Annotated in this window: 51 protein-coding genes (1 of these 51 running past the window's edge); 19 read left to right on the forward strand and 32 right to left on the reverse strand. The window is 59.7% G+C overall.

All coding sequences use genetic code 11. The features are described from left to right. The 9 genes from sucD to sdhC form a co-directional block, all read right to left on the reverse strand. Positions 1–651 carry the 5' portion of a succinate--CoA ligase subunit alpha gene (gene sucD / locus MHH62_RS07160; RefSeq protein WP_003190013.1) on the reverse strand. It extends 231 nt beyond the left edge of the window, so only the first 651 of its 882 coding nucleotides appear in the window; it begins with the start codon at positions 649–651; its stop codon lies beyond the left edge, outside the window. Then, the gene (gene sucC / locus MHH62_RS07165; RefSeq protein WP_003190011.1) at positions 651–1817 is read right to left on the reverse strand and encodes an ADP-forming succinate--CoA ligase subunit beta; all 1167 of its coding nucleotides are present in this window, start codon (positions 1815–1817) and stop codon (positions 651–653) included. Before sucC ends, sucD begins: the two co-directional genes overlap by 1 nt. A gap of 204 nt (positions 1818–2021) precedes the next feature. Beyond that, positions 2022–3458 (reverse strand): dihydrolipoyl dehydrogenase, encoded by a 1437-nt coding sequence (lpdA, locus tag MHH62_RS07170; protein WP_014717733.1) that lies wholly within the window; start codon positions 3456–3458, stop codon positions 2022–2024. 99 nt (positions 3459–3557) lie between these two features. Beyond that, positions 3558–4781 (reverse strand): 2-oxoglutarate dehydrogenase complex dihydrolipoyllysine-residue succinyltransferase, encoded by a 1224-nt coding sequence (gene odhB / locus MHH62_RS07175; protein ID WP_014717732.1) that lies wholly within the window; start codon positions 4779–4781, stop codon positions 3558–3560. 44 nt (positions 4782–4825) lie between these two features. After that, positions 4826–7657, reverse strand: a complete 2832-nt coding sequence (locus tag MHH62_RS07180) for a 2-oxoglutarate dehydrogenase E1 component (protein WP_014717731.1) — start codon at positions 7655–7657, stop codon at positions 4826–4828. A 262-nt stretch (positions 7658–7919) separates the two neighbouring features. Next, positions 7920–8624: a succinate dehydrogenase iron-sulfur subunit gene (locus MHH62_RS07185; protein ID WP_003172807.1), complete on the reverse strand. Its 705-nt coding sequence runs from the start codon at positions 8622–8624 to the stop codon at positions 7920–7922. Positions 8625–8635: 11 nt separating this feature from the next. Beyond that, the gene (sdhA, locus tag MHH62_RS07190; RefSeq protein ID WP_034135179.1) at positions 8636–10408 is read right to left on the reverse strand and encodes a succinate dehydrogenase flavoprotein subunit; all 1773 of its coding nucleotides are present in this window, start codon (positions 10406–10408) and stop codon (positions 8636–8638) included. Between the two features lie 3 nt (positions 10409–10411). Then, positions 10412–10780: a succinate dehydrogenase, hydrophobic membrane anchor protein gene (gene sdhD, locus MHH62_RS07195; protein WP_003172805.1), complete on the reverse strand. Its 369-nt coding sequence runs from the start codon at positions 10778–10780 to the stop codon at positions 10412–10414. After that, positions 10774–11148, reverse strand: coding sequence for a succinate dehydrogenase, cytochrome b556 subunit (gene sdhC, locus MHH62_RS07200; protein ID WP_014717729.1), 375 nt, complete (start codon positions 11146–11148; stop codon positions 10774–10776). The genes sdhD and sdhC overlap by 7 nt, the downstream gene beginning before the upstream one ends. A gap of 365 nt (positions 11149–11513) precedes the next feature. On the opposite strand from sdhC, the gene gltA reads away from it, so the two are divergent. Continuing rightward, positions 11514–12803, forward strand: coding sequence for a citrate synthase (gltA, locus tag MHH62_RS07205; protein ID WP_014717728.1), 1290 nt, complete (start codon positions 11514–11516; stop codon positions 12801–12803). Positions 12804–13031: 228 nt separating this feature from the next. On the opposite strand, the gene MHH62_RS07210 is transcribed toward gltA, so the two are convergent. From MHH62_RS07210 to MHH62_RS07220, 3 genes are all read right to left on the reverse strand, one after another. Next, positions 13032–14690, reverse strand: a complete 1659-nt coding sequence (locus tag MHH62_RS07210) for a cation acetate symporter (protein WP_339232743.1) — start codon at positions 14688–14690, stop codon at positions 13032–13034. Continuing rightward, a complete protein-coding gene (locus tag MHH62_RS07215) occupies positions 14687–14998 on the reverse strand; it encodes a DUF485 domain-containing protein (protein WP_003190001.1) in 312 nt (103 codons plus the stop codon). The genes MHH62_RS07210 and MHH62_RS07215 overlap by 4 nt, the downstream gene beginning before the upstream one ends. A 256-nt stretch (positions 14999–15254) precedes the next feature. Then, on the reverse strand, positions 15255–16106 hold the full coding sequence (locus MHH62_RS07220) for a glycine betaine ABC transporter substrate-binding protein (RefSeq protein ID WP_003233255.1): 852 nt from the start codon (positions 16104–16106) through the stop codon (positions 15255–15257). A gap of 332 nt (positions 16107–16438) precedes the next feature. Between MHH62_RS07220 and MHH62_RS07225 the strand changes: the two genes are divergently transcribed. Then, complete coding sequence (locus MHH62_RS07225; protein WP_339232745.1) at positions 16439–17992, forward strand: glycosyl hydrolase family 17 protein; 1554 nt, start codon at positions 16439–16441, stop codon at positions 17990–17992. A gap of 106 nt (positions 17993–18098) precedes the next feature. Here the strand turns inward: MHH62_RS07225 and MHH62_RS07230 are convergent, their stop codons facing one another. Beyond that, positions 18099–18467, reverse strand: coding sequence for a hypothetical protein (locus MHH62_RS07230; protein ID WP_339232746.1), 369 nt, complete (start codon positions 18465–18467; stop codon positions 18099–18101). Between the two features lie 233 nt (positions 18468–18700). On the opposite strand from MHH62_RS07230, the gene MHH62_RS07235 reads away from it, so the two are divergent. The 3 genes from MHH62_RS07235 (at position 18701) to MHH62_RS07245 (ending at position 21526) form a co-directional block, all read left to right on the forward strand. Then, entirely contained in the window at positions 18701–19999 is a 1299-nt protein-coding gene (locus MHH62_RS07235; protein ID WP_003189995.1) for a serine protein kinase PrkA, read from the forward strand. Then, the gene (locus tag MHH62_RS07240) at positions 19992–20780 is read left to right on the forward strand and encodes a VacJ family lipoprotein (protein WP_014717723.1); all 789 of its coding nucleotides are present in this window, start codon (positions 19992–19994) and stop codon (positions 20778–20780) included. The genes MHH62_RS07235 and MHH62_RS07240 overlap by 8 nt, the downstream gene beginning before the upstream one ends. Before the next feature lie 209 nt (positions 20781–20989). After that, on the forward strand, positions 20990–21526 hold the full coding sequence (locus MHH62_RS07245; protein WP_019820397.1) for a hypothetical protein: 537 nt from the start codon (positions 20990–20992) through the stop codon (positions 21524–21526). A 70-nt stretch (positions 21527–21596) separates the two neighbouring features. Here the strand turns inward: MHH62_RS07245 and MHH62_RS07250 are convergent, their stop codons facing one another. Next, a complete protein-coding gene (locus tag MHH62_RS07250; protein ID WP_014717722.1) occupies positions 21597–22517 on the reverse strand; it encodes a DUF808 domain-containing protein in 921 nt (306 codons plus the stop codon). Between the two features lie 134 nt (positions 22518–22651). Between MHH62_RS07250 and MHH62_RS07255 the strand changes: the two genes are divergently transcribed. Continuing rightward, positions 22652–23257: a TetR/AcrR family transcriptional regulator gene (locus MHH62_RS07255; protein WP_014717721.1), complete on the forward strand. Its 606-nt coding sequence runs from the start codon at positions 22652–22654 to the stop codon at positions 23255–23257. A gap of 203 nt (positions 23258–23460) precedes the next feature. Further along, the gene (locus MHH62_RS07260) at positions 23461–23919 is read left to right on the forward strand and encodes a transposase (RefSeq protein WP_014717720.1); all 459 of its coding nucleotides are present in this window, start codon (positions 23461–23463) and stop codon (positions 23917–23919) included. A 131-nt stretch (positions 23920–24050) separates the two neighbouring features. On the opposite strand, the gene MHH62_RS07265 is transcribed toward MHH62_RS07260, so the two are convergent. After that, positions 24051–24491 (reverse strand): heme-binding protein, encoded by a 441-nt coding sequence (locus MHH62_RS07265; protein WP_020302584.1) that lies wholly within the window; start codon positions 24489–24491, stop codon positions 24051–24053. Between the two features lie 256 nt (positions 24492–24747). On the opposite strand from MHH62_RS07265, the gene gcl reads away from it, so the two are divergent. The 9 genes from gcl to MHH62_RS07310 all read left to right on the forward strand — a co-directional run bounded on the left by gcl (position 24748) and on the right by MHH62_RS07310 (position 35612). Further along, positions 24748–26523 carry a glyoxylate carboligase gene (gcl, locus tag MHH62_RS07270; RefSeq protein WP_003189987.1) on the forward strand — a complete coding sequence of 592 codons (1776 nt, stop codon included), beginning with the start codon at positions 24748–24750 and terminating at the stop codon, positions 26521–26523. Positions 26524–26533: 10 nt separating this feature from the next. Next, positions 26534–27316: a hydroxypyruvate isomerase gene (gene hyi / locus MHH62_RS07275; RefSeq protein ID WP_014717718.1), complete on the forward strand. Its 783-nt coding sequence runs from the start codon at positions 26534–26536 to the stop codon at positions 27314–27316. A gap of 128 nt (positions 27317–27444) precedes the next feature. Then, positions 27445–28335 carry a 2-hydroxy-3-oxopropionate reductase gene (locus tag MHH62_RS07280; protein ID WP_019820390.1) on the forward strand — a complete coding sequence of 297 codons (891 nt, stop codon included), beginning with the start codon at positions 27445–27447 and terminating at the stop codon, positions 28333–28335. A gap of 176 nt (positions 28336–28511) precedes the next feature. Further along, the gene (locus tag MHH62_RS07285) at positions 28512–29792 is read left to right on the forward strand and encodes a glycerate kinase (protein ID WP_339232748.1); all 1281 of its coding nucleotides are present in this window, start codon (positions 28512–28514) and stop codon (positions 29790–29792) included. Then, on the forward strand, positions 29782–31197 hold the full coding sequence (gene pyk, locus MHH62_RS07290; RefSeq protein ID WP_014717715.1) for a pyruvate kinase: 1416 nt from the start codon (positions 29782–29784) through the stop codon (positions 31195–31197). Before MHH62_RS07285 ends, pyk begins: the two co-directional genes overlap by 11 nt. 131 nt (positions 31198–31328) lie before the next feature. Further along, on the forward strand, positions 31329–32204 hold the full coding sequence (locus MHH62_RS07295) for an urea transporter (RefSeq protein WP_038449570.1): 876 nt from the start codon (positions 31329–31331) through the stop codon (positions 32202–32204). A gap of 31 nt (positions 32205–32235) precedes the next feature. Further along, entirely contained in the window at positions 32236–33060 is an 825-nt protein-coding gene (locus tag MHH62_RS07300; protein ID WP_014717713.1) for an ion transporter, read from the forward strand. Positions 33061–33153: 93 nt separating this feature from the next. Beyond that, positions 33154–34155: a sulfate ABC transporter substrate-binding protein gene (locus MHH62_RS07305; RefSeq protein ID WP_014717712.1), complete on the forward strand. Its 1002-nt coding sequence runs from the start codon at positions 33154–33156 to the stop codon at positions 34153–34155. A gap of 251 nt (positions 34156–34406) precedes the next feature. Then, entirely contained in the window at positions 34407–35612 is a 1206-nt protein-coding gene (locus tag MHH62_RS07310) for an MFS transporter (protein WP_014717711.1), read from the forward strand. A 118-nt stretch (positions 35613–35730) separates the two neighbouring features. On the opposite strand, the gene MHH62_RS07315 is transcribed toward MHH62_RS07310, so the two are convergent. The 5 genes from MHH62_RS07315 to phnN form a co-directional block, all read right to left on the reverse strand. Next, positions 35731–36420: a M10 family metallopeptidase C-terminal domain-containing protein gene (locus MHH62_RS07315; protein WP_339233028.1), complete on the reverse strand. Its 690-nt coding sequence runs from the start codon at positions 36418–36420 to the stop codon at positions 35731–35733. Next, on the reverse strand, positions 36321–37643 hold the full coding sequence (locus MHH62_RS07320) for a hypothetical protein (protein ID WP_339233047.1): 1323 nt from the start codon (positions 37641–37643) through the stop codon (positions 36321–36323). Before MHH62_RS07320 ends, MHH62_RS07315 begins: the two co-directional genes overlap by 100 nt. A gap of 375 nt (positions 37644–38018) precedes the next feature. After that, positions 38019–40484: a M10 family metallopeptidase C-terminal domain-containing protein gene (locus tag MHH62_RS07325; protein ID WP_339232752.1), complete on the reverse strand. Its 2466-nt coding sequence runs from the start codon at positions 40482–40484 to the stop codon at positions 38019–38021. Between the two features lie 921 nt (positions 40485–41405). Beyond that, positions 41406–42971, reverse strand: a complete 1566-nt coding sequence (locus MHH62_RS07330) for a M57 family metalloprotease (RefSeq protein WP_339232753.1) — start codon at positions 42969–42971, stop codon at positions 41406–41408. 405 nt (positions 42972–43376) lie between these two features. Beyond that, positions 43377–43943, reverse strand: a complete 567-nt coding sequence (phnN, locus tag MHH62_RS07335; RefSeq protein WP_014717708.1) for a phosphonate metabolism protein/1,5-bisphosphokinase (PRPP-forming) PhnN — start codon at positions 43941–43943, stop codon at positions 43377–43379. Positions 43944–44336: 393 nt separating this feature from the next. On the opposite strand from phnN, the gene MHH62_RS07340 reads away from it, so the two are divergent. Continuing rightward, positions 44337–45686, forward strand: a complete 1350-nt coding sequence (locus MHH62_RS07340; protein WP_339232755.1) for an MFS transporter — start codon at positions 44337–44339, stop codon at positions 45684–45686. A gap of 647 nt (positions 45687–46333) precedes the next feature. On the opposite strand, the gene MHH62_RS07345 is transcribed toward MHH62_RS07340, so the two are convergent. From MHH62_RS07345 to ccmA, 10 genes are all read right to left on the reverse strand, one after another. Beyond that, positions 46334–46729, reverse strand: coding sequence for a hypothetical protein (locus MHH62_RS07345; RefSeq protein ID WP_005786516.1), 396 nt, complete (start codon positions 46727–46729; stop codon positions 46334–46336). Positions 46730–46745: 16 nt separating this feature from the next. Continuing rightward, on the reverse strand, positions 46746–47936 hold the full coding sequence (gene ccmI / locus MHH62_RS07350) for a c-type cytochrome biogenesis protein CcmI (RefSeq protein WP_339232756.1): 1191 nt from the start codon (positions 47934–47936) through the stop codon (positions 46746–46748). Then, on the reverse strand, positions 47929–48402 hold the full coding sequence (locus MHH62_RS07355; RefSeq protein WP_019820370.1) for a cytochrome c-type biogenesis protein: 474 nt from the start codon (positions 48400–48402) through the stop codon (positions 47929–47931). The genes ccmI and MHH62_RS07355 overlap by 8 nt, the downstream gene beginning before the upstream one ends. Continuing rightward, entirely contained in the window at positions 48399–48935 is a 537-nt protein-coding gene (locus MHH62_RS07360; protein ID WP_014717705.1) for a DsbE family thiol:disulfide interchange protein, read from the reverse strand. Before MHH62_RS07360 ends, MHH62_RS07355 begins: the two co-directional genes overlap by 4 nt. After that, positions 48932–50920, reverse strand: a complete 1989-nt coding sequence (locus MHH62_RS07365; protein ID WP_339232757.1) for a heme lyase CcmF/NrfE family subunit — start codon at positions 50918–50920, stop codon at positions 48932–48934. The genes MHH62_RS07360 and MHH62_RS07365 overlap by 4 nt, the downstream gene beginning before the upstream one ends. A 3-nt stretch (positions 50921–50923) precedes the next feature. Further along, positions 50924–51382 (reverse strand): cytochrome c maturation protein CcmE, encoded by a 459-nt coding sequence (ccmE, locus tag MHH62_RS07370; RefSeq protein ID WP_014717703.1) that lies wholly within the window; start codon positions 51380–51382, stop codon positions 50924–50926. Further along, entirely contained in the window at positions 51379–51555 is a 177-nt protein-coding gene (gene ccmD / locus MHH62_RS07375; RefSeq protein ID WP_003172771.1) for a heme exporter protein CcmD, read from the reverse strand. Before ccmD ends, ccmE begins: the two co-directional genes overlap by 4 nt. Further along, positions 51552–52307 carry a heme ABC transporter permease gene (locus MHH62_RS07380; RefSeq protein ID WP_014717702.1) on the reverse strand — a complete coding sequence of 252 codons (756 nt, stop codon included), beginning with the start codon at positions 52305–52307 and terminating at the stop codon, positions 51552–51554. The genes ccmD and MHH62_RS07380 overlap by 4 nt, the downstream gene beginning before the upstream one ends. Positions 52308–52394: 87 nt before the next feature. Next, entirely contained in the window at positions 52395–53063 is a 669-nt protein-coding gene (gene ccmB / locus MHH62_RS07385) for a heme exporter protein CcmB (RefSeq protein ID WP_014717701.1), read from the reverse strand. Next, positions 53060–53695, reverse strand: coding sequence for a cytochrome c biogenesis heme-transporting ATPase CcmA (ccmA, locus tag MHH62_RS07390; protein WP_014717700.1), 636 nt, complete (start codon positions 53693–53695; stop codon positions 53060–53062). The genes ccmB and ccmA overlap by 4 nt, the downstream gene beginning before the upstream one ends. 200 nt (positions 53696–53895) lie before the next feature. Here ccmA and MHH62_RS07395 point away from each other — a divergent pair, with 200 nt between their 5' ends. Together MHH62_RS07395 and MHH62_RS07400 are read left to right on the forward strand one after the other, a co-directional pair. Next, positions 53896–55473, forward strand: a complete 1578-nt coding sequence (locus tag MHH62_RS07395; RefSeq protein ID WP_014717699.1) for a flagellar hook-length control protein FliK — start codon at positions 53896–53898, stop codon at positions 55471–55473. Then, complete coding sequence (locus MHH62_RS07400) at positions 55470–55799, forward strand: EscU/YscU/HrcU family type III secretion system export apparatus switch protein (protein WP_014717698.1); 330 nt, start codon at positions 55470–55472, stop codon at positions 55797–55799. Before MHH62_RS07395 ends, MHH62_RS07400 begins: the two co-directional genes overlap by 4 nt. Positions 55800–55869: 70 nt before the next feature. Here the strand turns inward: MHH62_RS07400 and glp are convergent, their stop codons facing one another. After that, positions 55870–57096 carry a gephyrin-like molybdotransferase Glp gene (gene glp / locus MHH62_RS07405; protein ID WP_032874106.1) on the reverse strand — a complete coding sequence of 409 codons (1227 nt, stop codon included), beginning with the start codon at positions 57094–57096 and terminating at the stop codon, positions 55870–55872. Beyond that, on the reverse strand, positions 57080–57619 hold the full coding sequence (gene moaB / locus MHH62_RS07410; RefSeq protein ID WP_014717696.1) for a molybdenum cofactor biosynthesis protein B: 540 nt from the start codon (positions 57617–57619) through the stop codon (positions 57080–57082). Before moaB ends, glp begins: the two co-directional genes overlap by 17 nt. Positions 57620–57671 lie beyond the last annotated feature (52 nt).

Below are 57671 nucleotides of genomic sequence, written 5' to 3' on the forward strand. Positions count from 1 at the left end.
TTCTTCTTCAGCCGAACCGCCGATCTCACCGATCATTACGATCGCTTCGGTCTTCGGGTCTTCCTGGAACAGCTTCAGGATGTCGATGAAGTTGGAGCCTGGGATCGGGTCACCGCCGATGCCGACGCAAGTCGACTGACCGAAACCGGCGTCAGTGGTCTGCTTGACAGCTTCATAGGTCAGGGTGCCGGAACGGGAAACGATACCGACTTTACCTGGCAAGTGAATGTGACCTGGCATGATGCCGATCTTGCATTCGCCTGGGGTGATCACGCCTGGGCAGTTAGGGCCGATCAGGACTACGCCCAGTTCGTCGCACTTAACTTTAGCGTCCAGCATGTCCAGGGTAGGAATGCCTTCGGTGATGCAGACGATCAGCTTGATGCCGCCGAATGCCGCTTCCAGGATCGAGTCCTTGCAGAAAGGAGCTGGAACGTAGATCACGCTGGCGGTGGCGCCAGTGGCTTCTACTGCTTCTTTCACGGTGTTGAACACGGGCAGGCCCAGGTGCTCGGTGCCGCCTTTGCCTGGAGTTACGCCGCCAACCATCTGGGTGCCGTATTCGATGGCTTGCTGGGTGTGGAAACTACCTTGCGAACCGGTAATACCCTGGCAGATAACTTTGGTGTCTTTATTGATCAGGACGCTCATTACTTGCCCTCCGCAGCTTTGACAACTTGTTGAGCAGCGTCGGTCAGGCTGGTAGCCGCGATGATGTTCAAACCGCTTTCTGCCAGTACTTTAGCGCCCAGTTCAGCGTTGTTACCTTCAAGGCGAACAACAACCGGGATTTTAACGCCGACTTCTTTCACTGCACCGATGATGCCTTCGGCAATCATGTCGCAACGAACGATGCCGCCGAAGATGTTGACCAGTACTGCAGCGACGTTGGAGTCGGACAGGATGATCTTGAACGCTTCGGTAACGCGTTCCTTGGTAGCGCCACCACCTACGTCGAGGAAGTTGGCTGGCTTGCCGCCATGCAGGTTGACGATGTCCATGGTACCCATGGCCAGGCCGGCACCGTTGACCATGCAGCCGATGTTGCCTTCCAGGGCTACGTAGTTCAGTTCGAACTTGGCAGCGTGCGCTTCGCGCGGATCGTCTTGCGACGGATCGTGGAAAGTCTTCAGCTTAGGCTGACGGTACATGGCGTTGGCGTCGATGTTGATCTTGGCATCGAGGCAGTGCAGATCGCCGTCAGCCTTGATCACCAGCGGGTTCACTTCCAGCAGGGCCAGATCGTGATCCTGGAACAGTTTGGCCAGACCTACGAAGATCTTGGCGAACTGGGCAACTTGCTTGCCTTCCAGGCCCAGCTGGAAAGCCAGTTCACGACCCTGGAATGGCTGAGCGCCAACCAGTGGATCGATAGTGGCCTTCAGAATTTTTTCTGGGGTTTCGTGAGCAATTTTCTCGATGTCCACGCCACCTTCGGTGGAAGCCATGAACACGATGCGACGGCTCGAACGGTCAACGACAGCGCCCAGGTACAGCTCTTTAGCGATATCAGTGCACGATTCAACCAGGATCTTGGTGACTGGTTGGCCATTGGCATCAGTCTGGTAAGTCACCAGACGCTTGCCCAGCCACTGCTGTGCGAAGGCCTTGGCGTCTTCTTTGCTGCGAACCAGCTTGACGCCGCCCGCTTTACCGCGACCACCGGCGTGGACCTGGGCTTTGACAACCCACTCGCTGCCGCCGATTTTGTCGCAAGCTTCTGCTGCTGCTTCCGGGGTGTCTACTGCGTAGCCCTTGGAAACTGGCAGGCCGTATTCAGCGAACAGCTGCTTACCCTGATACTCGTGAAGATTCATGCTTTTTACCGTCTTCGTTAGGTACTGCGCATTCGGCGCTGCGCTCATTATGAGTGCCGCGCCACCTGTGACTGCTGCTCGCGCAACTTGCGGGGCTTATGGCCCGTAAAGCTGCGCAAGGCTGCGTCCAGCGGATATTCCGCGGTGAGTCTTGCGCGCAAGGCTCACGACGGGCAACTCCGCCGTGGTTTCTTATTATCTCGCTTAGCGCTTCTTCTTGTTGGCAATGTGGATGGCGCCGCCATTCACTGCCAACGCAGCTTCGTGCAGCGCTTCGGACAGGGTCGGATGGGAGAAGACCATCATGCCCAAGTCCTCGGCACTGGTGCCGAATTCCATGCCGATCGCGCCTTGCTGAACCAGTTCTGCAGCGCTTGGGCCAATCACGTGGACGCCCAATACGCGGTCAGTCTTGGCATCAGCGATGACTTTGACAAAACCACCGGTGTCGTTGGCTGCCATGGCACGGCCAGAAGCGGCAAACGGGAAGGTGCCGACGTTAACTTCAACGCCTTCAGCTTTCAACTGCTGTTCGTTCTTGCCGACCCATGCAATTTCCGGGTGGGTGTAGATAACCGATGGGATCAGGTCGTAGTTCATCTGGGTCTTGTGACCCTTGATGCGCTCGACCACCATGATGCCTTCTTCGGAAGCCTTGTGGGCCAGCATCATGCCACGAACCACGTCACCAATGGCATACACGCCAGGCACAGTGGTAGCGCAATGATCGTCAACGTGGATGAAACCACGCTCGTCGATGTTCACGCCGCTGTCGGAAGCCAGCAAGTCGTTGGTCACTGGGCGGCGGCCCACGGCGACGATCAGCTTGTCGAAAGTGATGGTCTGCTCGCCGTCTTTATCGGTGTAGGTCACCACGACTTCTTCGCCGTTGACCTTGGAACCGGTAACACGGGCGCCAAGCTTGATGTCCAGACCTTGTTTGGTCAGGGTTTTCAGCGCTTCCTTGGACACCGCGGTGTCGGCAGCCAGCAGGAATGTATCCAGGGCTTCCAGTACGGTGACTTGAGCACCCAGGCGGGACCATACCGAACCCAGTTCCAAACCGATCACGCCGGCGCCGATGACGCCCAGACGCTTAGGCACAGCTTGGAATTCCAGGGCGCCGGTCGAATCAACGATCACGTTGTTATCAACAGGAGCAGGCGGAATGTCGATTGGACGCGAGCCGGGTGCCAGGATCACGTTTTCGGCTTCGATGACTTCAACCGAACCGTCTGGCTTGGTGACTTCAACTTTCTTGCCGGCCAGCAGTTTGCCGTGGCCTTGAATGGAAGTCACGCCGTTGGCCTTGAACAAGGTGGCAACGCCGGAAGTCAGGCCTTTGACGATGTTGGCTTTACGGCCGACCATTGCGGGTACGTCCATGGTCACGCCAGCATGGTTGATGCCGTGGATCGCAAAGCCGTCTTGGGCTTCGTGGAATTTCCAGGAGCTGTCCAGCAGCGCCTTGGACGGAATGCAACCCACGTTCAGGCAAGTACCGCCCAGCGCCAGTTTGCCTTCCTTGTCGGTGTATTTTTCGATGCAAGCAGTGGACAGGCCCAGTTGCGCAGCCTTGATGGCGGCAACATAGCCGCCAGGGCCTGCACCAATCACTACAACGTCAAATTTCTGTGTCATGAAAATAGATCCTCTATTTGCGACAAGCTTCTAGTCACACGTTGCAAGCCAAGCTGCTTTTTCCTACAGCTTGTAGCTCGCAACGTGCAACTGCTTCTATCAGATGTCCAGGAGCAGGCGAGCCGGGTCTTCCAGCAGGTTCTTGATGGTCACCAGGAACGTCACGGCTTCTTTACCGTCGATCAGGCGGTGATCGTAAGACAGTGCCAGGTACATCATTGGGCGGATCACGACTTGGCCGTTGATGGCCATCGGACGCTGGATGATGTTGTGCATGCCCAGGATCGCGGCCTGCGGTGGGTTGACGATCGGCGTCGACATCATCGAACCGAAGGTACCACCGTTGGTGATGGTGAAGGTACCGCCGGTCATCTCGTCGATGGTCAGCTTGCCGTCACGGGCTTTCTTGCCGAAGCCAGCGATGCCGCCTTCGATTTCGGCCAGGCTCATCAGCTCGGCGTTACGCAGGACTGGAACCACCAGGCCGCGGTCGCTGGAGACGGCAACGCCGATATCCGAGTAGCCGTGGTAAACGATGTCGCCGCCGTCGATCGAAGCGTTGACTGCCGGGAAGCGCTTCAGCGCTTCGGTGGCCGCTTTCACGAAGAACGACATGAAGCCCAGGCGCACGCCGTTGTGGGACTTCTCGAACAGGTCCTTGTACTTCGAACGCAGGGCCATGACTTCGGTCATGTCGACTTCGTTGAAGGTGGTCAGCATCGCCATGTTCGACTGAGCTTCAACCAGGCGCTTGGCCACGGTGGCACGTACACGAGTCATCGGTACGCGCTTCTCGGTGCGGTCGCCAGCGGCAAACACAGGCGCAGCGGCAGCAGGCGCTGCAGCCTTGGCAGGTGCGGCAGCCGGAGCGTTCTTCTTGGCTTCAACTGCGGCAACCACGTCTTCCTTGGTCACACGGCCATCTTTGCCGGTGCCCTTGATGGAAGCCAGGTTGATGCCGTTTTCCTCAGCCAGTTGACGCGCAGCCGGTGCAGCGATTGGATCTTCGCCACCCGCAGCCGGTGCGGCAGGCGCAGAAGCAGCCGGTGCAGCAGCGGCAGGAGCAGGAGCAGCGGCAGCAGCGCTGCCCTCTTCGATCGAGCCCAGTACCTGGTTCGACAGAACAGTAGCGCCCTCTTCAGCAACGATTGCGCCCAGCACGCCGTCAGCTTCGGCCAACACTTCCAGAACGACTTTGTCGGTCTCGATGTCGACGATCAGGTCGTCACGCTTGACGGCCTCGCCTGGTTTCTTGTGCCAGGTGGCAACGGTGCCATCGGCAACCGATTCCGGGAATGACGGGGCTTTGATTTCGATAGCCATTATCTGTAGGTCCTTAAAATTCGGTTTCAGTCAGCGCGAAGGCGTTAAACAGTGAAAGCATCTTGCAGCAGTTTTTCCTGCTGCTCGGCGTGCATCGACGCGTAACCACAGGCAGGTGCAGCAGAAGCATCACGACCGGCGTACTCAAGGACCAAAGCCTTGTTGTGGTTGCCGATGCTGCGACGCAGATGATGCTGGCTGCTGTACCAGGCGCCCTGGTTCATCGGTTCTTCCTGACACCACACTACGTTCGTGAGGTTGGTGTAAGGCGCGATGATCTCCATGAGGTCATCTTCCGGGAACGGATAAAGCTGCTCGATACGCACGATGGCGATGTCTTCGCGGCCTTCGGCACGGCGTTTTTCCAACAGATCGTAGTAGACCTTGCCGCTGCACAGGATCAGACGAGTGACCTTGGCGGCGTCCAGCGTATCGATCTCTGGAATCACGGTCTGGAACGAACCTTGGGCCAGATCTTCCAGGGTCGAAACGGCCAGCTTGTGACGCAACAGCGACTTCGGCGTCAGTACCACCAGCGGCTTGCGCAGCGGACGGATCACCTGGCGACGCAGCAAGTGGTAGATCTGCGCCGGGGTCGTCGGCACGCACACCTGAATGTTGTGCTCGGCGCACAATTGCAGGTAACGCTCCAGACGGGCCGAGGAGTGCTCAGGGCCCTGACCTTCATAACCGTGTGGCAGCAGCATGGTCAGACCGCACAGACGGCCCCACTTGTGCTCGCCGCTGGTGATGAACTGGTCGATAACCACCTGGGCACCGTTGGCGAAGTCGCCGAACTGGGCTTCCCAGATCACCAGCGCGTTCGGCGTGGTGGTCGAGTAACCGTATTCGAACGCCAGTACGGCTTCTTCGGACAGGAACGAATCGTACAGGTCGAAACGTGGCTGGCCTTCGTACAGGTTCTGCAACGGGATGTAGGTGCCCGCGTCTTTCTGGTTGTGCAATACAGCATGACGGTGCGAGAACGTACCGCGGCCGATGTCCTGGCCGGTCATGCGGATCGGGTGACCTTCGAACGCCAGGGTCGCGTACGCCATGGTTTCGGCGTAACCCCAGTTGATCGGCAGGCCACCGGCTTGCATCTTCTGACGGTCTTCGTAGATCTTCGCAACCTGGCGCTGTACGACGAAGCCTTCGGGAATTTCCAGCAGCTTGGCGGACAGTTCCTGCAACGTCTTCAAATCGAACGAGGTATCGTGACGTGCAGTCCAGGTGTGACCCAGGTATGGGCGCCAGTCAACGAACAGCTCTTTGTTCGGCTCCTTGACCAGGCTTTTCACTACATGCAGGCCGTTGTCCAGCGCGTTGCGGTATTCGTCGACTTTCGCCTGAACACGCGCATCGTCAACCACGCCGGCCTTGGTCAGGCTTTCGGCGTACAGCTCACGGGTGGTGCGCTGCTTGGTGATCTGCTGGTACATCAACGGCTGGGTGCCGCTTGGCTCGTCCGCTTCGTTGTGACCGCGACGGCGGTAGCAAACCAGGTCGATGACCACGTCACGCTTGAACTGCATGCGGTAGTCGACAGCCAGCTGGGTGACGAACAGCACGGCTTCCGGATCATCGCCATTCACATGGAGGATCGGCGCCTGGATCATCTTGGCAACGTCGGTGGCGTACTCGGTGGAACGCGCGTCCAACGGGTTGCTGATGGTGAAGCCCACCTGGTTGTTGATGACGATGTGAACGGTACCACCGGTCTTGAAGCCGCGAGTCTGCGACATCTGGAACGTTTCCAGGACCACGCCTTGACCGGCGAATGCCGCGTCACCGTGGATGGAAATCGGCAGAACCTTCTCACCGGTGGAATCGTTACGACGATCCTGGCGAGCACGTACCGAACCCTCGACCACTGGCGAAACGATTTCCAGGTGGGAGGGGTTGAATGCCATGGCCAGGTGAACTTCACCGCCGGTGGTCATCACGTTGGACGAGAAGCCCTGGTGGTATTTAACGTCACCGGAACCCAGCTCGACCTTCTTCTTGCCTTCGAACTCGTCGAACAGCTCACGCGGGTTCTTGCCGAAGGTGTTGACCAACACGTTCAGGCGACCACGGTGAGCCATGCCGATCACGATTTCCTTGGTGCCATAGGAACCGGAACGCTGGATCAGTTCGTCGAGCATCGGAATCAGGCTTTCGCCGCCTTCCAGGCCGAAACGTTTGGTGCCTGGGTATTTGGTGCCCAGGTATTTCTCGAGGCCTTCGGCCGCGGTCACGCGCTCCAGCAGGTGGCCGCGCACATCGGCGGACAATACCGGACGGCCACGCACGCCTTCCAGGCGGTGCTGGAACCACTGGCGCTGCTCGGAATCGGTGATGTGCGTAAATTCAGCGCCGATGGTGCGGCAATATGTCTGCTGCAACGCTTCGTGAATTTCGCGTAGGCTCGCTTCCTCTTTGCCGATGAACAGGTCGCCGGCACGGAAGGTCGTATCAAGATCGGCATTGGTCAAGCCGTAATGATTGATCGACAGGTCTGCAGGTGCAGGACGCTGCCACAGCCCCAGCGGGTCAAGCTGGGCTGCCTGGTGGCCACGCATACGGTAGGCCTGGATCAGTCGCAGTACTTCAACTTGCTTCTTCTCATGCTCACTGCTCACGCTGCCGGCGGAAACCGGTTGGGCGCGGCGCTGGTTCTTTGCCAGCAGCACGAACTGATCGCGAATTGTTGCGTGCGATACATCGGTGGCAGCGTTGCCGTCTGAAGACAACGTCTGAAATTTGGTGCGCCATTCTTCTGGCACAGCGTTAGGGTCGTGCAGGTAGAGCTCATAAAGCTCTTCCACATAGGCAGCGTTACCACCTGAAAGATAGCCGCTGTTCCACATGCGCTGCATCACGCTTTCTTGCATGCTTGGTCACCCTCGATTTGGGGACACCACCGGCGAAAACACCGAGTTTGCTTGCAAAAGGCCAAGTGCAGCGACCAAAACAAGCCACTTAGGATCACGCTGATAGTTCGGGTACCAACCCGAATGCCCCTGCTTGTCTCATTTCTTCAAAATAAGAGCCGCGGCTTTGTAAGTCGCTGCTCAAGTTAAAACTACGGCGCCGGTTGAAGCCTGCGCCGCAGCATTTACGGGCACAACGGTCCTGCTTTTACTACAACGTCAGTTACACGCCGCTCTGCAGCAGCATGTTACGGATGTGACCAATGGCCTTAGTCGGGTTCAGGCCTTTAGGACATACGTTGACGCAGTTCATGATCCCGCGGCAGCGGAATACGCTGAAGGGGTCATCCAGCGAAGCCAGACGCTCGGACGTCTTGGTATCACGGCTGTCTGCCAGGAAGCGGTAGGCTTGCAGCAGCGCAGCTGGACCCAGGAACTTGTCCGGGTTCCACCAGAAGGACGGGCAGGATGTCGAGCAGCAAGCGCACAGGATGCACTCGTACAGGCCATCGAGCTTTTCACGTTCTTCCGGGGACTGCAGACGCTCGATGGCCGGAGCCGGCGTGTCGTTCTGCAGGAACGGCTTAACTTTCTCGTATTGCTTGTAGAAGATGCTCATATCGACGACCAGGTCACGGATAACCGGCAAACCTGGCAGTGGACGAACGATCAGCTTGTTGCCTTTGACCACGGCGGACAGCGGCGTGATGCACGCCAAGCCGTTTTTGCCGTTGATGTTCATGCCGTCGGAACCGCACACACCTTCACGGCAAGAGCGACGATAGGAGAAACCCTCGTCCTGCTCTTTGATCAGTGCCAGTACATCCAGCACCATCAGGTCTTTACCACCGGTATCGACCTGGAACTCCTGCATGAACGGCGCAGCGTCCTGATCAGGGTTGTAGCGATAAACACTGACTTTCAACATGGCAGCCACCCTTAGTAAGTCCGAATCTTCGGTTCAAACGTCGGCACCGTCTTCGGCGAGAAGTTCACGGCACGCTTGGTTACGCGCTTGTCACCCGGGAAGTACAGGGTGTGGCACAACCAGTTTTCGTCGTCGCGATCTTCAAAGTCTTCACGAGCGTGAGCACCACGGGATTCTTTACGAACCTCGGCGGCGATCGCCGTCGCTTCAGCCACTTCCAGCAGGTTTTGCAGCTCAAGGGCTTCGATACGAGCGGTGTTGAACGCCTGGCTCTTATCGTTGATCTTGACGTTGGCGATGCGCTTGCGCAGGTCAGCCAGCTGGGCAATACCCTTCTGCATGTATTCGCCGGTACGGAACACACCGAAGTAGTTCTGCATGCAGTTTTGCAGTTCGCGACGCAGGGTTGCTACGTCTTCGCCATCTGTGCGCTCGTTCAGAGCGTTCAGACGCGCCAGGGCCGCTTCGATGTTGGCGTCGGTGGCGTCATCGTATTCGATGCCGTCAGTCAGCGCCTTCTCAAGGTGCAGGCCGGCCGCACGGCCGAATACCACCAGGTCGAGCAGCGAGTTGCCGCCCAGGCGGTTGGCACCGTGAACCGATACGCAAGCCACTTCACCTACTGCGAACAGACCATGGATGATCTCGTCCTGGCCGTCGGCGTTCTGGGTGATTGCCTGACCATGAATGTTGGTCGGCACGCCGCCCATCATATAGTGGCAAGTTGGAACCACCGGAACCGGAGCAACTACCGGGTCAACGTGGGCGAAGGTCTTGGACAGCTCGCAGATACCAGGCAGGCGGCTGTGCAGCACTTCTTCGCCCAGGTGATCGAGCTTGAGCAGTACGTGGTCGCCATTCGGGCCACAGCCGTTACCGGCGATGATCTCTTTAACCATCGAACGAGCCACAACGTCACGGCCAGCCAAGTCTTTGGCGTTCGGAGCATAACGCTCCATGAAACGCTCGCCGTGCTTGTTGATCAGGTAACCACCTTCACCACGGCAACCTTCGGTCACCAGTACACCGGCGCCGGCGATGCCGGTCGGGTGGAACTGCCACATTTCGATGTCTTGTACCGGTACGCCAGCACGCAGGGCCATGCCGACGCCGTCACCGGTGTTGATCAGGGCATTGGTGGTAGAAGCGTAGATACGACCTGCACCACCGGTCGCCAACACAGTCGCCTTGGCGCGGATGTAGGTGGTTTCACCGGTTTCGATGCAGATGGCGATCACACCGACGAACTCGCCCTTGCCGTTCTTCACCAGATCAACCGCGTAGTACTCGTTCAGGAACGTGGTACCGGCTTTCAGGTTGCCTTGGTAAAGGGTATGCAGCAGCGCGTGACCGGTACGGTCGGACGCAGCGCAGGTACGGGCAGCCTGGCCGCCTTTACCGTAATCCTTGGACTGGCCACCGAATGGACGCTGGTAGATACGGCCTTGCTCGGTACGGGAGAACGGCAGACCCATGTGGTCCAGCTCGAACACCGCGGCCGGGCCTTCCTGACACATGTATTCGATAGCGTCCTGGTCACCGATATAGTCGGAACCCTTGACGGTATCGTACATGTGCCAGCGCCAGTCATCGTTAGGGTCGGCGGAGGCGATGGCGCAGGTGATGCCACCCTGGGCCGATACGGTGTGGGAACGCGTCGGGAACACCTTGGTGATCACGGCCGTCTTGTGGCCGCCCTGGGCCAGCTGCAGCGCAGCGCGCATGCCAGCACCGCCGCCACCAATAATGATGGCGTCGAATGAAATAGTTGGAATGTTAGCCATGAATCAGATACCCCAAAGAATCTGCACACCCCAGACGAAGTAAGCGAACATCGCGACGCCGCATACTGCCTGGAAGAGGAAACGTACTGCAGTCGCGGACTTGCCCAGCGCCATCGGCGTCAGGTAGTCAGTCGCGATGGTCCACATGCCAACCCAGGCGTGAGCGCCCAGGGCTACAAGGGCCAGCAGACTGAAGATTCGCATCGCATTGTGGGAAAACAGGCCGTGCCATTGCTCATAGCCGATGCCCGGGTTTGCGACGAGGTATCCGATCAGGAAAATGAAATAAGCCGCGAGAACGACCGCAGACACACGCTGTGCCATCCAGTCATAGAGGCCCGAACGCGACAGATTCGTTACGCTGGTTACCATATCCAAACTCCTGCCAGAACGATCAGCACCACGGAAATGGCGACGATGATTTTCGAGCCCAGGCGGCCGCCTTCCAGCGTCTCACCGATGCCCATGTCCATGATCAAGTGGCGCACACCGGCTACCAGGTGATACAGAAGAGAGGACAGGAGGCCCCATGCTACGAACTTGGCCAGCGGGCTGGTCAAGCATGCCTTCACCTCGGCGTATCCTTCCTCGGAACCCAGGGATTTGCTCAATGCATAAAGCATGATGCCCAAGCCCAGGAACAGGATGATGCCGGAAACACGGTGCAGGAACGACGTAACGCCGGTGATGGGGAGTTTGATGGTCCTTAGGTCTAGGTTTACAGGTCGTTGGCTATTCACGGCTTTTTTTCACACTGAAGAGCCCCTAACAATCAGGGCAAAGTTGTTGGGGAGTGCGACTGGTCAGGTAAGCACCACCCAGGGAGTGCGACCCCCAATGAAAGCAAGCCCAAAAGCCCTTGGCGGTCGGTGGCCGAGTATAGACAGTTAGGTTACTAATGACAACGCGCACACCTCACCCTAATAGCTGATTGCGCTGGCGGGATAAAAGGCGTAAATGGCAGTCAATTTCGACGAAAAAGTACGGTTAAAGCCTTCTGGCGCAAGACTTTAGGCAAATTGACATCTGGATTTATATCAATATAGTGGTGCGGGCCCTGCGTGGGGGGTCTGTCTGATGATTTGAAGCATAAATAGGAGGCCACATGGCTGACAAAAAAGCGCAGTTGATCATCGAGGGCGCAGCCCCCGTCGAGCTGCCCATTTTAACCGGCACCGTTGGTCCCGATGTTATCGACGTACGGGGCCTGACGGCCACGGGCCGTTTTACTTTCGACCCAGGCTTCATGTCGACCGCTTCCTGCGAGTCGAAGATCACCTATATCGATGGTGATAATGGCATTCTGCTTCATCGCGGCTACCCGATCGAGCAACTGGCTGAAAAGTCGGACTACCTGGAAACCTGCTACCTGCTGCTAAATGGCGAATTGCCAACAGCCGAGCAGAAAGCCCAGTTCGTCAGCACCGTGAAGAACCACACCATGGTTCACGAGCAGTTGAAGACCTTCTTCAACGGCTTCCGTCGCGACGCCCACCCGATGGCCGTCATGTGCGGTGTAGTAGGCGCCCTGTCGGCCTTCTATCACGACTCCCTGGACATCAATAACCCGCAGCATCGCGAAATTTCCGCGATCCGCCTGGTTGCCAAGATGCCTACCCTGGCCGCAATGGTTTACAAGTACTCCATGGGCCAACCCATGATGTACCCGCGCAACGACCTGACGTACGCGGAAAACTTCCTGCACATGATGTTCAACACCCCGTGCGAGATCAAACCGATCAGCCCGGTGCTCGCCAAGGCCATGGACCGGATCTTCATCCTCCACGCCGACCACGAGCAGAACGCTTCCACCTCTACCGTGCGCCTGGCGGGCTCTTCGGGTGCCAACCCGTTCGCCTGTATTGCCGCCGGTATCGCCGCACTGTGGGGCCCTGCCCACGGCGGTGCGAACGAAGCCGTATTGACCATGCTCGATGAAATCGGCGATGTGTCCAACATCGACACCTTCATCGCCAAGGCCAAGGACAAGAACGATCCGTTCAAGTTGATGGGCTTCGGTCACCGGGTCTACAAGAACCGCGACCCGCGCGCTACTGTCATGAAGCAGACCTGCGACGAAGTGTTGAAGGAACTGGGCATCAAGAACGATCCGCAACTCGAACTGGCCATGCGCCTGGAAGAGATCGCCCTGACCGACCCGTACTTCATCGAACGCTCGCTGTACCCGAACGTCGACTTCTACTCGGGGATCATCCTCAAGGCGATCGGCATTCCAACCAGCATGTTCACCGTGATCTTCGCCCTGGCGCGGACCGTGGGCTGGATCTCCCACTGGAAAGAAATGCTCTCCAGCCCGTACAAGATTGGCCGCCCGCGCCAGCTGTACACCGGCTACGAGTCGCGTGACATCACCAAGCTGGAAGATCGCAAGTAAGCATTCAACTGCTTAGCTGCATTGAGAACGGCCTCCCTTAGTGGAGGCCGTTTTTGTTGGTGTGGCCTGATCGACCGTCATCGCAGGCAAGCCAGCTCCCACATTGGACCGCATTCCAACAAAAGGACACGGCCCAGTGTGGGAGCCGGGCTCGCCCGCGATAAGGCCAGCCCAGGCAAAAAAATACCCCGGCCTTGCGACCGGGGTATCTCTTATGCAACTGACGGCTTAGTGATTAACCGCCCCACTCGCCCCCAGGCCAGTCTGCGAACGCACAAACTGTGGGAAGTACAGCGCACGCTCTTTCTCTGCCGCCGCCGACTTGTCGGTGATGGAGAAGAACCAGATGCCGACGAACGCAATGATCATCGAGAACAGCGCCGGGTACTCGTACGGGAAGATCGCCTTTTCATGGTGCAGGATCGACACCCAGATGGTCGGACCGAGGATCATCAGGCCTACGGCGCTGATCAAGCCCAGCCAACCGCCAATCATGGCACCACGGGTGGTGAGGTTTTTCCAGTACATGGAAAGCAGCAGCACCGGGAAGTTACAGCTGGCAGCGATAGAGAACGCCAGCCCGACCATGAACGCAATGTTCTGGCTTTCGAACAGGATACCCAGGCCGATGGCCAATACACCCAAGGCTACGGTGGTGATCTTCGACACGCGAATCTCATCTTTCTCGTTGGCTTTGCCTTTCTTGATCACACTGGCATACAGGTCATGGGACACCGCCGAAGCACCCGCCAGGGTCAAGCCGGCAACCACCGCCAGGATGGTGGCAAACGCCACGGCCGAGATGAAGCCCAGGAAGATACTGCCACCCACCGCATTGGCCAGGTGCACCGCCGCCATGTTGTTACCGCCGAGCAAGGCGCCCGCTGCATCCTTGAACGCCGGGTTGGTGCTGACCAAAAGGATCGCGCCGAAACCGATGATGAAGGTCAGGATATAGAAGTAGCCGATGAAGCCGGTTGCGTACAGCACGCTCTTACGCGCTTCCTTGGCGTCGCTTACCGTGAAGAAGCGCATCAGGATGTGCGGCAGGCCAGCAGTACCAAACATCAGTGCCAGGCCCAGGGAGAATGCCGAGATCGGGTCCTTCACCAGGCCGCCGGGGCTCATGATCCCTTCACCTTTGGGGTGAACCTTGATCGCCTCGGAGAACAGCATGTTGAAGTCGAAGTTGACGTGCTTCATCACCATCAGCGCCATGAACGAGGCACCGGACAGCAACAGTACCGCCTTGATGATCTGCACCCAGGTGGTCGCCAACATGCCGCCGAACAGCACGTACAGGCACATCAGGATACCCACCAGGATCACCGCCACATGGTAATCAAGGCCAAACAGCAGCTGGATCAGCTTGCCCGCGCCAACCATCTGCGCGATCAGGTAGAACGCCACCACCACCAGCGAGCCACACGCCGACAGGCTGCGGATCTGGGTTTGCCCCAGGCGATAGGACGCCACGTCGGCAAAGGTGTATTTGCCCAGGTTACGCAAGCGCTCGGCGATCAGGAACAGAATGATCGGCCAGCCCACAAGGAAGCCGATCGAGTAGATCAAGCCGTCGTAGCCGGAGGTGAACACCAGCGCGGAAATCCCCAGGAAGGACGCCGCCGACATGTAGTCACCGGCAATCGCCAGACCGTTCTGGAAACCGGTGATCTTGCCGCCCGCCGCATAGTAGTCCGCCGCTGACTTGTTGCGCTTGGACGCCCAATAAGTGATGCACAGGGTGGCGCCGACAAACGCGACGAACATCACAATGGCCGAGATGTTCAGCGGTTGCTTGTGCACTTCACCGGTCAATGCGTCCGCCGCCCAAACGGCCGGAGCCAACAGCGAAGCACCGAATAGAGCCAATAGACGCCGGATCATTGCGCAGCCTCCTTGAGAATCGCATTGTTCAGGTCGTCAAATTCGCCGTTGGCCCGACGCACGTAGATGCCGGTGAGAATGAAGGCCGACACAATCAGCCCGACGCCCAGAGGAATGCCCCAGGTAATCGAGGAACCGGGGCTGATCTTGGCCCCCAGCACTTGTGGCCCGTAGGCAATCAACAGGATGAAAGCGGAGTAAAGCCCTAGCATGATCGCCGAGAGAATCCAGGCGAACCTTTCCCTTTTCCTGACCAGCTCCTTGAAACGCGGGCTGTTTTGAATCGAGAGGTAAATGCTGTCGTTCATTGTTTTTATCCTCGCAGCACAGCTTTTTATTATTTTGGAACGTATCCACTGTATGCGGCTGCGCAATGGGTTCCAGACGACCTTAGTAGTAGATCGAGTGTAGCGAGGGATTGCTGGGGCGCAGGAAGATTTGAGTCAGTGCAAAACGAATGTGGGAGGGGGCTTGCTCCCGAAAGCGGTGTGCCAGTCAAAAATCTGTGACTGGCACACCGCTTTCGGGAGCAAGCCCCCTCCCACAGGGTTGCATCGGTGGCTTTTATTTAGCGGTCCATTCGGCAACGCGCTCGGGGTGCTTGGCTACCCAGTCCTTGGCCGCGGCGTCCGGCTTGGCGCCTTCTTGAATCGCCAGCATGACTTCACCGATTTCATCCTTGGAGGCCCACTGGAATTTCTTCAGGAAGGCTGCGACTTCCGGCGCTTTCTTCTCCAGGCCCTTGCTGCCGATGCTGTTGACGGTTTCAGCAGCACCATAAATCCCTTTTGGGTCGTCCAGGAAACGCAGTTTCCACTTGGCGAACATCCAGTGCGGTACCCAACCGGTGACCGCAATCGACTCCTGCTTGTCTTCGGCGCGGGTCAGTTCGGCAATCATCGCCGCACCCGAGCTGGCTTGCAGTTTGTAGTCCAGGCCATATTGCTTGATGGCTTCGTCGGTCTTGAGCATTACGCCTGAACCGGCGTCGATGCCGACGATCTTGTTCTTGAAGGTGGTATCGGTCTTGAGGTCTTCGATGGACTTGGCCTTGACGTACTCCGGCACGATCAGGCCGATCTTGGCGTCCTTGAAGTTGGGGCCGTAGTCGACCACCTTGTCCTTGTTCTTGGTCCAGTATTCACCGTGGGTTACAGGTAGCCAGGCGGAAAGCATGGCATCGAGTTTGCCGGTGGCGACGCCCTGCCACATGATCCCGGTGGCAACCGCTTGCAGTTTTACGTCGTAGCCGAGCTTTTGCTTGATCACCTCTGCCGCCACATGAGTAGTGGCCACGCTGTCGGACCAGCCGTCCACGTAGCCGATGCTCAGGGTCTTGCTGTCGGCACTGGCCAGTGTGGAGCCCATCGCAACTACCAGAGTGGCAGCTGCGCCCAAGAGTCGTCGCATCTTCATAGTACTTCCCCGAAAGTGCTGCGCCCGACGGATGCCGAGCGACGTCAAACTGTTGTTATAGGGTGCACCGCGCCCCCTTCACGCGCATCGATCCGGTTGCTGAGGCATCAGTGGAGTACTGACAGTTTTATCTTCAACCTGCGTAGGCATTTGCCCTGCTCTGTCAGCGACCTTGGTTGAGCAGGAAACGACATCACATCGCCAGCAGGATGCTTTGTAGGCGTTATCGCCAGAATCCCGCCCGAAGTTTGCATGTCAAAATTATGCAGCCGCACTGGGCTGCGGCAAATCCGGGTAAGATGCGCGCCTTTGCTCCCCCAGATAAGCCGACCATGCCCGCGACTGCCCGCTTCCCTGCCCTGCCCTATTTCTTCGCCTTGATCCTCGGCGTGCTTGCCCTTGTCGGCTACTGGTACGGCCTCGGCCGGCCGGTGGTGTTGCCAGACGTCGCCAGCGCCAGCCATAAGCTGCAATGTGCGTCCTACACACCGTTCGACAAAGACCAATCCCCATTCGATCAACCGTTCGCGCTGCGCCCCGAGCGCATGGACGCCGACCTGGCGCTACTGGCTACGCGCTTTGAATGCATTCGCACCTATTCCATGACCGGCCTGGAGGCCCTGCCGGACATGGCGCGCAAGCATGGGTTGAAAGTGATGGCCGGGGCCTGGGTCAGCAGCGACCCTGTGGCGACCGAAAAAGAGATCAACGAGTTGATCGCGGCGGCCAACGCCAGCCCGGATGTAGTGACCTCGGTGATCGTCGGCAACGAAGCCCTGCTGCGCAAGGAAGTTACTGCCAAGCAACTGGTGGCGCTGATCCATCAGGTTAAAAGCCAGATCAAGCAGCCCGTCACCTATGCCGATGTCTGGGAGTTCTGGTTGCAACACCCGGAAATCGAGCCGGCGGTGGACTTCCTGACCATTCACCTGTTGCCGTATTGGGAAGATGAGCCGTCCGGCATCGACCAGGCGCTCAAGCACGTGGGCGATGTGCGCCAGACCTTCGGCCATAAATTCGCGCCCAAGGACATCGTGATCGGCGAAACCGGCTGGCCCAGCGAAGGCCGACAGCGCGAAACCGCCGTGCCCAGCCGGGTCAATGAGGCCAGGTTCATGCGCGGCTTCGTGGCCATGGCCGAAGCCAATGGCTGGCGCTACAACCTGATCGAAGCCTTTGACCAGCCATGGAAACGTGCGAGTGAAGGGGCTGTGGGTGGTTACTGGGGGCTGTTCGATGCAGACCGTCAGGACAAAGGTATCCTCGCCGGCCCGGTGACCAATGTGCCCTACTGGCGGCTGTGGCTGGGCGTCGGCGGGCTCATCCTGCTTGGCACCCTGGTGCTCGGCGGCCGCGTTCGCAGCACTCGCTCTGCATTAATACTGCCGTTGCTAGGGGCCGTCGCAGCGTGCTCCATCGGCAGTTGGGCCGAACTGACCCGCGTTACCGCGCGCTTCAGCGATGAATGGGTATGGGCAGGCTTGCTGGTGATGTTGAACTTGCTGGTGCTGGCCCACGCCGCACTCGCCCTCAGCGCACGGGAAGGCTGGCGTGAGCGCGGGTTCAGCTGGCTGGAGCAACGCGCGGGCTGGCTGATGGCAATCGCCGGGTTTGCCGGTGCGGTGATGATGCTGGCGCTGGTGTTTGACCCGCGCTATCGCAGCTTCCCAAGCGCGGCGCTGGTGTTGCCGGCCCTGGTGTACCTGGTACGCCCGGTGACCGGACCACGTCGGGAGATTGCGTTGCTGGCCTTTATCATCGGTGCCGGCGTTGCGCCGCAGTTGTACCGTGAAGGGCTGTTGAACCAGCAGGCCTGGGGTTGGGCAGTGGTCAGCGTGCTGATGGTTGCGGCTTTGTGGCGTTGCTTGCGAGTGCGCAAGGCGTAACACCGCTATCGCAGGCAAGCCAGCTCCTACAGTTGATTGGGTTCACACATTTCTATCTGTGAGCACGGTCAAATGTGGGAGCTGGCTTGCCTGCGCTGAGGCCACATCAGGCGCCGCGCGGCTTCCTGACCAACCGCAACCCCGCAATCACCACCGCAAACACCGCAAACGTCGTGTTGTACAACGCCAGCGCCGGCAACCCGAACACCAAGCCCACCACCGCCAACGCCCATCCCGCACGCCCCGGTACAAAAAAGCCCAGCACCGAGGTGATCAACGCCGCCCCCCCCAGCAGCTTGAAATGGATCATCAAACCCAGGTTCGAACGCACCTGGCATTCCCAGCGACTGGCCTCATCAGCACAGATGCCAACCCACTGCCCATCCTCCATGAAGCCGTAGCGTGCGGCATAACTGGCGGCCAGCCATAACGGCAAGGCAATAAGCAGCAGAATCAACGGCAAACGACGGGACATGGGGCACTCCGATAGGCAAAAACGGCGCCCAGCTTAATCCCACGGCGGCCGTTAGCAAGGTGTTCGCACAGATATCTGTTCAACAAAGCATGGCAAAGTGTATCGTCTCGCTACTATTACCCCGATTCCGACGTTTTTTCCGACTTTTCGTGCCGAGTGCTGGCACTTCGGTGACAAGGCGGTGGTCATAGCCTGCGAACTTCATTCAGCCCGTTCCTCTTAGGGATTAAGTCATGCTCCGTTCCTTGCGCTGTGCTGCCTTGCTGGGCAGCCTATTTTTGAGTGCGTCAGCACTGGCCGTCGATATCGACCAAGCCAGCTATGGCTACCCTTTGACCAACCCGTTCGAAGCAACCATCGCCACCACGCCTCCCGATCTGCGGCCAACCCTGCCGACAGATGACGAGATCAACCAGTCCGACTACACCCTGACGATGCGCCCCGAGCGCGAGTTCAGCCTGCCGGACAATTTCTGGGCGGTGAAGAAACTCACTTACCGCATTGCCAAGCAGGACCGTGCTGCGCCTTTGATCTTCCTGATCGCCGGCACCGGTGCACGCTTTGATAGCAGCATCAATGAATACCTGAAAAAGCTGTATTACCAGGCCGGCTACCATGTGGTGCAGCTCTCCTCGCCAACCAGCTTCGATTTCATCAGCGCCGCTTCGCGCTTCGCCACCCCGGGCATCACCCAGGAAGACGCCGAAGACATGTACCGCGTGATGCAAGCCGTACGCGCGCAGAACGCCTCGTTGCCAGTGACTGATTTCTACCTCACCGGTTACAGCCTGGGCGCCCTGGATGCGGCGTTTGTCAGCAAGCTGGATGAGACCCGCCGTAGCTTCAACTTCAAGAAAGTGCTGCTGCTCAACCCGCCGGTCAACCTCTACACCTCGATCACCAACCTCGACAAGCTGGTACAGACCGAGGTCAAGGGCATCAACAACAGCACCACCTTCTATGAGTTGGTGCTGAGCAAACTGACGCGTTACTTCCAGCAGAAAGGCTACATCGACCTCAACGATGCCTTGCTCTATGACTTCCAGCAGTCCAAGCAGCACCTGAGCAATGAACAGATGGCCATGCTGATCGGCACCTCGTTCCGCTTCTCGGCCGCTGACATTGCGTTCACTTCGGACTTGATCAACCGCCGTGGCCTGATCATTCCACCCAAATACCCGATCACCGAAGGCACCAGCCTCACGCCGTTCCTCAAGCGTGCCCTGCAGTGTGACTTCGACTGCTACCTCACCGAACAAGTGATCCCGATGTGGCGCGCTCGTTCCGATGGCGGCAGCCTGCTGCAACTGATCGATCAGGTCAGCCTGTACGCCCTCAAGGACTACCTGCGCGACAGCCCGAAAATTGCCGTGATGCATAACGCCGACGATGTAATCCTCGGCCCTGGCGACCTGGGCTTCCTGCGTAAAACCTTCGGCGATCGCTTGACCGTCTACCCGCTGGGCGGCCATTGCGGCAACCTCAATTACCGCGTCAACGCCGACGCCATGCTGGAGTTCTTCCGTGGCTAAATATCTTCTGCTGCTCGCCGCACTGATGTGCGCAGGCGTGGCCAATGCCGACAACAGCAAGGCCCAAGAACCCGTCAAGGTCGATGCCGACGGCTTCAAGGAGCCGCTGACCAAGCTCAAGTTCAACCCAGGCTTGGACCAGCGTGAGTTCGAACGCTCCACGCTCACCGCGCTTAACGTCTACGACCCACTGGAGTCGTGGAACCGCCGCGTGTACCACTTCAACTATCGCTTCGACCAGTGGGTATTCCTGCCGGTAGTAAACGGTTACCGCTACGTCACGCCGAGCTTCCTGCGCACCGGCGTGAGCAACTTCTTCAACAATCTGGGCGATGTGCCCAACCTGATGAACAGCTTGTTGCAGCTCAAGGGCCACCGCTCGCTGGAAACCACCGGGCGCCTGCTGGTCAATACCACCATTGGCATCGCCGGCCTGTGGGACCCGGCTACCGCCATGGGCCTGCCGCGCCAGAGCGAAGACTTCGGCCAGACTCTGGGCTTCTACGGCGTACCGGGCGGCGCCTATGTGGTGTTGCCGATCTTTGGCCCGTCGAACCTGCGTGACACCACCGGCTTGCTGGTGGACTACAGCGCCGAATCGCAGATCAACTTCCTCAACGTATCCGAAGTCAGCTCCAACCATCCGGAAGTCTGGGCCCTGCGCGCCGTGGACAAGCGCTACCAGACCAGCTTCCGCTACGGCCAGATGAACTCGCCGTTCGAGTATGAGAAGGTGCGGTATATCTATACGGAATCGCGCAAATTGCAGATTGCCGAGTAAACGTCATTGACCAAAGCCAAGGTCATCGCAATGGCCTTGGCCTCAATCCTGTAAACGCCATCTATCGTCACACTTTGAGCCATTGATCACCGCCAGACGGCGAAAACAGTGGAACCTCTTGAATGAAAGTTTACACACAGGTACTGACCCGGCGGCTCACCCAAGGCCGCCGAGGTATTCCTGATTAAACTTCTTCAAAAGGACACATCATGTTCATTCCGAACACCTTGAATTTGGCGGCTGGCTCGATAGACGCCATTGCACAACAGTTTGGTATGCCGAAGCTGCAAGCCCCAACCGAAAACACCGGCCGGGCAGCTGGCGATTATCGGACCGTAGACGAAATCACCAAAAACCCCTTGTTCGACAATCTGCTTACACCATTGCCCGCCGATAAAATGCCGACGTCCGCTCACCTGGATCCATTCACGAATCCCTATGCAGCGCGGCTTGAAGAACACAGGATCGACGATTTCTACGATAAGGTTGGAGGCAATTGGAACGATCCCAGCCTCAGCGACAGTGAGCGCGCTGATATCGCCGCGAATGCGGAGCGAGTGCTTGAATATATCGATAGCCTAGGAGGAAACAATTCGACAGTGGGCGACCAAATGATTAACGGGATGAGCAGCGCCTTGCCTCGCTTGTACTATAACAGGCTGACCACTGAGCATCTGACGACCGAGGGTTCCGAGGCAAGGCTTCTACTGAATTTTGCCGATCACGGTTACGATGTCTTTCATTAAGTGAAGCGCTGTTAGCTGAAAAACAAGCAGCGCCGCCTGGCACTGCTTGTTTTGAGAAAGCATGGGCACGTTATGGTTTGGATTTTAAAACAACCCAGAGCTTGGTCACTAAGGTGAGCAATACCAGAACCACCCCACCGGCAATAATCCCCGCCACCGCATTCAGCAACGTCGGCATCAGCCACGCCAGCGCCCCTGTGCTTTGGCTCACCGTCTCGATCCAGTGGTGCACCACGGGCACGCCATGGGTGAGAATGCCACCACCGACCATAAACATCGCCGCCGTGCCGATCACCGACAAGCTCTTCATCATGTACGGCGCCGCACTCAGAATCGCGCCGCCAATACTGCGTGCCACCTGGCCCGGCTTCTGCGTCAGCCACAGCCCCAGGTCGTCGAGCTTGACAATACCAGCCACCAATCCATATACGCCGATGGTCATGACAATGGCGATACCCGACAGCACAATCACCTGCTGTGTGAGCTGCGCGTCGGCGACAATGCCGAGGGTGATGGCAATGATTTCGGCGGACAGAATGAAGTCGGTGCGGATGGCACCCTTGATCTTGTCTTTCTCGAACGCCACCAGATCGGTTGCCGGATCGGCCACCGCTTCAGCCAACTGCGCGTGTTCGGCTTGATCTTCAGCCTTGCTGTGCAGGAATTTGTGCGCGAGTTTTTCGAAGCCCTCGAAACACAGATAGGCACCGCCAAGCATCAACAGTGGTATCACCGCCCACGGAGCAAAGGCGCTGATCAACAGGGCCGTCGGCACCAGGATCAACTTGTTGATAAACGAGCCCTTGGCCACCGCCCACACCACGGGAATTTCCCGCTCGGCCCGCACGCCGGAGACCTGCTGGGCGTTCAGTGCAAGGTCATCGCCCAGCACGCCCGATGTCTTCTTGGCGGCCATTTTTGTCATCAGCGCGACGTCATCGAGTACCGCCGCGATATCGTCGATCAACACCAACAAGCTGCTTCCTGCCATGAACCGAACTTCCGTTAGAGAGAGATGGCGCGAGCATAGCGCGGCGCAAGGCGTTGCGGGCAGATTGTTGAGGCTTGCGGATGGCCGGTGCTACCATGCGCAACCGCCTGTCATGGCAAGGAAACGTCTGGTTTATGAGCAGCATTCGCGAGCGCAACAAAGAAAAAATCCTGCGGGCGGCGAGCGAGGAGTTTGCCGACAAGGGCTTCGCCGCGACCAAAACCAGCGACATCGCCGCCAAGGCCGGGCTGCCCAAGCCCAACGTCTATTACTACTTCAAATCCAAGGACAACCTTTACCGCGAGGTGCTCGAAAGCATTATCGAGCCGATCCTGGCCGCCTCCACGCCGTTCAACCCCGAAGGCGAGCCCAAGGAAGTATTGAGCAACTATATCCGCTCCAAAATCCGCATCTCCCGCGACCTGCCGTTCGCCTCCAAGGTGTTCGCCAGCGAAATCATGCACGGCGCCCCACACCTGAGCACCGACCAGGTTGAACAGCTCAATGCCCAGGCCAAGCACAATATCGACTGCATCCAGAGCTGGGTTGACCGTGGCCTGATCGCAGCAATTGACCCCAACCACCTGATGTTCAGCATCTGGGCAGCCACCCAGACCTATGCCGATTTCGACTGGCAGATCTCGGCGGTAACCGGCAAGGCCAAGCTGGATGAGGCCGATTATGAGGCGGCGGCGCAGACGATCATTCGGTTGGTGCTCAAGGGGTGTGAGCCGGATTGATAGACCGCGCAGAGGCTATCGCAGGCAAGCCAGCTCCCACACGGATTTGCGCGGGACACAAAATGTAAATTGGTCATAATCCCCTGTGGGAGCGGGCTTGCCCGCGATAGCGCCCATCCAGACACATCCTGCTAAAAGCCTGCCGATCAGCCTTCGCCCCTCAGTCTAGCCTCTCAGAACACCATCTGAAGAGAGGCCAAGGAATGCCTGATCTACCTGCTTCAAAACGCCTGCGCATCGGCCGCTATAACGAATCCAACCGCATTTACCTGCTCACCACCAACACCCTTGAACGTGAGCCCATCTTCAGCGACTTCAGACTTGGCCGTCTGGTCGTACACCAATTCAGAATCGTTCAATATAAAGGGCTCGCAACCTCATTGGCCTGGGTAGTAATGCCTGATCATTTCCATTGGCTTGTTGCTCTGGAGAAAGGTTCGCTTGCCGACTTGATGCGACAAGTGAAGTCCAAGAGCACCCGAATTGTGAATGCGGTGGCTGGCCGCCAAGGTCGCCTCTGGCAGCCGGGCTTTCATGATCATGCCGTGCGTCGAGAGGAAAGCCTTGAGGGGATTGCACGCTACATCGTAGCTAATCCACTCAGGGCTGGGCTGGTAAAGAAGTTTGGCGACTATCCGCTGTGGGATGCTATTTGGGTTTGACTGTAGACCGAGTCGACTGCATCGCAGGCAAGCCAGCTCCCACACTGATTGGATTCACACAGTTGGATTTGTGAACACCGCCAATGTGGGAGCTGGCTTGCCTGCGATAGCTTACTCACAGTCAGAACGATTCAAGCCGACACCCCCGCATCCGCCATCAACCCCACCCCCTCTATCGCTGTGATCGCACACTGCTCGTCAATATCGGACGTGTCCCCGCTGATCCCAATTGCGCCGAGCACCATGCCGCTCTGATCCCGAATCAACACCCCACCCGGTGCCGGCACGACGCTGCCCTGCCCCAGACTGTTCAAGGCCGCGATAAACGCCGGGCGCTGTTGGGCGTCCAGTGCCAGCAAACGTGAACCCTTGCCCAGGGCAATGGCGCCCCAGGCTTTGCCGATGGCGATTTGCGGGCGTAGCAGGCTGGCGCCGTCTTCGCGTTGCAGGGTGACCAGATGGCCGCCGCTGTCGAGCACGGCGATGGTCAGTGGCGCAGCCGAAATGGTGCGGCCTGCAGTAAGGGCCTGGGTGGCCAGCTGGGTGGCGAGTTTCAAGGTTAAAGCGCTCATAGGTGCCGTCCTTATCTTGTTATGGGTAACGCGGTGAGGTCTGTTTGATCAGATGCCCGATGACACAAATAGAACACAATGATATCTGTTTTTGTATACAATATTTTTCAACAAAGGCTCCATACGTCGAAAAAAGCGCTTCCGACGAACGCAAAGGTCAGTTCACGAAAGGCATTGACCAACGTAGCTCGCCGTGAATACACTTTGGACAGACACCACTTGTATACAATTACAAAACGCAAGAGGCACCAAAACCATGAGCAAAATGAGAGCAATCGAAGCCGCCGTCCTGGTGATGCGCCGTGAAGGTGTGGATACCGCCTTCGGTATCCCAGGCGCCGCGATCAACCCGCTGTATTCGGCCTTGCAGAAGGTGGGTGGCATCGATCACGTCCTTGCTCGCCACGTTGAAGGCGCCTCGCACATGGCCGAGGGCTACACCCGCACCAAGGCCGGCAATATCGGCGTGTGCATCGGCACATCGGGCCCGGCGGGTACCGACATGGTCACCGGCCTGTATAGCGCCTCGGCCGACTCGATCCCGATCCTGTGCATTACCGGCCAAGCCCCCCGCGCCCGGATGCACAAGGAAGACTTCCAGGCCGTGGACATCACCAGCATCGTCAAGCCAGTGACCAAGTGGGCAACCACGGTGCTGGAACCCGGCCAAGTGCCTTACGCGTTCCAGAAGGCCTTTTATGAAATGCGCTCCGGCCGCCCTGGCCCGGTGTTGATCGACCTGCCGTTCGACGTACAGATGGCCGAGATCGAATTCGACATCGACGCCTACCAGCCGCTGCCTCTAGCCAAGCCGCTGGCGACCCGTGTGCAAGTGGAAAAAGCCCTGGCTCTGCTCGACGCAGCCGAACGCCCATTGCTGGTGAGCGGTGGCGGCGTGATCAACGCCGACGCCAGCGAGTTGCTGGTGGAGTTCGCTGAGCTGACCGGCATCCCGGTGATCCCGACCCTGATGGGCTGGGGCACGATCCCGGACGACCATCCGCTGATGGTGGGCATGGTCGGCCTGCAAACCTCGCACCGCTACGGCAACGCGACGATGCTCAAGTCGGACGTGGTGCTGGGCATCGGCAACCGCTGGGCCAACCGTCACACCGGTTCGGTCGAGGTGTACACCGAGGGCCGTAAATTCATTCACGTCGACATCGAACCGACCCAGATTGGCCGCGTGTTCACGCCGGACCTGGGCATCGTTTCTGACGCCGGCTCCGCGCTGACGATGTTCATTGAAGTGGCCCGCGAGTGGAAAGCCGCCGGCAAGCTCAAGGACCGCAGTGCCTGGTTGCATGACTGCCAACAGCGCAAGGCCACCCTGCACCGCAAGACTCACTTCGACAATGTGCCGGTCAAGCCGCAACGCGTGTACGAAGAGATGAACCAGGTGTTCGGAAAAGACACCTGCTACGTCAGCACCATCGGCCTGTCGCAGATTGCCGGCGCGCAATTCTTGCATGTGTACAAGCCACGCCACTGGATCAACTGCGGGCAGGCCGGCCCATTGGGCTGGACCATTCCCGCAGCGCTGGGCGTGGTCAAGGCCGACCCGAGCCGCAAAGTGGTGGCCTTGTCGGGCGACTATGACTTCCAGTTCATGATCGAAGAACTGGCGGTGGGCGCGCAGTTCAAGCTGCCGTACATCCATGTGGTAGTGAACAACTCTTACCTGGGCCTGATCCGTCAGGCCCAGCGTGGGTTCGAGATGGACTACTGCGTGCAGCTGTCCTTCGACAACCTCAACGCCCCCGAACTCAACGGCTATGGCGTCGACCATGTGGCGGTTGCAGAGGGCTTGGGCTGCAAGGCTCTGCGTGTGTTCGAGCCAGGCCAGATCCAACCGGCCTTGCGCCGGGCCCAAGAGATGATCGAAGAATTCAAGGTGCCCGTGATCGTTGAGATTATTCTGGAACGGGTGACCAATATTTCCATGGGCACCGAGATCAACGCCGTCAATGAATTCGAAGATCTGGCCCTGGTCGGCAACGATGCGCCGACTGCCATTTCCCTGCTCGATTAAGGAGAACCCTATGCCGCGCTTTGCTGCCAACCTGTCCATGTTGTTTACCGAACAGGATTTCCTTGCCCGCTTCAAAGCGGCTGCCGATGCCGGTTTCCAGGGCGTGGAGTACCTGTTCCCGTATGAATTCAGCTCTGCCGATATCAAGGCGCAGCTGGACGCCAACGGCCTGACCCAGGTGCTGTTCAACCTGCCAGCCGGTGACTGGGCCAAGGGCGAGCGCGGCCTGGCTTGCCACCCGGACCGGGTCGAGGAGTTCCGTGCCGGGGTCAAACTGGCGATCGCCTATGCCCAGGTCTTGGGCAACACCCAGGTCAACTGCCTGGCGGGTATCCGGCCACAAGGCGTTGATGACGAGACCGTAGAAAAGACCTTTGTCGCCAACCTCAAGTACGCCGCCGAGAAGCTGCAGGCGGCGGGTATCAAGCTGGTGATGGAGATGATCAACACCCGCGACATTCCGGGCTTCTACCTCAACAACACGGCGCAGGCCCTGTCGATTCGCGAGCAAGTGGGCAGCGCCAACCTGTTCCTGCAATACGACATCTACCACATGCAAATCATGGAAGGCGACCTGGCGCGGACCATGGCGGCGCACCTGGGCGAGATCAACCACATCCAACTGGCGGACAACCCAGGGCGCAACGAGCCAGGTACCGGTGAGATCAACTACCGCTTCCTGTTCGAGCATCTGGACCGCATTGGTTACGCGGGTTGGGTCGGCTGTGAGTACAAGCCGTTGACCACTACCGAGGCGGGTTTGGGCTGGCTCAAAACCCATAACGCCATCTGACAACTGACACAACACAAAACACTGTGGGAGCTGGCTTGCCAGCGATGCGGACACCTCGCTGTATCAGGCATACCCAGGTGATGCCATCGCAGGCAAGCCAGCTCCCACATTAAACGAGGATTTTGATCATGGCTAAAATCGGATTCATCGGCACCGGCATCATGGGCCAACCCATGGCCGCCAACCTGCAGAAAGCAGGCCATCAACTGTTTCTCTCCGAACATCACGGCAAGGCTCCGGCTGAACTGATCAGCGCCGGCGCCGTGGCGCTGGCCAACCCGCAACAAGTGGCCCAGGAAGCCGAGTTCATCATCGTCATGGTGCCCGACACCCCTCAAGTCGATGACGTGCTGTTTCGCGCCGACGGCGTGGCTGCGGGCCTGTCACCGAACAAGGTGGTGATCGACATGAGCTCGATCTCCCCTACTGCGACCAAAGCATTCGCCGCCAAGGTCAACCAGGCCGGCGCGCAGTACCTGGACGCACCGGTGTCCGGTGGTGAAGTCGGTGCCAAGGCCGGCACCTTGAGCATCATGGTCGGCGGCGAACCGCAGACGTTCGAACGCGCGTTGCCGCTGTTCCAGAGCATGGGCAAAAACATCACCCTGGTAGGCGGCAATGGCGATGGCCAGACCGCCAAGGTGGCCAACCAGATCATCGTCGCGCTGAACATCCAGGCGGTGGCCGAAGCGTTGTTGTTCGCCTCCAAAAACGGCGCCGACCCGGCCAAAGTGCGTGAAGCGCTGATGGGTGGCTTTGCATCGTCGAAGATCCTGGAAGTGCACGGCGAGCGCATGATCAAGGGCACCTTCGATCCGGGTTTCCGCATCAACCTGCACCAGAAGGACCTGAACCTGGCGCTGGCTGGTGCCAAGGAACTGGGGATCAACCTGCCGAACACCGCCGGCACCCAGCAAGTGTTCAGCACCTGCACGGCAATTGGCGGCGGCAACTGGGACCACTCGGCGCTGATCAAGGGCCTGGAGCATATGGCGAACTTCTCGATTCGCGAAAAATAACCCACACCGCTGATCGTTCCCACGCTCCGCGTGGGAATGCCTCTTGTGACGCTCCGCGTCACGCTTTGGGCGCAGAGCGTCCCGGACTGCATTCCCACGCAGAGCGTGGGAACGATCGCAGAGCGTGGGAACGATCGCTGCACCTCTAATAACAAGAATCCCCCGGGAGCCCGCTTATGTCGGTCGATCCGCAACACCTGCTTCGCGAGCTGTTTGCCACAGCCATCGACGCCGCCCACCCCCGGCAAGTCCTTGAACCCTACATGCCTGCCGACCGCAGTGGCCGTGTGATCGTGATCGGAGCCGGCAAAGCCGCGGCCGCCATGGCACTGGTCGTCGAAGACTGTTGGCAGGGCGAGGTCTCGGGCCTGGTGGTCACCCGCTACGGCCATGGCGCGCCATGCAAAAAAATCGAAGTGGTCGAAGCCGCCCATCCGGTGCCGGATGCGGCCGGCCTGGCCGTGGCCCAGCGCGTGCTGGAACTGATCAGCCATCTGGGTGAAGACGACCGCGTGATCTTCCTGCTCTCCGGCGGTGGCTCGGCACTACTCGCCCTGCCCGCCGAGGGCATCACCCTGGCGGACAAGCAAGCCATCAACAAAGCCCTGCTTAAATCCGGCGCCACCATTGGCGAGATGAATTGCGTGCGCAAGCACCTCTCGGCGATCAAGGGCGGTCGGTTGGCCAAGGCTGCGTGGCCGGCCACGGTGTACACCTACGCGATCTCCGATGTACCGGGCGACCAGGCCACGGTGATTGCCTCGGGCCCGACCGTCGGTGACCCGAGCACCTCACAACAGGCCCTGGCGATCCTCAAGCGTTACCACATCGACGCCCCCGCTTCGGTGCGCAGTTGGTTGCAGAACCCGGCCTCGGAAACCGTCAAGCCCGGCGACCCGGTGCTTGCCCGCAGCCACTTCCAATTGATCGCCCGCCCGCAGCAATCCCTGGAAGCGGTAGCAGTAAAAGTGCGCCAGGCCGGTTTCAGCCCGCTGATCCTCGGTGATCTGGAAGGCGAAGCCCGCGATGTGGCCAAGGTACACGCCGGCATCGCCCGCCAGATCGTGCAGCACGGCCAGCCACTGGCGGCGCCGTGCGTGATCCTTTCGGGGGGCGAAACCACCGTCACCGTACGCGGCGACGGCCGTGGCGGGCGCAACGCGGAATTCCTCTTGAGCCTCACCGACAGCCTCAAGGGCCTGCCCGGCGTGTACGCCCTGGCCGGCGATACCGATGGCATCGACGGTTCTGAAGACAACGCCGGCGCGATCATGACCCCCTGCAGCTACCGCCGTGCCGAAGCCCTGGGCCTGTCGGCCAGTGATGAGCTGGACAACAACAACGGCTACGGCTATTTCGCCGCCCTGGGCGACTTGATCGTCACCGAGCCGACGCGCACCAACGTCAACGACTTGCGCGCCATCCTGATCCTTGAGACTGCCAACCATGACGCCTGACAAGAAGGTCAAAATCCTCGCCACCCTGGGCCCGGCCACCGACGGTATCGATGACATCCGCGAGCTGGTGGAGGCCGGGGTAAATATCTTCCGCCTCAACTTCAGCCACGGCGACCACGCCGACCATGCCCAGCGCTACCAGTGGATTCGCCAGGTCGAGCGCCAGCTCAACTACCCGCTCGGTATCCTCATGGACCTGCAAGGGCCGAAGCTGCGGGTGGGACGCTTTGCCGAAGGCAAGGTGCAGCTCGTTCGCGGCCAGGCCCTGCGCCTGGACCTGGATGAAACTTTGGGGGACCAACGCCGGGTCAACCTGCCCCACCCGGAAATCATCGCGGCCCTGGAGCCGGGCATGGACCTGCTGCTCGACGACGGCAAGCTGCGCCTGCGCGTGATCACCAAGCATGCCGACGCCATCGACACCACCGTGCTCAATGGCGGCGAACTGTCTGACCGTAAAGGTGTGAACGTCCCACAAGCGCTGTTGGAACTGAGCCCACTCACCGCCAAGGACCGCCGCGACCTGAGCTTCGGCCTGGAGCTGGGTGTGGACTGGGTGGCGCTGTCGTTTGTGCAGCGCCCGGAAGACATCCGCGAAGCCCGCGAGCTGATTGGTGATAAGGCGTTTTTGATGGCCAAGATCGAAAAGCCGTCAGCGGTGCAACGGCTGCGCGAAATCGCCGAACTGAGCGACGCGATCATGGTGGCCCGGGGTGATTTGGGCGTGGAAGTGCCGGCCGAGAGCGTGCCGCAGATCCAGAAAGACATCATCAGCACCTGCCGCCAACTGGGTAAGCCGGTGGTGGTGGCCACGCAGATGCTCGAATCCATGCGCTTCTCGCCAGCACCCACCCGCGCCGAAGTCACCGATGTCGCCAATGCGGTGGCTGAAGGTGCGGACGCGGTGATGCTGTCGGCGGAAACCGCCTCGGGCGAGTACCCGCTGGAAGCGGTGCAGATGATGAGCAAGATCATCCGCCAGGTGGAAAACGGCCCAGACTACCAGGCACAGTTGGATGTCAGCCGGCCCAAGGCAGATGCCACGGTGTCGGACGCCATCAGCTGCGCGATCCGCCGCATCAGCAGCATCCTGCCGGTAGCGGTGCTGGTGAACTACAGCGAGTCCGGCAGTTCCAGCTTGCGTGCGGCGCGGGAACGGCCCGTGGCGCCGATTCTCAACCTCACGCCCAACCTGTCCACGGCGCGACGCCTGAGCGTGGCGTGGGGCGTGCACTCGGTAGTCAATGATCGGCTGCGCCAGGTGGATGAGGTGTGTTCCACCGCGCTGGAAATTGCCCAGGCCCAGGGCATGGCGCAGCGTGGCGATACCTTGGTGATTACCGCAGGGGTGCCGTTCGGGCAGCCGGGGTCCACCAATTCGCTGCGTATAGAGACGCTGATTTAGCGCCTGTCAGGGCCTCATCGCGGGCAAGCCCGGCTCCCACATTTGATCGAGTTTGCATGTCGAACATCAATCAAATGTGGGAGCTGGCTTGCCTGCGAGGAGGGCAACTCGGTCTTATTGACTCAACCCAAATGCACAACCCAACCTGCCCCGACTGGGCCGAAGCCCTGCTCAACGGCTTCAGCCAAATCTTCCTGCAGCGCCACCCGCTGTGCGGCCTGCTGTGCCTGCTGGCGATCCTGATCGGCGCCCCGGCGTTGCTCGGCGGTGCCTTGCTGGGAGGTGTCGCGGGGTTGCTCACGGCCCAACGCCGGGGGTATCCCAAGGCCGAGCGCCAGGCCGGGCTGTATAGCTACAACGGCGTATTGCTGGGCCTGTTGATCAGCCAGCACTTTGCCTGGTCGGCGCTGGTGCCGCCGCTGATCCTGGCGTGCGGCGGCTTGAGTGCCATCCTCACCCGGCACTGGTTGAAACACGCGACCCAACCCCTGGATTTGCCAGCGTACACCGCGCCCTTTGTTGGGCTGGGCTGGTTGCTGCTCGGCCAGGTCCCGCAGAACACCCTTGCGCTGAGCGAGCCCGACACTGTCGCTATACTGGCCGCGCCCTTCACCGGCCTTGGGCAAATCATGCTGCTGGACCAGCCCCTGGCGGGTGTGCTGATCGCCTTGGGCTTGCTGCTGGCCGACCGTCGCGCCGTCGCGTGGGCCTTGGGCGGCGCCACTCTCGGCATGCTGGCCGGCCTGTGGTTGAACGACGCCACTGGCGCTCTGCTCGGCCTGCACAGCTATAACCCCGCGCTGGCCGCCCTGGCCCTGTGCTCGTCGCGTCGCCAGCCTTGGTTGCCGCTGCTGGGTATCGGCCTGGCCATCCTGCTCACCCCAGGCTTCGCCGCCCTGCACCTGCCCGCGCTGACCGCGCCGTTTATCCTCGCGTGCTGGCTGGTGCGCGCCGGTCAGCGAATGCTGCACAAGCCTCACATGGACAGCCCGTACGAATCGCCCTAGGCTTGCTCGATATTCGTTTCAGGCAGGGTTTATGGACAGCAACAACGACTGGCGCCAGCGCCTCTACATCATGGTGTTCCAAAGCGACACCGTCGCCGGGCGGCGCTTTGACGGCATCCTGCTGCTGATCATCCTCGCCAGCCTGGTGATCGTGATGCTCGACAGCATCGACACAATTCACCAGAACTACGCCGACGTGCTGGCCTATATCGAGTGGGGTTTCACGCTGATCTTCGCCATCGAGTACGGCCTGCGCCTGTATTGCTCGCCCAAGCCGCTGCGCTATGCCTTCAGCTTTTATGGCTTGGTGGACCTGCTCGCCATCGTCCCCGGCATCCTCGCGCTGTACTACAGCGACGCCCAGTATCTGCTGATCATCCGCATCATCCGCATGCTGCGCATCTTCCGCGTGCTCAAGCTCAGCCCGTATCTCAAGCAGGCCAACTACCTCATGGCGGCGCTGCGCGGCAGCAAGCAGAAGATCGTGGTGTTCCTGGTCAGCGTGTGCACCCTGGTGACGGTGTTCGGCACGTTGATGTACGTGATCGAAGGCCCGGAACATGGCTTTACCAGTATCCCCAAGGGCATCTACTGGGCGATCGTCACCCTGACCACCGTGGGCTTCGGCGATATCGTGCCCAAGACGCCCCTGGGCCAGGTTATTTCATCGCTGGTGATGATCACCGGTTACTCGATCATCGCCGTGCCGACGGGTATTTTTACCGCTGAACTGGCCAGTGCCATGCGCGGCGAACAGCTGCATACCGACTGCCCAGTGTGCAAGAAGGACAGCCATGAACCCAACGCCGCGTTTTGTGCGCGCTGTGGCAGCAATCTGTTTCGCAAACTGGAATAAGCAAAGTTCTTTTTAATCTTTAAAGCTCTATGAAGGCCCGGCTATAGTCGCTGGCAAATTGCCTCCCTCTTCTCGAACAACAAGGAATGAGCAGTGAAAAAAATCCTCAGCGCCTCCCTACTGGCCGCCGGCCTGGCCCTGGCGGGCTCCGCCCAGGCAGCGACCACCCTGCTCAACGTCTCCTACGACGTGATGCGCGATTTCTACAAGGACTACAACGCCGCCTTCCAGAAGCATTGGGCAGCCGAGCACCCGGACGACAAGCTGACGTTGCAGATGTCCTTCGGCGGCTCCAGCAAACAGGCGCGCTCGGTGATCGACGGCCTGCCCGCCGACGTGATCACCATGAACATGGCCACCGACATCAATGCCCTGGTCGACAACGGCAAGCTGGTGCCGGACAACTGGGTGACACGCCTGCCGAATAACAGTGCGCCATTCACCTCAGCCACAGTCTTTATCGTGCGCAAAGGCAACCCCAAGGCGTTGAAAGACTGGCCCGACCTGCTCAAGGATGGCGTGCAAGTGATCGTGCCCAACCCGAAGACCTCGGGCAACGGCCGCTACACCTACCTGTCGGCCTGGGGCTACGTGTTGAAGAACGGCGGCGATGAAGACAAGGCCAAGACCTTCGTTGGAAAGTTATTCAAGCAAGCGCCCGTGCTGGACACCGGTGGCCGCGCCGCCACCACCACCTTCATGACCAACCAGATTGGCGACGTGCTGGTGACCTTTGAAAACGAAGCGGAAATGATCGCCCGTGAGTTTGGCCGTGATCAGTTCGAAGTGGTCTACCCAAGCGTCTCCGCCGAAGCCGAACCGCCGGTGTCGGTGGTGGATAAAGTGGTCGAGAAAAAAGGTACCCGTGCGGTGGCTGAGGACTACCTCAAGTATCTGTGGTCGCCCGAAGGCCAGGAAATTGCGGCCAACAATTACCTGCGCCCACGGGACCCTAAGGTGCTGGCCAAGTACACCGACCGGTTCCCCAAGGTGGACTTCCTGTCGGTGGAGAAGACCTTCGGCGACTGGCGCACAGTGCAAAAGACCCATTTCAATGATGGCGGGGTGTTTGACCAGATCTACTCTGGCCAATAATCCATCTGACTGAATCAACTCGGTCAAACCTGTGGGAGCTGGCTTGCCTGCGAAAGCGATCTATCAGTCATATTTCTGGTGACTGGTGCACCGCCATCGCAGGCAAGCCAGCTCCCACTTTTTTGCGTAGGGCAGATGTGTCTGAATGTATCATCAGCCGGCATAAGTGATATCACCACAAGCAGCCTACTCACTTGCGAGCCTTGTCTTTACTCTCTCACGCCATCGTCCTTCGCCTTTATGAGTACACCATGAACGCAACCTCTCACGCTGCAGGCACCATGACCCGGGGCATGGTCATGCTGTTCGCGTTTTGCTGCGGCGCCATTGTCGCCAACATCTACTACGCGCAACCGATCATCGAGCTGATTGCCCCGGACATTGGCCTGACGCCGGCAATGGCCAGCCTGATCGTGTCCCTCACGCAAATCGGCTATGCCCTGGGCCTGTTTTTCCTGGTGCCTCTGGGCGACCTGCTGGAAAACCGCAAGCTGATGATCGCCACCACCGTCGTGGCGATCGCCAGCCTGCTGGGTGCGGCGTTTATCGAACAGCCGAACCTGTTCCTGCTGGTGTCGCTGCTGATCGGTTTCAGTTCCGTCTCGGTGCAGATCCTGATTCCGCTGGCCGCACACCTGGCGCCGGCCGAGTCCCGGGGCCGGGTGGTCGGCAGCATCATGGGCGGCCTGCTGCTGGGCATCCTGCTGGCACGGCCAGTGTCGAGCGTGGTGGCCGATCACTTCGGCTGGCGTGCGATGTTCATGGCGGCCGCCGCACTGATGGCGTTCATCAGCGTGGTGCTGATGCTGACAATCCCCAAGCGCCAACCCGATCACAGTGCCAGCTATGGCCAGTTGCTGCGCTCCCTGGGCACCCTGTTGCGTGAACAACCGCTGTTGCGCCAGCGGGCGTTCTACCAGGGTTGCATGTTCGCCGCCTTCAGCCTGTTCTGGACTGCCGTACCACTGGAACTGGCGCGTAACCACGGCCTGAGCCAAAGCGAGATCGCACTGTTTGCCCTGGTCGGTGCACTTGGCGCCATCGCCGCGCCCATGGCCGGTCGCCTGGCCGACGCAGGCCATACCCACCGCGCCTCGTTGCTGGCGATGCTGTTTGGCGCGTTGAGTTTCCTGCCGGCGTTGGTACACCCGCTTTACAGCGTGATCGGCCTGGCAGTCACCGGTGTGGTTCTGGACTTCTGCGTGCAGATGAATATGGTCCTCGGCCAGCGCGCCATCTACGCCCTCGATGCCAACAGCCGCAGCCGCCTGAACGCGCTGTACATGACCAGTATTTTTATCGGCGGTGCGTTCGGTTCAGCGATTGCCAGCAGCGTGTATGAACATGGCGGCTGGTTGGCCGTCATGCTGGTGGGCAGTGCATTTGCGCTGGTTGCGTTGTTGCGTTTCATGAGCGTTGCACGTAAAGCCGCGTTGGCCACCGTCCAAGCGTCCTGACGAGCCCGTGCGCCACTTCAAAACGCACAAAAGGGCGGGACTTAATCAACACGTGAGTAAGTCCCGCCCCCGCCTTGCTTCCAGCAGTGGCGCCCGTCAAAGGCGCGCGATCAAGGCATTAGAGATAACTGCCCTCTTTGATGTTGAGCCCGATGACATCTTCTGGACTGATCATTCGGGTGCTTTTGATCAGGAAGTCGGTCTTGCCATCGCCATCCAGGTCGACCGCCAGCAAGTAACGTCCCGTTTGCGGATTAAACTTGATGATGGTGTCGCCTGCCGCCCCCGTATAGTTCTCGACGAAGTTCAACGCTACCTTGCCGTCGAGCACCATTTGCGACAGGTCGATCTTGTCCTGCCCCGTGTTGAAGTCCAACAACAAGTCGGCATTGGCACGGGTTGAATCGCTAAAGGCGTTGAACTTGAAGGTGTTCCAACCGCCGCCGCCCACCAACGTATCGCCCCCCGCGCCACCGGTGAGCACATTATCCGCACTGTTACCGATGATGCGATCGTTACCATGGCCCCCCACAGCATTTTCGATCACCGTCTTCTCGCCGATCCTGACGTTTTCCTTCATCCCCCCCACGCTGGAAAACGAACCACCGCGCAAGTTGATGATTTGATCCTGCTTGAAGCCAGAGAAATCAAAGGTATCGTTCCCACGCTCATCCCATACGTTGAAGTCTGGCTTATCAGCCGCGGACGTCAGGGTCGTTTCCGCCTTGCCAGTATTCGAGTTGAATCCATAGGTGGTGTCATCGGTTCTGGTGTCACGGGGTTGCTTGGGTTTATCAACGACTGGCAGGGTGTCGACGTTGAGCTTGGGCTTATCAACGACTGGCAGGGTGTCGACGTTGGGCTTGGGCTTATCAACGACTGACATGGTGTCGATGTTGGCTTGGGCTTATCAACGACTGGCAGGGTGTCGATGTTGGGCTTGGGCTTATCAACGACTGGCAGGGTGCCGACGTTGGGCTTGGCCTTATCAACGACTGGCAGGGTGCCGACGTTGGGCTTGGGCTTATCAACGACTGACATGGTGTCGATGTTGGGCTTGGGCTTATCAACGACTGGCAGGGTGCCGACGTTGGGCTTGGCCTTATCAACGACTGGCAGGGTGCCGACGTTGGGCTTGGGCTTATCAACGACTGGCAGGGTGTCGACGTTGGGCTTGGACTTATCAACGACTGGCAGGGTGCCGACGTTGGGCTTGGGCTTATCAACGACTGGCATGGTGTCGACGTTGGGCTTGGGCTTATCAACGACTGGCAGGGTGTCGACGCTGGGTTTGGGCTTATCAACGACTGGCAGGGTGTCGACGCTGGGTTTGGGCTTACCAACGACTGGCATGGTGTCGACGTTGGGCTTGGGCTTATCAACGACTGGCAGGGTGTCGACGCTGGGTTTGGGCTTATCAACGACTGGCAGGGTGTCGACGCTGGGTTTGGGCTTACCACCGACTGGCGTGGTGTCGATGTTGGGCTTGGGCCTATCACTTACTGGCGTGGTGTAGCCACTTGGCCGAGGCTGATCGGCTATCGGCTTGGTACCGCCGTTTGGCCGGGGCTGATCGGCTGCCGGCTTGGTACCGCCGTTTGGCTGAGACTGATCTGTTGCCCCCTTGGTACCGCCGTTTGGCTGGGGCTGATCGGCTGCCGGCTTGGTACCGCCGTTTGGCCGGGGCTCAGGAGTGGGTTTGGTATTTTCCTCTGCCATCGGATAGCAACGGGCCGTCACCACGTTGCCGGAATGGATGTCTCCAAGTCGAAGCAGCCCCGAGTTTAGACTCAATCCATACATTCGCTGCTGATGAGTGCGTGCCCCTATCAGCGGAGCAGAAAGATTAAGCAATTGAGAGTTTGTTGAGGCTTGTTTGTCGGCTGCTAAGTTCGCGTCGCGATGAAGGAAACTGGCAGCCTCACTTTCAGCTGGATTGCCAGAACGTAGCACCTGAGACGGCTGAGGGGCCGCGTTCGGTGTGGGCACATAATAATTTGCAGCGGGTGTATTTGCATTGATCATAATCACGTTTCTCAGTTAGTTAAAAACAACAACACAACACTTCACACGTAAGTCACCGGTGAATTCCTAGACATCCAACTTCATTAATAGCCATTCAAATCTTTAAGTCGATCAACCTCCCCTTCCGAGCCGCTACGGCCAGTCCGTGCATAACCGCCCACCCATTCAACCATTCACAACCCAAGAAAATTAATTACCCGACAAACCAATCTTTATATAAGTATCACAGCACCCGCTTTACTGACGAACATCAAGCCATTGCTGATTGTTTGCACTTATACACTGCGTAATACATGATTTGATTTTGCAACAGACTCGATTTAAATCGAGCAATCAGCGCGACTTTTTTACTTATAAAAGCAGCACGCTACTTGAACGTATTCAGCGTGCGGCTGCCGGTGAATGGCGCCCGTTCCAAGACCGCGCTGAATACGCCGACTGATCGTTTCGACTGGCAGCTCTCGGCTCGCAAGGATCCGGTTGCGGATCACAGGGATCTGGACGAGGCGTCGGCTCGCGGGTCACCGGCCATGGCCGGGGCTCACGCGGGTTCGGGCGCGGCATGGGCTCACACGGGGCCGGACGTGGTGTCGGCTCGCGGGGCTCAGGCCGTGGCCTGGGGTCACGCGGGGACGGGCGCGGCATGGGCTCACACGGGTCTGGACGTGGTGTCGGCTCGCGGGTCTCCGGGCGTGGCCGGGGGTCACGCGGCTTCGGGCGCGGCGTTGGCTCACACGGGTCTGGACGTGGTGTCGGCTCGCGGGTCTCCGGGCGTGGCCGGGGGTCACGCGGCTTCGGGCGTGGCGTTGGCTCCCACGGGTCTGGACGTGGCGTCGGTTCGCGGGTCTCCGGGCGTGGCCAAGGGTCACGCGGGTGCGGGCGTGGCGTGGGCTTCCACGGGGCTGGACGTGGCGTCGGCTCGCGGGTCTCCGGGCGTGGCCGAGGGTCACGCGGCTTCGGGCGTGGCGTTGGCTCCCACGGGTCTGGACGTGGCGTAGGCTCGCGGGTCTCAGGCCGTGGCCTGGGTTCACGCGGGGACGGGCGCGGCTTTGGCTCACACAGGTCTGGACGTGGCGTCGGCTCACAAGGCTCTGGCCGTGGCTTCGGCTCACAGCGGTCCGGACTTGGCGTCGGCTCACAAGGCTCTGGCCGTGGCTTCGGCTCACAGCGGTCCGGACTTGGCTTCGGCTCACAAGGCTCTGGCCGTGGCTTCGGCTCACAGCGGTCCGGACTTGGCTTCGGCTCACAAGGCTCTGGCTGTGGCTTCGGCTCACAGCGGTCCGGACTTGGCTTCGGCTCACAAGGGTCTGGCTGTGGCTTCGGCTCACAGCGGTCTGGACTTGGCTTCGGCTCACAAGGGTCTGGCTGTGGCTTCGGCTCACAGCGGTCTGGACTTGGCCTGGGCTCCTCAGGCTTTGGCTCCTTCGGTTTGGGCTCAGGCTTGGTTTTGGGCTCGTCGAATTGAGGCCGCGGCGCAGGCTTGGGGTCTTTCGGTTCAGGGTTTGGCGTAGGGGTATCGCCGTGTGCCACGACATCACCCGCGTTTATCCGGCCGATGCTTTTTACGAACAGGTCAGCCTTGCCGTTGCCCGTCAGGTCCAGGGCCAGACTTCCCTCATTACTGCCCTCGCTGTAACTCATCACAGCCTGGCCGGGTTGACCCGTTAAGCGATCAACGAATTTAAGCGCACTGAGATTGGCCCTTTTCAAAGCCCCGGAGACGTCAATTTTGTCTGCACCACTTTCAAAATCCAGAATTACATCGGGGTTATCCGGCGTGGAATCATTGGCATGGTCATAGACAAAAGTGTCTGCCCCCCCTCCCCCTGACAACCGGTCTGCTCCACCGCCCCCTTTGAGACGATTGGCGACCTGGTTACCTATGAGAGCGTCATCTCCCTTGCCGCCCACCGCGTTTTCCAGTGTGACGCCCTTGGCTATGGAGACATTACCCTTCAACGCACCGACATCCGAAAAAGACTCGGCATTGAGATTGATTTTCTGAGGCTGTGAATACCCAGAGAAATCCAACGTGTCTTTCCCACCACCATCCCACACACAAAAAACAGGGTTGTCATTTGGCGACTTCAAACTAAGCGCTTCACGGTTCGTATTGGAATTAAACCCATAGGTTGTATCGGTATTGCGCGTATTGGTATTCGGCCCATACAGTTTCTGGACAGCCGAGATGTCATCCATCATCGGCGCAGAAGGGTTCAACAATTTGAAGTCGTGGCCTGGCTGGTTTTTTTCTGAATAGTAACTCATCACCGAACGCGCTCGAGTATCCCCTGCATAGACTGCGTCACGCCCATAGTTACCAAAACCATCATAACGCCCCGGGTGTTCCAGGCCGATTGAATGACCTATTTCATGGATAAGCACCCCGCGAAAATAATGACCCAGTGGAGGGTTCGCCCCCGCATTCGCCGTTCCAATATTTACGAAGGTTCGAGTCATGAACTTATCAGGCAGTGAGGCCACTCCCCCCGGTGTTCCGGGCATTTCACTGATATCAACATGACCGTCTGAATGTTGCGGTTTTTCAGTAAATGTAACGTTAGCGACATCCTGCCAGGATTGCAGTGCCTGCCTGACCTGCTCTGCCTGCTGCGGGGTAAAGCCCTTGGAGACGCGAACGGACAAGGTAATTTTGCCGTCACCATTATTATCATGAACCTTGAAACCGTTGCGGGTGATGTGTTTTCCCGCCTGTTCCGTAGTAAACACCGGCTTTTTACTATTGAGTGTATAGGCCCCGGCAGGGCTTTCTGGGCTGATACTGCTATTAAGAGCTGGTTCCTTGGGTATAACAATATTAGGTGTGGATGGTCCTGGCACTCTCATAAACCAACGTCCTCATAAAAATCAGACTCGAGGCTGTAACATCAGCACGTTCGAGATACCGATTCCCGCCCACCAAGAGCAGCAGTAGTTATCGGCACAGCGTTAAATTCGCACACTCCCTTGCCGTACACCAGCGGTGAAATAATTCAACTCGACACACTCTAAAATTTAAAAACACTTTAATCTTATACTTGAAAACTTCCGAAACCCCAGAACAGATAGCACTTTAACCGCAAACATGATAACTCTTTGTTTTGCATGAACATTAAACCTCACAAACACACTTTACATAATTTTTATTGCAAAGCGTTATTCACAATCAGACAACACCCCAATCGCCCAAAAACCTATACCCGACTGGCAACTTTTAACCCGTCCTACACAACAACCCAATGCACAGACGAATAGCAGAGTTCGTATTGAAAGAAAAAACCTGCAGTGCTCATACAACGGCTTTAGTCTGGCCGAGGACGGTCATTGAATGTACTGCAACAACCGATCCGGCTGACGCTCCAAAACTGAAACATGAAAACACACTGCAATACGGCCAGTGTGTGCCTCAACGGGAGTGTTCGACGGTTGAGCAGAGCCTTGCAGGCGCCCTATGAAGCGACGAAGCAGAACGATCACCGAGCGCTGATAGCCCGCTGCAAAGGACACGGCTGAAGGGAGAAAACGTACGGCAGGCAGGCTTGAACGCGGTGATGCGCGCGTCCAAGCCTGGACAGAGGTAACCGGGAGAGCGGCGCTACGGCACAAAGGTGCAAGCGCAATCGTTGGGTTGCAGGGGCTGGCATTCCCAGGCAATCACCGTCAGGAAAAGCTGCAAGCTCAAGGCGGTGAAAGGTACGCGTGTTGTTGGTCAGACGCTGCGATGGCATGCTCTGGGCTGATCAAGGGACTAGCCAATAGCCACCGGACTCACCGGAATATCGACCGCACCTTATTTACAAACCCCTTGAACGATGAAAAAACTTTCTGGATAAACCTTCTCCCCGGCCGGGGCGCCGGGCCGGGGCTTGGCCTCGGCTCTGGCTGTGGGTCAGGGTCAGGCTTGGGATCAGGCTTGGAGTCAGTCGGCTCCGAAATGGGACTGGGAACGGGACTGGGAACGGGTTCCGACACAGGGACAACAGTGGGCCCAGGCGTCGGTGTGACAGTCGGCGCCTCACCGTTCCAGATCACATCCGTCTGCTTGATCTGGCTTTGGCTGGCGATCATCAGATCCGCCGTGCCGTTCCCCGTTGTATCCACAGCCAACGTGGAACGGCCAGTCTTCGAGTCATGACCGAGCACGGCATCTCCCGCTTTTGTGCCGAATTTATCAACGAAATTCAACGACTTGATCCCTGCCTCCTGGAGAACGCCGGTGAGGTCGATCTTGTCGAGCCCGCTTTGAAAGTCCTGAATAACGTCTGGGTTCTGCGGTGTCGAATCGCCGATGCGGTGATACACAAATGTGTCTGCCCCTGCACCGCCGTGCAACTTATCGGCACCCTTGCCGCCCGTAAGGCGATTGTTGCCCTCGTTTCCCGTCAAGGTATCGTTGCCGGCACCGCCGATGGCATTTTCGACAATGACGCCCTTGGCAATCGATACGTTCCCGCGCAAGCCTCCCACGTCCGAAAACGCCTCAGCCTTGAGGTTGATGGTTTGGTTCTGGGTAAACCCGGAGAAATCGAGCGTATCGTTACCGCCGCCATCCCAGACGGTAAAAATCGGCTTGTCACTCCCCTGCTTGAGGCTGTAGACCTCGCGACCGGCATTGGAATTGAAGCCATAGGTAGTGTCGGTATTGCGGGTCTTCGTATTGGCGCCATAGAGCCGCTGTGCTGCCGCGACATCGTCCATCATCGGTGCCGCCGGGCTGCGGCCGGCAAACTTGTGCCCCGGTTGATGGGTCTCGGCCCAATAGCTCATGACACTGCGTGCCTTGGTGTCCTGTGCATATTCGGCACTGCGCTCGTAGTTGAAGCCCTGGCCATTGTATTCACCTGGATGACTGAGCCCCAGGGTATGCCCCAGTTCATGGATCAACAAACCCAGAAAGTGGCTGCCCATGGTCGGGTTCTGCCCACCCGAAGTGCCTATATTGGCCTGGACTTTTGCATGCTGACCGAACGGAAAGGTTGCCCAGCCTCCCGATCCGCCAGTCCCCTTGATAGTGATCTTGCCATCGGTGTTTGAGCCATTTTCAACAAATTCGATATTGGCGATATCCGCCCAGTATTGAAGGGCTTGCCTGGCTCGCTCTTTCTGCGCCGCATTGAACCCCCCGGAAAAGTTAAACCCCACCACAACTTTTCCATCTCTATTACTGTCCTTAAACTTCGCATTACTGCGCGTAATATGTTTCGCCGCCTGGTCCGTGGTGAAAGATTTTTTATTATTAGCCCAACGAATAACTTGCTTTTCATCAGGTGAAAGATTGGAGTTCAATGTCTCAGGGGGATGCGACTGGAAAGACTGTCTAACTGGGATATGCATGGCACTTTACTACTCTGAACAGTGAAATGAATCGTCCATGTACAGGAGTTATCGATGCCGACTGTTCCGTAGTCAGCCCGATAAAGCTCCCATATTGAAAACGCCTTCACCATCGCTAATTCTTTGCAAGAAAACCCTATAAACACGACCGCAAAAAATCCGCACACAGTTTATTCAGCGCAGCACAGCCGCCCCTTATCAATCACGCTAAAACCCTGATACTACAGACGTAAAAACGCGCAAAGCGTTAATTTAATCGGGTCGACAGTTAAACTTCAAACATTCAGCAACCCACTCAAACACATCAGAAAAAAATAAGCTCAGTGCCAGGGTTTTATCTGAGACCTGGCCTCATCAAGCACTACATGACGGGGTTGTCCTAACCTACCGGGACTTGGGTCAGGCTCATACGCAATGCCGGTGGTCCAGGCAGCACAGCAAGCGTTCAACGGTGTGCGCCAATGGGCCGGAATTATCCAACACGAACAAACCCGCGCCGTGACCTGCGATCAATTCGGCAGTGAACCGCGCATTGCGCGCCAGGCGTTGCTCGATATCCGCCAACGACTCCCGCCCACGCGCAATCAGACGTTGGCGCAACACCGCTTGGTCCACCGTCAGCAGCAATACCAGCAAGGTCGGATAACGCTCGCGGGTCTGCGCCAGGTGGGCACGGGAGCCGTTGACCAAAACATCGTCGCCGGCGGCCAGCCAATCGTCGATGTCCTTGGAGATGCCGTAGGACAAGCCATTAGCCTGCCAGCTCAAGGCAAATGCACCCTCGGCCTCCATCGCCGCAAACTGCTCGGGGCTCACGCCTTGCGCCGCTTCGCCCACCGCCTCCGCTGACCGTGTGATTACCCGCCGCACCAGGCGACACCCACGCTCGACCAGGCGTGGGCGCGCGGCGTCCAGCAGGCTGTCCTTGCCCGACCCCGATGGCCCGATGAGATAGATCAACCTGCCCGCCATCAAAACACCCTCTTCGCTTGTCTCCAGACCTGTACCGGCGCCCCGGTGTCAGCATTCGGCGCGTCAAGCCATCGTCAGGGCTGGAAAGTATTTCCAGCCAACCTGCCCTTGCAGGCCGGCGGCGGCCACATTACCCGAGTGTGACCCACCGCGCACCACGCTCGGCACGTGCACCAGGCTTTCCGGGCTTATTGGAGTGAGTATGTAAATTTGTAACAACGATACAACATGAAACAAATGCTCAATGGTCGCCCCTACTCACAATCTATAGAAAGCTCAGCACGTTCCTACATGGGAATGTTTTTCATCCTACAGCTGACAGTTTAAACAAGAATCTAGAACATAGCGTTCGACGTAATTGTAGTAGGCGCGTGCCGTTCAGGGAGTGTGCATGTGCCGAATGAATTGATGGCCCTGTGTCAGGCATTGCCCCATGCAGCCATTCTCGGCTTCGGCATGGCCTTGGCCCAATCTTCGGTAGACCTGGACATCGTGGCGGAGGTCATGCCGCCGCCCATGCTGGCAGGATTGCTCATTTCCATGGGTAGCCTGGGGGATCGCAAAGGCCATCGCAAACTCCTTCTGATCGGCTCACTGGGGTTTACCCTGGTGTCGGTGATGACCGCTTATTCCAGCACCGCCACGCAGTTGGTCGTGGGACGCGCATGCATGGGGGTTTTCGGGGCGATGTTGATGCCGTCAACGCTGGCGCTGATTCGCTCAGTGTTCGAGGACCGGGAAGAGCGTCGCCTGGCCGTGGCGATCTGGGCAACCACCTTGACCGTCGGTTCTGCGCTTGGGCCGTTGGTCGGCGGCATATTGCTGGAGTTCTTCAGTTGGGGGTCGATTTTTCTCCTGGCCGTACCGGTGCTGGTGCCTCTGTTGATCCTCGGCCTCTGGCTGCTGCCTGAGTCCGAGCCGGACGCGTCGGGGCCGATGGATGTCATCAGCATTGCGCTCTCGATGGTCGCCCTCAGTGCGCTGGTGTACAGCATCAAGCATGTCGCCAGTGAAGGGCCGGACGCCTGGGCACTGGCGGTATTGGCCGTTGCAATCGTGAGCGGCTGGCAATTCGTACGCCGTCAGTTGCGCCTCCCTACCCCCTTGATGGACCTGAGCCTGTTTCGCAACAAGACGTTCAGCGGCTCGGTGACCATTAACCTGATGAGCCTGGCCTTCCTGATCGGCTTCGTGTTCTTTGCCACTCAGTTGCTGCAAATCGTCCTGGGCATGTCGCCCTTGAACGCCAGCCTGGCGCTGATACCGGGCCAACTCATGGCAATTGTGGTGGGGATCCTGATCGTCCCGGTCGCCCAGCGCGTCTCGGTCAATGTCCTGATTCCCATCCTGCTGGCCTTCACTGCCGGCGCGTTTTTGCTGGTGGCCAGCCTCGGTAGCAGTTTGACGGTGATCGTGGTTGCGTTTGCCTTGTTGAACATTGGCGTCGGCGCCATTGCTACCGTCTCTAACGACGTGATCCTGTCGGCCGCCCCAGCCAACAAAGCCGGCGCCGCGTCAGCCATCAGCGAGACGGCCTATGAAGTCGGCGTAGTACTCGGCACCACCGTGCTCGGTGGCCTGGTGACGGCGTACTACCGTGGCACGCTGCACCTACCGGACTTCTTGAGCCCTATGCAAATGCAACTGGCAAGCGAAACCTTGGCAGGCGCCACGCAATCTCGGCCACCCTGGCGCACGACCAGGCCAGTGAACTCATGGGCAACGCTATACAGGCATTTGTAGGAGGGACTCAACTGATGGCCTGGGCCACCTTCAGCTTGGCAGTGCTGGCCATTGTCATCGCCAGGCGCACATTGAAAGGCCAGGAGACTGCGCCGGTGTGAAGTGGGTGCGGGCGGACGAACCAAGTACATCTTGAGTGCGGGGGTAACCCGACAGGACGCCGGGTTAGATCCAACATCCCGATCGACTGTCAGGCCGCCTTCGCGAGCAAGCCCGCTCCCACACTTGGATTGCGGGGCGTCAGGTAGATAGGTATCGGCTGGCAGGCCGTCATCGCAGGCAAGCCAGCTCCCACAATTGGTCAGGTGTCGGCTGTCAGGCAAGCTGCCGCCCAACTATAGGGCGATGCGAGGGAGCTTGCTCCCGTGACGGCTTGACAGCCGACGCTGGGCCAACTGAAGCGCTGCGATCCAAATGTGGGAGCTGGCTTGCCTGCGAAGGCGGCTTGGCAGCCGACCAATATGTTGGATCCAGACCGAGTACATATCCGTTATTGAGGTAACAGCCACTTAGGGTTCCGCCCAACGGCGGCTACAATCTACAAAGTTGTGTAGATACCTATAGTCATCGCAGGCAAGCCCGCTCCCACAGTGGAGAGCATTTCAAATCGGAAATAAAAAAGGCGACCTGAACACGGTCGCCTTTTGTCATTGCGCGTACTGCTTGCTCAGCCCCGGCGGCACGCCCTGCACGTTGGTTTCTTCCCATGGCCCGTTGGGGCTGATGGACCGGCTCCAGCCGTTGCTCCAGCGGTAGTAGGTGCGCTGGCGGTAGAAGGTGTCAGGCTGGTCATCCAGCACGTACACCTGCATCTTGCCGTCCCAGTGGCTGGCGGCGCCCGGCGGTGGGGCGAAGGTCGGCGATTTGCTTGGCAGAGGCTTGGGCGGCGGCGTCACCGGGCCAGATGGTTTGGTGCTCGGCTGGGTCGAGGGGCCAGACGGTGGAATAGTCGGGCCGGTCGGCGCCGCAGGTGGGCGGTGGACCGCACAGGCGCTCAGGCCCAGTACCAGGCTGAGCAGGGTGATGCGTGCAAATGCGGTCATGGGTGTGTCCTCAGAATTACTGGTCCGGAGTGTCGATGGTCAATTGCTGCAGCGCAGTGGTGCTGCTGGCCAACGGTTGGCTGCGGCCGATCCATTCGCCAGCGGTCGGTTGGCCGGCCCGGGATATGCGCGCAACCAGTTGGACTTCGGGGAAGTTGGACAGTTTCAACTGCGGCATCATCGCGTCGGCATCGCCCAGTTCGACGGTGACCGGCAATGCGTCGACGGTTACACGCTTGGCCGCCAAGGGCGCCGGGGGGCCGTTTACGGCGCGGGCGAAGATGAACACGCTGTCGCCTGGCAGGGCCTTGGCTTTCACCTCGGCAGATACGTCCACCCGCACGGTCAGCAGCGCCTTGGGCGCCTGAGCCAGGCTGCCACCGCTCTCCTTGAGCTTCTCTGCCGCGCGGTCAATTCCGCCTTGCAAGGCGACACGGGAATTGTCCTCTGGCGGCAGTTGCGCGAGCAGGCGGTTCCAGTAGTCGATGGCTTCCTGATAACGCTGGCCCTCAAAGGCAGCGATACCCAACAGGCCAAGGCTGGTGACTTCCTTGGGGTCGAGCTTCAAGGCTTCGTCGGTCAGCGCCTGAACCTGAGGCGACCATTGTTTGTTGTCGGCAAAGTACTGCGCCTGGGCCCATTGGCCGAGCAGTTCCGGTTGGCGCCCGGCCAACGCAACCGTACGTTCAAAGACTTTGGCGGCATCGGCGGCACGGTCCTGGGCCATATAGGCGCGCCCAAGGAAGTACAAACCTTCTGCCGAATCCGGTTGCGCGGCGGCGGCGCGTTCCAGGCGGCGGGTCATGTCGGCCATGGACACCGGCGGTTGGGAAAACTCACGGGTCAGTTCAACCTTGTCGCTCGCCCCATAATGCAGGTACAGCGCCACGCCCAGCACAGGCACCAGAAACGCCGCCAAAAACGGCAGCGGTTTGCCTAACCGCGATTCGCGGGGTTTTTCCACACCTTCGGTGTCGGCCAGCAACTCGCGGGCCGCTTCGGCGCGGCCGGTGTCGAGTTGCGCGGTATTCAACACACCTTCGTCCTGCTGCACTTGCAGCTCGGCGACGCGTTCCTGGTACAGCGCCACGTTCAACGCGGTGCGATCCTCTTCACGCTGGGCACGACGGCCACGCAACACAGGGATCAACAGGAAACTCAGGGCAATCAGTAGCAGCAAACCGGCTGCGAGCCAGAAATCAATCATCAGTCTTGGTGTCCAGCAATTGGTCGAGGCGTTTACGCTCTTCAGGGGACAGCGCATCGGCGCCATCAATCGGTGCGACACGGCGCCGACGCACGATCACGGCCATCACCACCACGCCGGCCAGCAGCAGCCCGGCCGGGCCAAACCACAGCAGCGCGGTCTTGCCGGTGAGTGCCGGTTTGTAGCGTACGAAATCACCGTAGCGGTCGACCATGAAGTCGATGATCTGCTGGTCGTCCTTGCCCTCCCCCAGCATGCGGAAAATCTCTCTGCGCAGGTCGGTGGCGATCGGGGCGTTGGAGTCGGCGATGTCCTGGTTCTGGCATTTGGGGCAGCGCAGTTCCTGGGTCAGGTCGCGGAAACGCTCGCGCTCGGCGTCGTTGGCAAATTCGTAGGTGTCGATGGCGGCGTGGGCCACGCCGGCCAGGCCCAGGGTTAAAACGGCAGCGGTCAACCAACGCTTCATGGCTTGGCCTCATCGACCAGGGCCTGGTACTTGGCGGCCAGTTGCTCGCGCCATACCGTTTCGTCGATCACGCCGACGAACTTGTCACGAATCACACCCTTGGCATCGATGAAGAAGGTTTCCGGCGCGCCGTACACGCCCAGGTTCAACCCCAGGTTGCCGTCTTCGTCGCGGATATCCAGCTGGTACGGGTTATGAAATTCCGCCAACCACTTCACGGCCGCCGCATTGTCGTCCTTGTAGTTGATGCCGTAGATCACCACGCCCTTCTCGGCCAGCTTGTTCAGCACCGGGTGTTCGACGCGGCAAGAGATGCACCAGGTGGCCCACACGTTGACCAGCGCCGGCTTGCCCTGCAAATCTGCCTGGGTCAGGGTCTTGTCACCCTGCACCGTTGGCAGGTTGAAGGCGGGGAACGGCTTGCCGATCATCGCCGAAGGCAGCTCGGCCGGGTCCAGGTACAACCCGCGATACAGGAACACCGCCACCAGCAGGAACATCGCCAGCGGCACAACCATCAACCAACGCTTCATACCGCAGCTCCCGAAAGGCCAAGCGCTTCACGCACCCGGCTCTTGACCTTGACCCGATAGCGCCGGTCCAGCGCTGCGAGCAACCCGCCGAACCCGGTGAGCAACCCGCCGAACCAGATCCAGCGCACGAACGGTTTGACATGCACGCGCACGGCCCAGGCGCCATCGCCCAGGGGTTCACCGAGGGCTACATACAGGTCACGGGTGAAACCTGCGTCAATGCCAGCCTCGGTCATCATCGAACTTTGCACGGTGTACAGGCGTTTCTCCGGGTGCAGCACGGCGATTTCCTTGCCATTACGCACCACGCGCACCGTGCCTTTGTCGGAGGTGAAGTTCGGCCCTTCAAAGTGCTTGGCACCTTCGAAGATGAAGTGGTAACCGGCCAGGTCCATGGACTCGCCCGGCGCCAGGCGCAGGTCGCGCTCGGCGCTGTTCTGGCTGGACAGCACCACCCCAAGGGCGCACACCGCAATACCAATGTGGGCGATCTGCATGCCCCAATAGCTGCGGGTCAGAGTGGGCAGGCCATTGATCAGGCCTTTGTGGCGCGTCTTGTCGACGATGTCCCGCGCCCCCGCCAGCAACACCCAGGCCGCCAGCAGGAAGGTGGCGAGTACCGCCCAATTGAAGTCGCCGTAGGCAAACCCGGCGATCACCGCCAGGGCCACGCTGCCGAGCAGCACCGGCATCAGCATGCCCGCCAGCCATTTCACCGGGGTGTCTTTCCAGCGCACCAGCACGCCGACCGCCATCACTACCATCAACAGGCCCATCAACGGGATGAACAACGCATTGAAGTACGGCGGCCCCACGGACAGCTTGGCGCCGCTCAAGGCATCCAGTACCAGCGGGTAGAGGGTGCCGAGCAGGATCATCGATGCAGCCACCACCAGTACCAGGTTATTGCCCAGCAACAGGGTCTCCCGCGACCACAGGTTGAAACCGACGTGGCTCTTGACCACCGGAGCACGCAGGGCGAACAGGGTCAGGGAACCGCCGACCACAAACAGCAGGAAGATCAGGATGAACACGCCGCGCTCAGGGTCTGAGGCAAACGCATGCACCGAGGTCAGCACGCCCGAGCGCACCAGGAAAGTGCCGAGCAGGCTGAGGGAAAACGCCGCGATGGCGAGCAGTACCGTCCAGCTCTTGAACACGCCACGCTTTTCGGTGACGGCCAGGGAGTGAATCAGCGCGGTACCCACCAGCCACGGCATGAAGGAGGCGTTTTCCACCGGGTCCCAGAACCACCAGCCGCCCCAGCCAAGTTCGTAATAGGCCCACCACGAGCCCAGGGTGATACCGATACCGAGGAAGGCCCAGGCGACGATGGTCCATGGCCGTGACCAGCGCGCCCAGGCGGCGTCGAGACGCCCGCCGAGCAAGGCGGCGATGGCGAACGCGAAGGCCACAGAAAAGCCCACATAGCCCATGTAGAGCATCGGCGGGTGCACGATCAGGCCGATATCCTGCAGCAACGGGTTGAGGTCGTGACCGTCCACCGGGATCTGCGGCAGGATGCGGGTGAACGGGTTGGAGGTCATGATCAAAAACAGCAGGAAGCCGATGCTGATCATGCCCATCACCGCCAGCACCCGCGCCAGCATCACTTGCGGCAATTGGCGCGAGAACACCGATACAGCGAAGGTCCAGCCGCCGAGGATCAAGGCCCACAACAGCAATGAACCTTCGTGGGCGCCCCACACGGCGCTGAACTTGTAGTACCAGGGCAAAGCGCTGTTGGAATTGTTGGCGACGTAGGCGACGGAAAAATCGTCGGTCATGAAGGCGTAGGTCAGGCAACCAAAGGCGAACAGCAAGAAGGCAAACTGGCCCCAGGCGGCAGGCTGCGCCAGGCTCATCCACAGGCGGTCGCCGCGCCAGGCACCGAGCAAGGGCACCACGGCCTGGACCACGGCAAAGCACAGCGCGAGGATCATCGCCAACTGGCCCAGCTCCGGAATAAACAGTGCGGACGTCATGGCTCAGCCCTCCTTGACTGGGGTGGCGGGCGCGGTTTGGCCGCTGTCTTTCAAGGCTTTGGTGACCTCGGGCGGCATGTATTTTTCATCGTGCTTGGCCAGCACTTCGTCAGCCACCACCACGCCGTCGGCGTTGAGCTTGCCCAGGGCGACAATGCCCTGGCCTTCACGGAACAGGTCCGGGAGGATGCCGCGATAGGTGATGGTCACGGCCTTGTTGAAATCGGTGACCACGAAGGTCACGTCCAACGAATCGCCGGAACGCTTCAACGAGCCCTGCTCCACCATGCCGCCAGCGCGGATGCGCGTATCGACCGGTGCCTCGCCATTGGCGATCTGGGTGGGCGTGTAGAACAGGTTGATGTTCTGCTGCAGGGCGCTCAGGGCCAGGGTCACGGCAATGCCGACGCCGGCCAGGATGGCAAGGATGATCAACAGACGCTTTCTACGCAGCGGATTCACTTTTCGGTCTCCCGGCGCAGACGTCGCGCCTCTTGTTGCAGGTAACGCTTGCGGGCCAGGATCGGCGCGGCGACGTTGAGGGCCAGCACCGCCAGGCAGATGCCATAGGCCGTCCAGACATACAGGCCGTGGTGGCCCATGGCGAGAAAATCACTGAAAGAAGCAAAACTCATCCACGTGCTCCCAGGCAGCTTTGCACTTCGGCCTTTACCCAACTGGTACGGGCTTCACGCTTGAGCACTTCAAGGCGCATGCGCAGCAGCAGTACGGCGCCGAAGAAACAGTAGAAACCCAGCACCATCAGCAGCAACGGCGCCCACATTTCCACGGGCATCGCCGGTTTTTCGGTGAGGGTGAAGGTGGCGCCCTGGTGCAGGGTGTTCCACCACTCCACCGAGTACTTGATGATCGGGATGTTGATCACGCCGACAATCGCCAGCACCGCGCAGGCCTTGGCGGCGCTGTCACGGTTGCTGATGGCGTTGCCCAGGGCAATCAGGCCGAAATACAGGAACAGCAGGATCAGCATCGAGGTCAGGCGCGCATCCCACACCCACCATGAGCCCCATGTCGGCTTGCCCCAGATCGCACCGGTCACCAGCGCCACGGCGGTCATCCACGCACCGATGGGCGCGGCGCATTGCAGGGCTACATCGGCCAGCTTCATCTTCCATACCAGGCCGACGATGCCGCACACCGCCAGCATCACATAGCAGGACTGGGCCAGCATCGCGGCAGGCACGTGGATATAGATGATGCGAAAGCTGTTGCCTTGCTGATAGTCCGGCGGCGCAAAGGCCAGGCCCCAGACCAGGCCGATGCCGATCAGCAGGATGGCGGCGATACTCAACCACGGCAGCAGCTTGCCGCTGATGCCATAAAACCATTTGGGCGAGCCGAGCTTGTGAAACCAGGTCCAGTTCATTGCTGTTTCCATCACGGTGCTTTTCGTCGTGGCGAAAAGCTCAGGGTCTTTACTGACTCAGCGTTATTGACGCCGGGTCAGACCTCATTATTCACCGACGCTGATTTTCAGGCCGGCGGCTATAGCAAAGGGTGTCAGGGTTACCGCCAGGGCGGTCAGGCTACCCAGCCACAAGAGGTAACCGGTCGCCGGCATCCCCATAAGCGCGGCTTGCAAAGCGCCGCTGCCCAGGATCAACACCGGGATATACAAAGGCAGAATCAACAGGGCCAGCAACAGGCCGCCCCGTTTCAAGCCGACGGTCAACGCTGCGCCCACCGCCCCCAACAGGCTGAGCACCGGCGTGCCGAGTAACAAGGACAGGAGCAACACCGGCAGGCATTCAACGGGCAACCCGAGCATCATGGCAAGCAGTGGCGAGAGCAAGACTAGCGCCAAGCCGGAAAAAACCCAGTGTGCCAGCACCTTGGCCAGTACCAGAAGTGGCAAAGGGTGCGACGAAAGGACCCACTGTTCCAGGGAACCGTCTTCGAAATCACTGCGAAACAGCCCGTCCAGCGAGAGCAGAACCGATAAAAGTGCGGCGACCCACACCAGTCCTGGGGACAAGGTTTGCAACAGTTTAGTCTCCGGGCCAACCGCCAGCGGGAACAGCGCGATCACGATGGCAAAGAACACCAGCGGGTTGGCCAGTTCGGCGGGGCGACGGCACAACAGCCGGGCTTCGCGGGCGACCAACAGGGCGAACACACTCATAGCGACCACCGCCCAAGGTCCAGCTCACGGTAGCCAGCGGGCATACGCGCCAAGGTGTGGTGGGTGGTGAGCACCACCAGGCCACCTTGCTCGCAGTGCTGGGCCAGATGTGCTTCGAGTTGAGCCACGCCTTGTTTGTCGAGGGCCGTGAAAGGTTCGTCGAGAATCCACAACGGCGGGCCGGGCAAGTACAAGCGGGCCAGGGCCACGCGGCGCTGCTGGCCGGCGGACAGGGTGTGGCAGGGGACGTCCTCAAAGCCCTTGAGGCCCACCGCGGCCAGGGCCTGCCAGATGGCGTCACGGGAAGCAGGATGATGCAGGGCGCTGAGCCAACTGAGGTTTTCTTCAGCGGTGAGTACGTCCTTGATGCCAGCGGCGTGGCCGATCCAGACCAGGTTGCGCGCAAGCTCGCTACGCTGCTCGTGCAACGGTTTGCCGTTGAGCCGCACCACGCCGGCCGTCGGCTGCATCAACCCGGCCAGCAGGCGCAGCAGGCTGGTCTTGCCGCTGCCATTGGGGCCACTGATTTGCACCATGTCGCCCCCCGAAAGCCGCAGGTCGAGTTGCTCGAACAGCAGGCGCAGGTCGCGTTCACAGGCAAGCGCTACGGCTTCAAGAAGAGGGCTGGTCAAGAGATCGCGGGCCTTTACGGTTCAAGTCGGCGGTGCAGCGGCCGTTATAGTGAGATGCACAATAACGACTTTGGCGACCGATTTTAGAGAGCTGGATCAAATAGTTGTGAGGTTTTTACCGCTCTCTTTGCAGACGGACGGCATTATACATGCGATGTCCTACTCTAAAGAGGGCAATTTCCCCAGAGACGATGCGCACGATGACCGGCGAGATCAACCTTCCTCCACTGCCGCCAACCTCCGCACCCGGGCCCACTCCGCTGCCTGGGGCCGGCGCGTTGCTCAAACTGCTGGAGCCGCAGGCCGGGTTGATCGACCCGGGGAAAACCGTGAACGCCGAGGTCATCGCGCTTAAACAAGGCGGCGAGGCCTTTCAGTTATTGCTCAAACTGACCCTCGCCGGCGGTCGCCAGACGCTGGTGCAAGCCAGCAGCGCCCAGCCCTTGCCCCTGGGCAGCAATGTGGCGGTGAGCCAGACGCCTGCGGGCAACCTGGCCATTACCTTGCAGCAAGCCATGAGTGCCAACGTGGCCGCCCTCACCCGCCTCGACACTAACCAAATACCGGTGGGTACGTTATTGCAGGCCAAGGTGCTGACCACGCAGATGCTGCCCCAGGGCACGGCGCAACCGGCGATCTATCGCTCGCTGGTGAGTGTGCTCAATAACGCCCTGGCCGGTGCCACCCTCACCCTGGAAAGCCCTCAACCGCTGAGGGTGGGCAGCTTGCTCAGCGCCGTGGTGCAGAACGCGCAGACCCTGAACTTCGTACCGCTAAGCGGCCTGAAGGACCAACTGGCCGTGACGCAGCAACTTGCCACTCAGCAAAGTCGCCAAGGCTCGCTGGATGCGGTGTTCACCGCCTTGCAAAACCTGCCCCGTGGCGACAGCACATCGGCCGAGCTGCGGGCCGCCGCCGAGCGCTTGCTGGCGGCGTTGCCCGATCTGGCACAGGTCAGCAATCCCAAGATACTGGCCCAGGTGGTGCAGAACAGCGGCGCCTTTCTGGAAGCCAAATTGCTTGCCGGGCAGAACCCGCAAATCCCACCGCTGGACATGAAAGGCGCGCTGTTACGCCTGGTCGCAGACCTTTTGCCCGCCTTGCCTGCCAGTACCAACCTGAATGCGATCCTCGCCGCCAATACCCTGGCCCAGGTGTTGCCGCACTTCGTGCGCAGCCCGTTGAACACCCTCGGCCAGGTCGGCGCCCGGCAGATACCCGCCGGCTTCCCGCTGCCCGAGCGGCTCATGGCAAAACTGGAAGGTGAAGGCGACTTGGAAAGCCTGCTACGCCTGGCCGCCGGGGCGATCTCGCGCTTGCAGAGCCATCAACTGTCGAGCCTGGAACAGACCGGCATCACCGCCGATGGCCGCCTGCAAACGACCTGGCAGTTGGAGATCCCCATGCGCACCCTGCAAGACATTGTGCCGTTGCAGGTCAAGTTCCAACGCGAGGAGCCCGCGCCAGACAAGGACCAGCCCGAGCGCAAGGATAAAAAAGACCCGAAACAGATGCTCTGGCGCGTAGAACTGGCCTTCGACATGGAGCCGCTGGGGCCACTGCAGGTTCAGGCGCAGTTGTCTCAAGGCAAACTGTCCAGTCAGCTGTGGGCCAGCCGCCCATTCACCGCCAGCCTGATCGAAAGCCATTTGGGCAGCCTGCGCGAGCGCCTGGTGTCATCCGGGCTTAACGTCGGCGACCTGGATTGCCATCTGGGCACCCCGCCCCGTGGGCCAAAAACCGGACTGGAGCAACGCTGGGTGGATGAAACCGCATGAAAAACGCCGCCCCACCCCGCCAGGCCATCGCCCTCAAGTACGACGGCCAACAGGCCCCCACCCTGACGGCCAAAGGCGACGACGCCCTGGCCGAAGCCATCCTCAAATTGGCACGGGAGAATGAAGTACCGATCTATGAAAACGCCGAGTTGGTGAAGCTGCTGGCGCGCATGGAACTGGGGGACAGCATTCCGGAAGAGTTGTACCGCACGATTGCCGAGATCATTGCGTTTGCCTGGACGTTGAAGGGCAAGTTCCCGGCCGGCTACGACCCGGAAGCAGGGCCAGTAGAGCGGGATGTCACTGAGCAGGGTGACGATTACTGATTGCTCATGAGCTCCCCACACATCCAACTGTGGGAGCTGGCTTGCCTGCTCCCACATTTTTGATCTGTGTTCAGTTCAGGACTTCGCTCAAAGGAATGAAGTTGACCCGGTCGCCGATGGCCAGCGTGGTGCCTTCCACTACCTCCACAAAGCCTTCAGCCCACGCCGCACTGCGCAGCACCCCGGAGCTTTGGTTGCGGTAGATGATCGCCTTGCCCTGTTCGATCCGCCCGCGCAGGTACTCGCGGCGGTTGCCGGGCTTGGGCCAGACGAACCCTGCCGACACTTCGAAGCGCAGCGGCTGCACCTGCAGCACACCTTGACGGCGCAGCAGATACGGGCGCGCCAGCAGCGCAAAAGTCACCAGGGTCGAGGCCGGGTTTCCCGGCAGGCCGATCACCGGCACGCCACGAAAATGCCCGAAGGTCAGCGGCTTGCCCGGTTTGATCGCCAGTTTCCACAGCGCCAGCTCACCCTCTTCCCGCAAGGCAATGCCAAGGAAGTCCGCTTCGCCCACCGACACACCGCCGGTCGAGAGGATCAGGTCAACGTTGCCCAGCCCCGCCAGACGCGCGCGGGTCTGTTCCAGATCATCCGGTAGAATCCCGGCATCAATCACTTCGCAGCCCATGCGCCCAAGCCAACTGCACAGCACGCGGCGGTTGCTGTTGTAGATCTGCCCAGGGCCGAGCGGCAACCCTGGCTCGATCAGTTCATCGCCGGTCGACAACACGGCCACGCGCACGCGCCGCACCACCTCGAGTCGATCACGTCCAAGAGACGCGGCCAAACCGAGTTCGATAGGGCCCAGGCGGGTACCGGCACTGAGTACGGTCTCGCCGACCGTGGTTTCCTGGCCCTGGGGACGGATGTTGTCGCCCATCTGCAATGGCTCGGTGAAACTCACGCGCTGGTCGGCATGCACCACGGCGTTTTCCTGCATTTGCACGCAGTCAGCGCCTTGGGGCACCGGTGCGCCGGTAAAGATGCGTGCGCAGGTGCCGGCCGCCAAGGGTTCAGGGGCAGTGCCGGCGAAAATCCGCTGGCTCACCACCAAGGGTTCGCCGGTCCAGTCCGCCAGGCGCACGGCGTAGCCGTCCATGGCACTGTTGGGCCACGGTGGCAGGTCGAGTGTGGAGATCAGATCCTGGGCCAATACCCGGCCATCACACTCAGCCAGGGACAGTACTTCCTCCTCGCGGATCGGCGCGGCGGCGGCCATGTCGAGCAAACGTTGCAGGGCTGCCTCCACCGGCATCAGGGCGCCGGTCTTGCCGGGCTTATCCACGGGATTCACAAGGTTCTGCCTGCTTCAGATGCGGGACGAAATTGCACGGGCGGTGACGGTTATCCAACTGCTCGGCGAGGATGCCGTCCCAACCGGTGCGCACGGCATTGGTGGAGCCTGGCAGGCAGCACACCAGGGTGCCGTTGGCCAACCCCGCCAAGGCGCGCGATTGTACGGTGGAGGTGCCGATATCGGCCACGGATATCTGGCGGAACAGCTCGCCAAAACCATCGACCTGCTTGTCGAGCAGGCAGCTCACTGCTTCAGGGGTACTGTCGCGACCGGTGAAGCCGGTGCCGCCGGTAATCAGCACCACCTGCACCACGTCTTCAGCGATCCAGTGGGCCACCTGGGCGCGAATCTTGTAGAGGTCGTCCTTGAGCAGCACGCGCTCGGCCAGGCGGTGGCCGGCGGCGGTGAGGCGGTCGACGAAGACCTGGCCGGAGGTGTCAGTCTCCAGGGTGCGGGTGTCGCTGACGGTCAATACAGCAATATTCAGGGGTACAAAGGGCGCATCGGCCTTGGCTTTCATGGCACGGTCCGGTTGTCGAAGGAACAGCCCGGTGTTATATCACAGGCCCCTG

This window comes from Pseudomonas sp. FSL L8-0168 (genome assembly GCF_037976155.1).
In the GTDB taxonomy this organism is placed as follows: Bacteria; Pseudomonadota; Gammaproteobacteria; order Pseudomonadales; family Pseudomonadaceae; genus Aquipseudomonas; species Aquipseudomonas paracarnis.

What these genes read in the sequence shown, in the direction of transcription:
- sucC (WP_003190011.1), bottom strand. Translation starts at nt 1,817, where the DNA reads ATGAATCTTCACGAGTATCAGGGTAAGCAGCTGTTCGCTGAATACGGC.
- lpdA (WP_014717733.1), bottom strand. Translation starts at nt 3,458, where the DNA reads ATGACACAGAAATTTGACGTTGTAGTGATTGGTGCAGGCCCTGGCGGC.
- odhB (WP_014717732.1), bottom strand. Translation starts at nt 4,781, where the DNA reads ATGGCTATCGAAATCAAAGCCCCGTCATTCCCGGAATCGGTTGCCGAT.
- MHH62_RS07180 (WP_014717731.1), bottom strand. Translation starts at nt 7,657, where the DNA reads ATGCAAGAAAGCGTGATGCAGCGCATGTGGAACAGCGGCTATCTTTCA.
- MHH62_RS07185 (WP_003172807.1), bottom strand. Translation starts at nt 8,624, where the DNA reads ATGTTGAAAGTCAGTGTTTATCGCTACAACCCTGATCAGGACGCTGCG.
- sdhA (WP_034135179.1), bottom strand. Translation starts at nt 10,408, where the DNA reads ATGGCTAACATTCCAACTATTTCATTCGACGCCATCATTATTGGTGGC.
- sdhD (WP_003172805.1), bottom strand. Translation starts at nt 10,780, where the DNA reads ATGGTAACCAGCGTAACGAATCTGTCGCGTTCGGGCCTCTATGACTGG.
- gltA (WP_014717728.1), top strand. Translation starts at nt 11,514, where the DNA reads ATGGCTGACAAAAAAGCGCAGTTGATCATCGAGGGCGCAGCCCCCGTC.
- MHH62_RS07210 (WP_339232743.1), bottom strand. Translation starts at nt 14,690, where the DNA reads ATGATCCGGCGTCTATTGGCTCTATTCGGTGCTTCGCTGTTGGCTCCG.
- MHH62_RS07215 (WP_003190001.1), bottom strand. Translation starts at nt 14,998, where the DNA reads ATGAACGACAGCATTTACCTCTCGATTCAAAACAGCCCGCGTTTCAAG.
- MHH62_RS07220 (WP_003233255.1), bottom strand. Translation starts at nt 16,106, where the DNA reads ATGAAGATGCGACGACTCTTGGGCGCAGCTGCCACTCTGGTAGTTGCG.
- MHH62_RS07225 (WP_339232745.1), top strand. Translation starts at nt 16,439, where the DNA reads ATGCCCGCGACTGCCCGCTTCCCTGCCCTGCCCTATTTCTTCGCCTTG.
- MHH62_RS07230 (WP_339232746.1), bottom strand. Translation starts at nt 18,467, where the DNA reads ATGTCCCGTCGTTTGCCGTTGATTCTGCTGCTTATTGCCTTGCCGTTA.
- MHH62_RS07235 (WP_003189995.1), top strand. Translation starts at nt 18,701, where the DNA reads ATGCTCCGTTCCTTGCGCTGTGCTGCCTTGCTGGGCAGCCTATTTTTG.
- MHH62_RS07245 (WP_019820397.1), top strand. Translation starts at nt 20,990, where the DNA reads ATGTTCATTCCGAACACCTTGAATTTGGCGGCTGGCTCGATAGACGCC.
- MHH62_RS07250 (WP_014717722.1), bottom strand. Translation starts at nt 22,517, where the DNA reads ATGGCAGGAAGCAGCTTGTTGGTGTTGATCGACGATATCGCGGCGGTA.
- MHH62_RS07255 (WP_014717721.1), top strand. Translation starts at nt 22,652, where the DNA reads ATGAGCAGCATTCGCGAGCGCAACAAAGAAAAAATCCTGCGGGCGGCG.
- MHH62_RS07260 (WP_014717720.1), top strand. Translation starts at nt 23,461, where the DNA reads ATGCCTGATCTACCTGCTTCAAAACGCCTGCGCATCGGCCGCTATAAC.
- MHH62_RS07265 (WP_020302584.1), bottom strand. Translation starts at nt 24,491, where the DNA reads ATGAGCGCTTTAACCTTGAAACTCGCCACCCAGCTGGCCACCCAGGCC.
- gcl (WP_003189987.1), top strand. Translation starts at nt 24,748, where the DNA reads ATGAGCAAAATGAGAGCAATCGAAGCCGCCGTCCTGGTGATGCGCCGT.
- hyi (WP_014717718.1), top strand. Translation starts at nt 26,534, where the DNA reads ATGCCGCGCTTTGCTGCCAACCTGTCCATGTTGTTTACCGAACAGGAT.
- MHH62_RS07280 (WP_019820390.1), top strand. Translation starts at nt 27,445, where the DNA reads ATGGCTAAAATCGGATTCATCGGCACCGGCATCATGGGCCAACCCATG.
- MHH62_RS07285 (WP_339232748.1), top strand. Translation starts at nt 28,512, where the DNA reads ATGTCGGTCGATCCGCAACACCTGCTTCGCGAGCTGTTTGCCACAGCC.
- pyk (WP_014717715.1), top strand. Translation starts at nt 29,782, where the DNA reads ATGACGCCTGACAAGAAGGTCAAAATCCTCGCCACCCTGGGCCCGGCC.
- MHH62_RS07295 (WP_038449570.1), top strand. Translation starts at nt 31,329, where the DNA reads ATGCACAACCCAACCTGCCCCGACTGGGCCGAAGCCCTGCTCAACGGC.
- MHH62_RS07300 (WP_014717713.1), top strand. Translation starts at nt 32,236, where the DNA reads ATGGACAGCAACAACGACTGGCGCCAGCGCCTCTACATCATGGTGTTC.
- MHH62_RS07310 (WP_014717711.1), top strand. Translation starts at nt 34,407, where the DNA reads ATGAACGCAACCTCTCACGCTGCAGGCACCATGACCCGGGGCATGGTC.
- MHH62_RS07325 (WP_339232752.1), bottom strand. Translation starts at nt 40,484, where the DNA reads ATGAGAGTGCCAGGACCATCCACACCTAATATTGTTATACCCAAGGAA.
- MHH62_RS07330 (WP_339232753.1), bottom strand. Translation starts at nt 42,971, where the DNA reads ATGCATATCCCAGTTAGACAGTCTTTCCAGTCGCATCCCCCTGAGACA.
- phnN (WP_014717708.1), bottom strand. Translation starts at nt 43,943, where the DNA reads ATGGCGGGCAGGTTGATCTATCTCATCGGGCCATCGGGGTCGGGCAAG.
- MHH62_RS07345 (WP_005786516.1), bottom strand. Translation starts at nt 46,729, where the DNA reads ATGACCGCATTTGCACGCATCACCCTGCTCAGCCTGGTACTGGGCCTG.
- ccmI (WP_339232756.1), bottom strand. Translation starts at nt 47,936, where the DNA reads ATGATTGATTTCTGGCTCGCAGCCGGTTTGCTGCTACTGATTGCCCTG.
- MHH62_RS07355 (WP_019820370.1), bottom strand. Translation starts at nt 48,402, where the DNA reads ATGAAGCGTTGGTTGACCGCTGCCGTTTTAACCCTGGGCCTGGCCGGC.
- MHH62_RS07360 (WP_014717705.1), bottom strand. Translation starts at nt 48,935, where the DNA reads ATGAAGCGTTGGTTGATGGTTGTGCCGCTGGCGATGTTCCTGCTGGTG.
- MHH62_RS07365 (WP_339232757.1), bottom strand. Translation starts at nt 50,920, where the DNA reads ATGACGTCCGCACTGTTTATTCCGGAGCTGGGCCAGTTGGCGATGATC.
- ccmD (WP_003172771.1), bottom strand. Translation starts at nt 51,555, where the DNA reads ATGAGTTTTGCTTCTTTCAGTGATTTTCTCGCCATGGGCCACCACGGC.
- MHH62_RS07380 (WP_014717702.1), bottom strand. Translation starts at nt 52,307, where the DNA reads ATGAACTGGACCTGGTTTCACAAGCTCGGCTCGCCCAAATGGTTTTAT.
- ccmB (WP_014717701.1), bottom strand. Translation starts at nt 53,063, where the DNA reads ATGAGTGTGTTCGCCCTGTTGGTCGCCCGCGAAGCCCGGCTGTTGTGC.
- MHH62_RS07395 (WP_014717699.1), top strand. Translation starts at nt 53,896, where the DNA reads ATGACCGGCGAGATCAACCTTCCTCCACTGCCGCCAACCTCCGCACCC.
- MHH62_RS07400 (WP_014717698.1), top strand. Translation starts at nt 55,470, where the DNA reads ATGAAAAACGCCGCCCCACCCCGCCAGGCCATCGCCCTCAAGTACGAC.
- moaB (WP_014717696.1), bottom strand. Translation starts at nt 57,619, where the DNA reads ATGAAAGCCAAGGCCGATGCGCCCTTTGTACCCCTGAATATTGCTGTA.